This is a genomic window from Virgibacillus sp. L01, assembly GCF_052246775.1.
GTDB lineage: Bacteria > Bacillota > Bacilli > Bacillales > Amphibacillaceae > Lentibacillus.
The window spans coordinates 55,687-110,870 of the sequence record NZ_JBQQCP010000009.1; the positions used below are offsets into that span (position 1 = coordinate 55,687).

Below are 55,184 nucleotides of genomic sequence, written 5' to 3' on the forward strand. Positions count from 1 at the left end.
CATCACCCGCGCCACTTGAAACACTGCTGTTTTCCTGGGACGATTTCTCTTCCGTATTCCTATTAGCTCGATCACCACTCGATTCACTTTCCCCCGCCTCATTGCTGCAGGCGGTAATTAGGATACTAATACTAACAATCATGATAACGCGGAATATATATCTAATCTTGACCACCCCTTTTTCTCTTTTAAACACAGACGGTATTTAAATGAAAAAGGTTACATCTTTGTTTCAATGAAACGGCTAATACCAATTCCACCTTACTTTTATCAAGAGTTTCAAAAAATTCATCCTATAATAACTTTTTCCTTTGGATAATGGAATTTATCTTTTGTTACCTTTCCTCTAATAAGGAATAAAAATGAGAATATGCCAATCCTGCCTACAAACATTAGAAAAATAATTATACCCTTACCAGCATTACTTAAATCAGGAGTAATTCCCATTGACAGTCCGGTAGTTCCAAATGCTGAAGAGACCTCAAAAGCAATCTGGAGTAATGGAAAGGGTTCAACATAACTCAATACTATAATAGCAGTTATACATAACATTGCTGCAGTTGTGATAACAATAAAAGAACGTATAACATCTTCATTGTCAAGCTCCCGACCAAACACCTTAATACTAGTTCTTCCTTTAGCGTAATTATAAATTGCTAATAGCATTATAGCGAATGTCGTTGTTCTAATACCTCCCCCTACACTACTTGGAGATGCACCAATAAACATTAAGACACACATCATTATAAGCGTCGGCGAAGTGAATTCATTTACTTCCATCGTTGCCAAACCACCATTTCTGGTTGTAACCGATTGAAATAGACTATAAAACATTTTTTCATGCCAGCTTTTGTTAGCAAAGAACAATGAATTATGTTCCAAAATCAATATTAATAGCCACCCAGCTAAAATAAGTCCAAAAAACGTTACCGTGGTAAGTTTTGTGAATAATGAAAAACTATGTTTTGGGTTACGTCCATGGTAATCTCCCCTTATAAAATCCTGTAGTTCAAGTAATACCGGGAATCCAATTGCCCCTAAGGTTAATAAAATAATATTAATAAATTGAACAAAATAGTCATCAGCAAAAGGAATGAGCGATGCACCGGTTATATCAAATCCAGCATTCGTTGTGGCACTAACCGCACCGAAAAATCCTTGCAGTAATGCTTCTTGCCATGTATCAAAGTAAGATAAAAAATAAGTACTTAATATGATAGTACCTATTAATTCAATTAGTAATACAATCTTAAGGATTTTTAACAATAATTGAACAAGTCCTCCTAAGGTTGTTTGGTTTTGGTCAATTTTAATGAGTTGTCTGCCTCTTAGACCAACTTTTTTCCCGAGAAGAATCCAAATAAAAGTTCCTAAGGTCATTATCCCAATCCCACCAAATTGCAATACGATAGAAAGTGCAATACTTCCAGCAGCATTAAATGTATCCGCAGTTGAAACAACTGTTAGTCCTGTAACACTAACAGCACTAACAGAAGTAAACAAGATATCAATAAACGTTAAATTCACACCTTCATTATGAAAGAAAGGAATACTCAGTAATAACATTGATAATATTACGGCTATCAAATAAAACAAGACAATTAGTCTAATTGTAGATAGGTAACTTACTTTAAATAATTTTGCAAATTTATTCATTAGAAAGTCTCCTTGCGTGTTAAATAGACATCTTATATGATAATAAATTGTATTATACAGGAAAGTAAATAAGAAATTCGCAGTTTTTTCTATAAAAAATAACCGTTCAATAAAAGAACGATTATTTACTATAGATGAACATTTATTATATTTGTTAGCCTACATTTTTAAATACATTAATTAAAAACAGAATTGCACCGACTACGACCATAACAGATCCAATAATCGTTAAAACGACGATTGAATGATTGGACGTTAATAGCATAATAAAAAGTGTACCTTGCATGAGCGGCAAACCTATGTTGTGCAACCAGAAATGAATAGTTGCTAGTTTCGTCTCACCAGCCTTTGGAAAACAATAATAAATAATTCCGAATAAAGCGAGTGACACCCAACCTAACAAATTCAAATGTGCGTGAACAGAAGTGAAACTAAAATTTTCCGTAATACCCATTGTAAGCCCTAAACAAACTCCTAAGACAAAGTATACTGCTGCAATCTTAAGAAACCGCACGGCCATATGACTCCCTCCCTCCTTCCATCCTAATCTAGAATTATAGATAACTATATGTTTAAAAAATCGAATAATTCTTCGATAATTTAAGTGTGGGCTATATGTTACAGTAATTTTATATTAAATATTGGGGTGGGAAATATTGAATCTATCAATCGTAAAAGCAAACACAACGTATACAACGGCAATTGCTTATATATGTACAGCAGGCTGGAAACAGACAGTAGAAGGAAAGTTAAGCGAAGAATACCAAACGAAAAATGTTGATTTTTGGTATAACCATGAAAAAGTTTACAATGACATACAAGATGGGCTTTATTCACATGTAGCATTAGTCGACTCACAAGTTGCCGGAGTAATTGGAGGTGCAATGACTAGCCCTAATGTGGGAGAGATATTTGTCCTTTATGTAGATGCGACGTACCGATATAAAGGAATAGGAAGACGGCTTCTGGCGGCATTCACGGAACAGCAAATTGGCAGTGGCGCAACTGAGCAATGGGTATCGGTGCAGGAAGGAAATCAGCGGGGTATCCCTTTTTATGAGGCAAGAGACTTTGTGTATCAAAAGGAAAAAAATACAATTACCGACACCGGAGAGAAACAAGTTTCCTTACGATATTCCAGAAAACTAGACTAGTATATTACAGAAAGAAACACTAAGCGGGAACCAGCACACACATAGCTGACCAGACGGATCCCCGTTCCGTTATTTGTGATAAATCCCTTGTTTCAAGCTTGTCTTCGGAGCCTCATTCCGTTATTTGCCTTTTTTAACCCCATATTCCATTAATTTTGTACTTTTAGCGGAACCAGGATCCGCTTCACCCCTCTTAGATCTGCTTTTCTTCAATTTAGCGGAATGAGGATCCACTTCGCCTCTTGCTGAAGTGGTCTTGTCTATAAAAAGGAAAAAAATACAATTACCGACACCGGAGAGAAACAAGTTTCCTTACGATATTCCAGACAACTGGACTAGTATATTACAGAAAGGAACACTAAACGGGAACCAGGACACACATAGCTGACCAGACGGATCCTCGTTCCGTTATTTGTGATAAATCCCTTGTTTCAAGCTTGTCTTCGGATCCTCATTCCGTTATTTGCCTTTTTAAACCCCATATTCCATTGATTTTGTACTTTTAGCGGAACCAGGATCCGCTTCACCCCTCTTAGATCTGCTTTTCTTCCATTTAGCGGAATGAGGATCCACTTCGCCTCTTGCTAAGTGGTCTGGATTTCACTCAGAATTTTTATAGTATCTCGTTTCATCCTTGAGATAAAGCTTTCTAATTGTTACTTGCAATCTCACCAAAATAATTATACAATAATAAATAATTGATTGATCAATCATTTAAAGGAGGCATTGCCTTGGCTAAACCAAGATCTAGTGAAAAGCGTAATATGATTTTTCGGGCTGGACTTCGCCTATTTGCTCAAAATGGTTACTCTAAAACAACTATCAAAGACATTGCCACAGAAGCTAATGTAAGCTTCGGCACCGTATTTACCTACTTCAGGAACAAGGAAGAACTTTTCCATCTTTGTGTAACAGAACCAATTGATGAGTTTAGAAATTACTTAATTGAACCAGATAAGACCTTAGAAACTTTTAACTTAGGTACTTTAAAGGAAATGGTAGCTAAGCACCTTAAATTCTTTTTAGAGAAAGAAGATTACTTACGTGTGATTCAATATGTTATTGGGCAGCCGGAAAGATTCTCTGAGACGATGGAAGAATTGGACCAGTTTTCCGATGAATTCATGTTATTCATTCAGAATGTTGTTCAAACAGGCATGGAAAAAGGTGTTCTACCGGAAAGTAATCCTGAAGAAGTTGGATATGGTTACCTCGCTTTTCTTATGGGGGCTCGGCTGACATTCACCGACTATCCAGGTATACAATTATCCAATGCTTTAGAAAAACAGGCCTATCGATTGTTCGGAATTGGTATCTAGGAGGAAGCTAAATGAAACGATTCAACTCTTTGCATAAATCTATTAAAATTCGCTTGTATTTGCAATTTGCTACTGTCCTGGCAAGTGCCACCATCATGCCTTACATCGCAGTTTATTTCACAGGATTAGTTGGCCCAAAAATAACCGGTCTGCTTGTTGTACTTGTCATTTGCTCCGGTATCATAGGTGGACTACTCGGTGGTTATTGGTCGGATCAGATTGGACGAAAAAAGCTTCTTGTCTTTGCTGAAATGGGTCTTGGTATCTCCTTTTTAGCAATTGCTTTCGTTAATTCTCCATGGACGGTAATGCCTTATGTCAGTTTTGCGTTCTTTTTAATAAACATGTTCTGTAATGGGATATATATTCCTGTTTCAACTTCCATGATTTACGATTTGATACAAAAAGAAGATCGTACATTTGTTTTTACTGCTATATACTGGATTGCAAATTTGGGAACAGCACTAGGGACTATAACGGGAGCATTCCTGTTTGAGGAATATCATTTTTATTTATTTATTTTTGTCGCTTCAATAGCACTTCTATCTTCAATCATAACTTACTTTTATATCAGAGAGACATTCACCAAAAAAGTTGAAGCATCTGACAAGGCAGTAAAGTCACCATCCATATGGTCCAATTATCAACATGTCTTAAAAGACCGGATTTATATTGTTTTTCTGATTGGAACATTGTGTGTAGTATCACTTGAAAGTCATCTGACTAATTATATAGCAGTTCATTTACAAAATACAGTCGAGGAAACTTCCTTATTAGGATTCATTACAATTGATGGGATAAATATGATAGGAATTTTGCACGCAGAAAACACATTACTTATCGTATTAGCAGTTGGTCTGGTAAGCTGGTTAATTAAAAAAACATCTGATTACAAGCGGCTTATTTATGGAATGGCACTCTACGTGTGCAGCTACGCCATTTTAAGTTACACTTCTGCTCCATTACTTTTGATTGGATTGATGGTATTCATTTCAATTGGTGAACTAATGTACGCTCCAGTTCGCCAAAGTTTGCTTGCTGATTTAGCAAATGAATCCCATCGAAGCTCCTACCTTGCACTGAATAGTTTCATGGATCAAGGGACACTGATTATAGCAGGTGCTGTCATCACAATTGGAGGAATCTTACCTGGATATATTATAAGCATCGGTTTTCTGCTAGCAGGTATGACAGGTGTGTTTTTGATGGCTCATGTCGTGAATCAGCTAAAAAGAAATGAGCGTGATCAGCAAAAGCAAACTGGATAACTCACTTCTTTTATGGATTCTTATAGTGATCTTGAACGTGAAAGGTGTGAAGCCTGGTTAAAATCTTTTACATTCCACCTTTCTTCTTGGAAATAAATATTGCTTATACAGGCGTTTACTAGTTTGGTCTTTCCTGAACCTATCTCACCATCTGAAACAGTACCGAGAATAGAATTAATAACTGCGCCATGTGCTACAAGCAGAACCATACTACCATAGTAAGTTTGGTTTATTTCATGAATGCCTGTCATAATTCGTTCTTTAAATGACTGCTCGTCCTCCTGATTTGGAAATATTTTATCCGGAAATTTTTCTAGTCTCTCTTGTGGTGTCATCCCCTCAGCATCACCAAAAGATTTTTCCTTAAAAGCAGCCATTTCAACAAAAGGGATATTCAATTTTTCATTTATAATTTCAGCCGTTTGCTTCGCTCTTGTCAATGGACTGGTAATTAGCACATCCCATTGCGAGGACTCTAAAAATGCAGCGCATTCCTCAGCCTGCATAATGCCTGTTCTATTTAAAGGTATATCCGTCGCTCCCTGCAGCTTTTGGGATGCGTTCCAATCTGTTTCTCCATGTCTAATTAAGCATATAGTAGTAATGATAATTTCCTCCTTTATTTCCTGGTATTATTAAATGCCTCATCGGTAAATCCTCTTTCCCATTATAACCTGAACATCATCCATTGATATAACTGCAGCATTTTCCTTAATAACTTCCCACCCTTTGCTTATGTACAAGTTTATTGCAGGGTTGTTTTCTACCGAAGTTGTTAAAACGGATGTATCATAATTAATCTTGCTTAGTAGTCTATCATGCAATTTCCGCCCGACCCCCATGCGCCTAACCTTGGTTTCTACAGCTAATTCAACAAACTCGAAACAATCGTTTAACCAATTGATTTGTTGTAGGTCTGTCAATTGCGCTGCCAGCTTCTCACGGTAAAATTGACCAGGCAAGCTTGTATAGCCATATGTAAATCCAAGTAACGTTCCATTTTCATCTTTCGCCTTTAATCCCTTGAAACCTCCATAACTAGTATGTTTATTGATATTATTAGCAGCACTTTCAAAGTCCTGGGATGTATAGGTATCTCCTATAAAGGTTTTACAGTAAAGGGCTACGATGCTATGTAAATCTTCATCTTTTTTTCCAAACGGAGTAATCATTTGATCCCTTCTCCCATATTGCCTTTGTATATGCAATGTTCATTCCTAAATGTTGCATGTTAGTTTGGCTTGTACTTCCAAATTCGGCCTGACCTACAACTAAACCCAAATTCATTGATTGTGCCTCATTGATTCGTTTTATAAGCAAGGCAGTATGAATTCCCTTGTTTCTATAATCAGGTAAGGTCGCTGAAGCAGCTAGTGTAGCAGTTCCATTTTTAACAAAAAACACACCTATTCCTACTGGTTCGTTCTTTACACTCGCTAAATAAAACTTCCAATTCTCATCATCATATAGAATCTTATTATTTTCTGCCACCCCATTCTTTACAAAGTCAGGCATTTTAAATCCTTTAACATAAATTTCAGCAAAAATATCAAACTCATTTTCCTCTATTTTTCTAATAGAAATATCAGAATTAAGTAAATCGTTATTATTTACAGATGGTGTTGAATATAGTGCTGTATGGAAACCCGTTTGGTAAAAGCCCCTGTGAGCTAACTTGAAAAATAAATCAGATGAAGCATGGGCAGGGGTTACTTCAAAACGACAAGGGATATCTTTTTTATCATAAAAAGCAATTATTTCATCTAGCAAGTTAACATCCGTATAATGTAATCCTTTAACCGTATTAAAAGATGGCCCAGGAATATTTTTCACAGAAAATGCAGTTGCCGCTCCAAAATCTTTAACTTCCACCTTCATTGGATTATCTTCTATGCTTTTTATTGCTGTTAAACGTGAACTCATCGTATCGACTTCTGACTGCTCAATTGTTTTGGCGAAATCTATATTTATAATTGGATTCAAATGTATCCCCCCTGGCTCTGCCCTCTAATACATGGGTTCTGCAATTGTTTCATATTTCAACCCCAACCCATCTTCAACAGTGACACGAAGTTCGATATTCGCTTCATTGTCTATCTTATCTTCAAGATTGTAGGAGTTATGGTAGTTGATATCCTCCGTAAAAGAATCGGAATGCATACCCTGATTTCTCTTTAATATATCCATTTCCTTAATCGGTTCTCCATTCACGTACAGATATGCTTTAGCACTTTTCACTTTTAAATCATCTTTATTTTCTGCGAGCATAAGTTCCTGCTTTAAGCGGTTATGAATGTTTATGTTCACTTCAAATTGTCCATTACCTCTTGGATGTAAAAAAGCATCGATCATGATTCGATTATCTAACTGTTCTTTAAATTTCAGGTTTAACAAGTCCTCACTTCTCTTTCCATCCGCTGATGTCGCAATTACTTGTGTTTCATAATTTCCGTTCAATGGAAAAGTATGCCCTAGAGAATAGTTTAGCCCACCTTTATTTTTAACTTCAAGCTCCGACCACTTCTGAGTACCTTCTTCTCGATATAAAAAAGCTATTTTCTCTTCATCAGACAGGTCACGTAAACTCCATTCCAAAATTACGTCAATTGTATTTTCCTCAAGATTGACATTAGTAATTTTATATTCTTTATCAGGTATCCATAATTGCTCTTGTAAAAATTTATCCATTTGTGAATTTACTTGCGAAGATATGTTTCGTACCGAATTGTTTACATTCTGAATCTGACCTTGCATATTATCTAACGTCTGCATCCGGTCCTCTACATTACTAATTTTAACGTAGTTTAATAGGCTAATGATCACGAGAATTCCAATTGCTACACTATAAATTATGTTTTGCTTTGACAAATCGCTACCTCCATATAAACTTCTTCACCGACTCCTAATTTTCGAATTATATCTACATCAACTTTTTCCGTTAAAGCACACGCTCAAATCCCTTGAAAATTTTAATCCCCACGAATATTCTCACCCATTGAATAATGGTTTCTTTCACCTGCATTAGAATTAGAAGTTTTGTATTGGCCGTAATTTGTGTTTGTTCGCTTTTTGCGTTTCAAGTCAACTACTATACCAAAAATCAAAACCGGAAATATAAACACACCTAAGAATATTACCCAGAACATATTGACTAATCCTCCTTCGAACAATAATCATAACATCATCGTAAAAATTTACCGTATTTATCAATTACATCCGGATCTAAGCCAGTAGTAGATTGAGCTTCCCTTTGCATTGATTCGTTACACTTTTTACAGACATAGTGTGCTTTTGGATTCTTTTTAATTTTTTGGTACTGAGCATCTGAATAATCAATTGTATAATTCTTTTTGCAGAAAAAACACTTTGTTTTTATCATTCTTACCCGCTCCCTATCCTGGATTTGTGAACTTCAATTAGTGTTTCGGTCATATTTATGGTTGGCTGATGGTTACAGGCTGTAAATTAATAAATACTTGGGTTTCAAGCGTCCTCATCCTCTGGGATATTTTATGTTAAGCTTTACTAGTGTACTATTTGTTTAACAAGCTGTTCTGCAATATTATATGAAACCTGCTTATTTATTTCATCATTAAATATCACATTTAAATTGTACGAACCTTCTTCAGTATTAATTGTAAATACTGCATGCTTATCTTCAGTTAAAGTTTGAATTTTCTCTCCTGAAATAGTTGTAACTTCAGAGTTAACTATTTTAGTTTCAGAGTTACTTACCTCAATATAAAAGTCATTATTGCTGTCAGGGTTCCCAAATAAAACATTCATGTTATGCCCTTTTCTTAAAAGTTCTTTTTCTTCCTTAGTTAGCTCAGGTAGATTGTTTTTTTCAGTGGTATACCCCAATCGAACTATCTTGTTCTTGCCAACAGGAGGATATTTAATACTAGCAAAGTTCATAACATAGCCTTGAAAATTTGGAATTTCAATATTATATTTGACCTCATCACTAATCTGCTCCTGAACGGATTGCGTCGAATCCTGTTTATCACAGCCTGCTATTGTAAAGACCAAAATCGTAGTAAATAAAATTATTCTCAGCATCATAACCCCCAAAATCAAAGAACTTCCTACTATTATATATTTCGCTAAATATGTCCAAATTCCTTTAATCAAGAAGGTCAACCGGATAGATGGGTATCATAAGAATACCTAAACAAATTTTTTATTTTTAAAATGAATGTTTTATTCTTTTAATTCGTCTTATATATAGAAAAAAATTATGAAATGGGAGGACGGTGCCTCGTTGGATAAATTTGTCGAACAATACCGGAACAACGAAATCGATAAAGAACAATTAATTCAAGAATTGATGACACATTACGGGTCACAGGTTACAAGATTGGCCTACTCCTATGTCAAAGATGTACAGACTGCTGAAAATATTGCACAGGATGTATTCATTAAATGTTATAAAAAGATACATCATCTTAAGAAGGGTGCAGCTATTAAACCGTGGATTAACAGCATCACTATCAACAAATGCAAGGATCATTTTCGAAGCGGATGGGTAAAACATCTGCGTTTAAATGTAGATTTTTCTCATTGGATTAAAAGCACGGCTCCATCTCCAGAAACCGAGATGACCAAGAAGGATCAGCATGACGAACTAACGAAAGAAGTTCTTTCCCTTCCTGTTAAATACCGTGAAGTAATCATCTGTTATCACTTTCAAGAACTTTCAATCAACGAAACCAGTGAATTGCTCAATGTCAAAGTGCCAACAGTCTCGTCAAGATTAAGAAGAGCTCGTCTAATGCTGAGAGAAAAACTGGAGGGGGACCATAAATGATGGAAAGACTAAACGAATTCTCAAAAAAATCCAGCTTAAACAACATTGAGTTTTCTGATGAGAGCCGTGAACAGGTGATGCAGCATATCTCTAAGAAAAATAAAGGAAGCGTTTTTTCAATGTGGAACAAAAGAATATTGAGCGTAGCAACACTTTTACTTTTATTAATGATTCCGGCCTATATCACCTTTAATTCATTACAGGATAATGCGACGGATTCAAATGAAAATCTTTCTGGGCCAAGTGAAAATCCAAAAGTACAGACAGTTGAACCGGAAAAACCACCGCTTGAGGACTTGGAAAATCAGTATGAAAGCATGATCATGCAAGAATACAATGAACAAGAAGAGGTAGTAAATTATGACACGAAACAAGAACTGATTGATGCCTTTACCAAAATAATGAGTCAGGACTTAGCAGTAGAAAGTGCAGATCAATTTTTCCGTGTCAGAGATGGAGAACTTTTTGTAAGTGAGTCAGAAGGTCCACCACTAATTAATTTCGATACAGAATATAACTTAACCAAAAACAATGATAAGGAATACGAATTAGCACAGAAACAAGAAAGCCAACTCAGAGGGAATATCCGTCTGACCGTTACCTATAAATATCAGGAAGACGGCTGGATTATCGCAGATAGAAATGTGGAATCCTTGGACAATCAATGATATTAAATTTAAAGCACCGCATTTGCGGTGCTTTTTTGCAACTTATCAACCTATGATGAAACTTCCACAATTTTACTATTTTCAATCGGCTTTCCCTTATAAACTAAAGCCCCATGATTATTAGAATGAAGTGATACTCTTATTTTATTTTTTCCTTCCTCCAGATCACCTAAATTAAAGTAATTTCCATATAGTCGGTTTATCTTTTCACCATTTATGTATAAATGAACATGACCTTCATTATAGCTTGGACGGTCAGACCCTACCTTTTCAGGTGCAAACGTAAAATGCTTTGTTTTGAGATGTAAGAGCCATGTATTCGATCGGTCTTGTGAAACTTGCACCTCTACAGAAGGTACTTTATATCCTTCTGGTATCTCAACCGGATTATGGGTTATATGGCCTTCACTATTAATTAAGTGCGAGTTCTGATTTATAAAATAAAGAAATAATACTAAAAATATTACTATCAAGCCAGTAAAACTCTTTATCTTTTTCATCCTTGTTCCTCTTTGATTAGATAAATCATACATACTTGTCACCCACTTTGATACCTACGCTTTATAAGAAAACCAATAATTACAAGTAAAACTCCAATGGCTAAAAAAACTAAGTCGTATAGCAGGGGATTTTCAGCTGATGGTCTAACGCGATGAACTTGTAATATATGGTGATCAATTATTCCTTCAACAATATTGAATGCTCCACCACCTATAAAGATGCCACTGCTGAAAATCATCCAACTATGGCCAAGTTTATTCTGTCTTGCATCCTGGAAAATTTTAATACCACCCCAAATAAGCAAAGCCGAAAATGCAGCAGTAAATAAGCCATCGGTGATAATTTCAAGCTTAATGTTAGGATTAAGTACCATATGATGCCATTGCAATAACTGATGAAAAACAATCCCGTCCACAGCTCCCAGTAATCCCAATCCAAGAATAACAGCTGCTATGAATAAATTTTTATCTTCTTTAGTCAAATAAATCATCCTTTAAATGGTTGTTTGCTACTTCGATTAATGCCCAAAATGAAAAGGAATATACCATTTTGCTGTAAATTCTAAAGGGTAGGATCAAACTTCATCGTGAATAACAATCCAAATAAAGAGCGCAATTCTCATTTTAAGAATTGCGCCGAAATTTATCCTATATCTATTGATCACCTGCAGCTTCATCAGCAGTTGATGGTGTTTCCTCATTTGAACCTTTAGCTGCTGAGGCTTCATGATAATACTTTTCTCTTTGTGAACCAAAGTGATCGGCATTTCCACGGGACACATAGCTTTCAAGCATTGCCTTCAAATCCATTCCCGTTGTTTCTTTTAATGATTCCTGAATACCGAGCATCGTTGACGTCACACTGTTTGTTATTTTTGATGTACCACCCTGTGAATTTTCTCCGCCCATATCAATCACTTTCATATCCTGAATCTGTGATAGTGGAGCGGCAACTTTTTCAGCGTAATCAGGCAGCACATTGATAAGCATTTCTACAATAGCTGCTTCCCCATATTGCTCCATCGCTTTTGCCATGCGTTCTTTCGATTCAGCTTCGGCAATACCACGCTGACGAATAACTTCTGCTTCTGACTCACCTTTAATGCGGCCCTTTTCTGCTTCTGCTTCAGCTGATTTCGTCGTTTTATATGCTTCAGCATCTGCTATTGAGCGGCGACGTTTGTTTTCTTCTTCCTCAAGCTCAACGGCACGCTGTTTTTCAATATATTGTACTTTAAGTTCTTCATCTTTTACCTGCTGGGCTAATTTTTGACGTTCCAGCTCACCAGCTTGCTCTGCATTTGCTCTTGCACGATTGGTTTCTTTTTCAAATTCAGCTTCCTTAATATCTTTGTCGTTCTTGGATTGGGCTATCGCTGTTAAACGGCGATTTTCTTCATCCTGTGCTTCCTGATCATTTTGTGCCTGATAAATGCGTGTTTCTTTCTCCGCATCAGATTCTGCCTGATCTGCAAGCTTCTGTACTTCCGCTATATGCGGGCGCCCTAAGGCATCAATATAACCATTCTCAACATCAACATCCTCAACATCATTCAAGGCAAAAGATGTGATTTCAAAACCCATACCTTTAAGGTCTGCTTCCGCAATTTTCTTCACCTGTGTATTTACTTCTTTAAAATCGTTGTAAATCTTCTCAATCGAAAGTGAAGCGATAATCGCACGCAAATGCCCGTTTAATACATCTCTTAATTCAGATTCACGTTCATTTTGCTTTTTACCAAGGAATTTTTCAGCAAAGTTAGCCATAATCGCTAACTCACTTCCAATACTGATAACAGCTGTGCTGACTACTCGAACTGGAATACCTTCCTTTGTGTATGCTTTCTCAGAGTCAACTTTCAGCTGGAATGACGTTAAATCAATTGGTGTAGCGGTTTGGAACATACGCAAACGATAGCCACCGCCACGTATAATTTTAACCGAACGTCCATTTTCATCCTGGAATACATTTGTATCCTGCTCAGGATCTCCAAGCTTTGGCCCTGTTACAATCAGTGCCTCATTAGAACTTGCTGTTTTATAGCGCAGTCTAAAAATGAAAAACGCTATTGCTCCTGCAATAATTGCTACGACACCAATAATCGCTAAAATCATTAAAAATAATGCATCTTGAAACATGTAAAAAATCCGCTCCCTTATTAAAATTTATGATTCAATCCACTATTAAAAGTGGATATATTACAGTACGATTACATTTTTATAAAGTTTCAATATTTGAATAATTTGTTCTTAAAATATAAATTATTCAGAGGGTACTAGTTGGAAGATTTATTTGCCATGATACTCCAAACTTATCTGTAATCCAGCCAAACTTTTTACTAAAGGAATAGTCATCTAACGGCATTAGTGCCTCACCACCATCAATTAATTTATCATAGATCCTGTTAATTTCATCTTCTGTATCACAGGTAACAAACAAAGACATTGAAGGTGTAAACGTAAATTCATGCTTTACATTGCTGTCAATACACATAATTTCTTGTCCTTTTAGTAAGAAAGCAGCTTGCATAACACTTCCTTGTTCACCTGATTCATTGGAACCATAACGCGTAATTCTTGTTATTGCTGAATCTTCCCACAGCGTTGTATATAGAGTCATTGCTTCTTCGGCATCTCCTTGAAACATTAGAAATGGTGTAACCTTCGACATTGCAATCAATTCCTTTCTCGTAATAATTATTTAACAAAATTTCTGAGCAAAATTTATGACAATATAAGAATAAAATTATATAATGTTTTTATAATGTAATTCTTTTGGGAATAATTTTAACAGCAAAGTTGTCATTATAGAGTTCGAGATTTCCGAGTTATGAGTACACAATCTCTATTCAAAATTCGTGAAATGGTCACGCTTTGCTGCCAACGTTTCGTTGTTAGCAAGACCTTACCATATATGATGGTTAGGTCTATTTTTAGCAGTTAAGAAGTTTTCTTAAAAACCAAAATGTTAGGAGATGTTTGGTTATGAATAGTTTCATGATGAATAATATGCCTGCCTTTATTGAAAAGGAAATACAGACAATTACCGATATAGTTAAGCCACAGTTGAAAAAGGGTTCAAGATACCTTTTAATTGCGATACCGTTACTGGCCATTTCATTTACGAATCTGATTTTGTTATTAATCGTAGGCGGATGGAATATGGACAATATGCTTTATCTGGCGTTATACGCTTTAATGGGAGCAGTTGGTATCGCATTATATAAAGAATCAAAACATGTTAAAAAAGAAATGCAGCAGATAAGCATGGAGCATATCATTGAAAGAATTAATAAAAGTGAGCATATGAATGATTATGCTAAAAATGAATACGTTCAGAACATTAAGGCTAAACCCAAATTTGGGTTCCACACCTTTTTAACCTTCTTAACTGAAGAAGATCAGCGTAAACAACGAATAATGGAAAATTAATTTTTCGAGAACCTTTAATTGTTAAAGGTTCTCTTTTTCGGCAGTTAGGAAACCACCATGGCTGCTATCATGATAATTAATTTCATATAGAAAGTTTGAGGTTAGCGGACACCAGGGACCTTATTTGGCAAAAATCCACGAAAATGGTGCTGTTTACGGACACCAAGGACCTTATTTCACACAAATACAGTCAAACAACAATGATATTTGTATAATAAGGGCTTCTGTGTCCGATAACTTCGAGAAAGTCACTTTTTTATTGAAATAGCGTCTCCTGTGTCCGCCAAATTAAGTTATAGAGGCATTTTCAAACAAAAGTATAAATACATTCTTACTGCATAAGTGCAACTAACGCTTATCTATATTATAGAGTGGCGATAAGCCAAGTTTTCTAATTAAATTATTGCATGTTATACCATGCTAAAGCACTTTTTTCTGTTTTCATGACAAACGCTTCTTTTCCCTTTATGTAAGACTCCATATCGTAGGGATACTGTTCCATAAGATTACGCTTTAAGGTTCCGTAATCTTTTGCAACATATTGGTGAGCACGTAGATAATCCCTAAATGCCAGATGTCGGTCAATGTGTCGACTCCCTGATTCAAATACATGAATATGGTGTGTTCGATTATCTCCACCCTTCTGAAAATAACGGCGACCTGCTATTCCATACTCACCCATTGCCTCATATCCGATGCTTTCCATTGATCTGTTGCAGGAATCAACCACACTGATATTTTTAACAACTGGCATGATATCAATCACTGGTTTCGCTTCGAGTCCTTGTATTGACGTGCTGCCAATATGATGGATTTCTAAAACCTCTTGGCCAAAAATTGTGCTTAATTTTTCCGCTTCTTCTTTAAACATTAATGGCCACTGATCATTATATGGTGTGACTTCTACCTTTCTCATTAAGATACACGAGTGCCATTCTCGACAGGTTCGTCCGGCCTCAGAAGGACCACATCATCTTTACCCGGCACACCGCCTATCACCAGGACCTCAGACTTAAAACCAGCCACCCGCATTGGAGGAAAGTTCACTACTCCTGCTACTTGACGTCCAACTAGCTGTTCAGGTTCATAACGATGTGTGATTTGAGCAGAAGATTGCTTTATGCCTATTTCGCCAAAATCAACCTCCAACTTAATTGCCGGTTTTCGTGCTTCAGGGAAGGGGGATGCTTTCACTACAGTCCCAATCCGAATATCCAGTTCCATAAAATCTTCAATTGTTGCCAAAGTTATTACCTCCAGTGATTTTTTATTTGCTTTTAAGACTTATTTTATCCATAATTCAGCCAATAGAAGCAGATTAATTATCTTTGTCCTCGGAACTCCGATTATCATCTGATTTCCCCAGAAAGAATAGAAAACCTGCTGATGAAAGAATAGCTAAAACTGCTATTATAAAGCCTATTATCAGTTCCTTCTATAAAAATAAATCTTCAAGCTGTTTTTTATTTGTAACAACGATTGTCTTATTACAATACATTCCATACTTTTCAAAGAAGTTGGGCTTTCCTTCTTCTTCAAACCGCCTGTTCCATTTAAACATTTTGAAAAATATTTTAAGTGTGGGCGTATAATTTGATTTTTCTAAGACAAGTTTTTGTAGGATAAAACGTTTCAAAATTCTATAGTTCCTGATCGCATATTTTGTATCTAAAAAAATTATCACTTCCGCATTATGAAAGCTTTTCGATACCCATTCTTCGTTATGAACTCCTTCAATTACCCAAGCATCAGAATCGATTAAAGTATTTAAATATTCTTCTCTTTCTTTTTCAGATCGTCTTATGTCCCCGGCTCTGTGTCTTTTCCATACAACATTATCCAATTCATAATAAGGAACTTCTAACTTAGATGCTAATTTTTTTGCTAATGTCGTCTTTCCACTTCCAACTGAGCCTAAAATATGTATCTTTTTAGGAAGGTTTTTGGTTTCCATATTTTCTACACCTGCTTTTATTGTTTAAGATACAATACCCTATACTCTTCATCATAATAAATATCATGAATAATGAGTGCACGTTTTTCCGTGCCGAATACCTTGAAGCCTAGTTTACTATAAAGTTTCTTTGCGCTTTCGTTCGTTGTTACGACCGTTAAAATAAGATTTTCTATTGTTTTCATTGATTTTGCGTGGTTGATTGCCTCTAATAGAATTTCATTACCCACACCTAATCCACGCATTTTAGGACTTACATACATTGCAAATATGTTTGCTTTATGTCTTAGTTTCAACGGCGCTTCCTGCATTAAAGTAACAACACCAATCAGATCATTATTATGGAATGCTCCAAATGTGAAGCTCCTCTCTTTTGATAGGTTCTTTGCTACACCTTCGACTGGATTTTCTCTGCTTATTGCCTCTTCATAGCTTGTAGCAAACGCCTCTGGATTTTGTTCTAATGCTTCTAGTCTTAATTTCCAGTATTTTTTTGCATCTGATGCATCTAATAGTCTAATATCCATAAGTTCTCCTTTGTCAATTTTCAGTTACATAGCCCCTCCACCACCGAACGGGCGTCTCCCTCTTTCTTTTTCAACTGCAATTTCCGTTTCTTTTTCCTGTTCCGTCTTTTCACGATGTGGATTGTTACTACGTCTTTTCTTTTTACGTTTGTCGAGAAAAATCATGAAAAAAATAAATATAACCAAGAATATTCCCCATAAGACACTTGAAAGCACTCTATCACTCCATAACTTTAACTGAAATTATCCCTCCACCATGGCTTGGTATACTAAATCCTCATCATTTATTTCTACTATTACTAATGAAGGGGGATTCTCACCATAATCCTTACCATTTGACATAAAAATTTCGGTACCTTTTGGAAGTTTAGTTGCAAAAAAGTTCCTGTACCACCATGTGGCTGTTGTCTGCTTTTAATTTCACCAATTTTTTCACCCTTGGTATAACGATTATCATCTAGCCATTCCCTATTCGAGACATTTGAATAGATTAACCCATCTAACTTAAGGATATCCGCATCAGGGTTGCCTTTTAAAATATCCCGTGCGGTAGGGTTGCCTATACCACCAGAATTGAATGGAAATGTATTCGTTAAGGCTAAGGTTGCCATAATGCCTAACAAGAGGCACAAGGCTATATAGATAATTACTTTCAAATCTCCCCCTCCTGTCCTAAAGACTATCAACCTCTGAATTATTAATCATTTTGTATGCAGCGTAACACTTACAATTTCCGGACGGTTAAAGATTCTCTGAGGAATAATACTATTACCAAGTCCTCTGCTAACAATCATTGCAGAGCCGTTTTTAACATATTTTCCTGCTGTATAATTTGGAAATAGGCCTTGGTCAGGAGCAATTACTCCACCAATAAACGGCAACCTAAACTGACCACCATGTGCATGACCGGAAAAAGTAAGATCTATGTTATGATTCTGGTATACGGAAAACATTTCTGGCCGATGTGATAAAAGAATTGAGAATTCAGCACTCATCTTAAGGCTGTTTATAGATTCACTTACGATACCTTTCTCAGAATAGGAATTTTCGGCTCTTGCAGGGTCATCAATACCCAAAATTGCAATACTACTACCATTCACCTGAATTAGTTCGCTTGAATTCCGAAGCACATTGACTCCCGCAGTTTCTAAGTCATTCTCCAGGGAACTATATTCCTCTGACCACCATTCATGATTTCCAGTTACGAAATATACAGGTGCAATTGCAGTCATATTTTCCATTAATGTAATGCCCGGCTTTTTATTAAAGTCTTTTTGATCGACTATATCTCCGGTAAATACTATTAAATCAGGATTTTCATTTTTAACACGTTCTACTAATCTCTTTTGATTTTCTCCAAAAGATTTACTGTGTAAGTCAGACAGATGAACAATCCTATAACCATCAAAGCTTTCTGGGATTTCACCAGAGTGAACATCTAATTCCGTTGTCGTTAAAACGTTATTTTGATGATAGGAGAGCGCAATTGTGAAAACAATTATTGCCAGTATGATTAGTAACTTCTTTTTCGTGAAAAATTTCAATTTAAATGCCCTGCCTATCGAGTTAGACTACAATCTAACTGAATCTTATCACAATTTATTTGCCCTTGGAATGACTTAATTGAAAAATCCGGGGTGCCAATCATAGTGCGTCTTTTACTTTTTCACAGCCATATATATTCTGTATCCATCAGAAGGAAAACCCTTGTATGGCCCCCACCATTTAGGATATTTTATTGGTATAATCGTAAGAAGAAAATTTAACATGTTAAACAGTGAAATACCGGCAGCAAACTTCCCAATCTCTGGCTGCGTTATACAAATGGAAAAAATATAAAACAGGATTGATAAAAAGAGTGACATTGTTGGACCGCCTGCCGCAATAATTCCTCTTTGAAAGTTTGTTTGCTTTACATCTCCTTTTGAAAAATTACAATAACCGAAAAAAGCTAAAGTAATATGGAAATGCATTCTACCTATCTTAAAGATTTCTTTATTACTCGTGTTAGCAGGTCCGAGGAAAACTCTTGCATTTTCGCGTGTAAAAGCAATAATTCCAACTGCATGGCCAACTTCATGAAGTAAGATAGATAATGGGATGGCCACTATATAAAAGATAATAAGTAGCATCATTTCCATATCGTCACCTCATGCCATGTTCGATATTCTGATCCGTGTCGTGCAGGAACATTTCTAATATTTTTGTATATAATTCTGGCTGTTCGGAATGAACTAGGTGCGATGCAAACGGAATTATAGATACATGAACATCTTCTTTCATTATTTGGTATAATATAGCACTGTTTGTTTCACCCTTATTTCCTTCACCAACCATATACAGAACGGGTGATTCAATACCATTGAAATCTTTTGTCTGCTGAAATGGATACCAATCTTCATCCTTAGCCATATACAAAAACTGCTTCCAATCAGAACTATGCAGATTGTCAAAGTAATTTACCATAGCATCATCTAATAATAATTGAGCCTGATGTTCTGCATCTTGTTTGTGCATTTCGAGCCAGTTATCTGGTTTTTCCGCCAGAACACCTGAAATGGTCAAACTCCTTACCTTATTTGGATATTTTTTCGCAAAGCATAAACTAACCAAAGCACCTAATGAGCAACCCACAATATGTGCAGATTCCACACCCAGATCGTTGAGTGTCTCAGCAACATCTGAAGCTGAGTCATCGAAAAAATTGGTGAAGTTGTTTTCAATTGATTTGCCGTGGCCTCTTAAATCGGGAAGAATGATTTTAAATTTATCCTTAAAATATTCTTTCTGGTATTCAAAATCTATTAAACCTGTCTGCAAACCCGTATGAAGAAATACAATAGGTTCTCCATCACCAAAAACGTCAGTATGTAATATCATATCCATTCCCACATTTCTATTTAATTTATTTTCGAAATTATTGGTTCATACTAGGAAATTATATCTACCTTATGTTCAATACAAGCCAATGAAAAATGCCTTAAACTTTTGTCTGGCAACGCCGATTTCCTGCTTATAAAATCAAAATAATATCATAGATTCGAAATGCCTTACCTTTATATACTTCATCATCGTAAATTACGGAATATGTAACATAATTTGGAAAGTCGATCTGTAAGGTTGTCACTTCGCTGTCAGAATCTGGGTGTATAAGTAAGTAGTTAAATCCTCACTTTTATTTACAGTTATCCTCAACCTTACTTCTTTTGTTCTTGGTTCCAGGATACCTTCAAATGAAATATCATACCCTTTGTCCTTTACCAGATCTTCAAATTTCATTAGGTCACCCCTTTCACTGTGTTAACGCTATTCCTCCATTTTTCACGAGACTAAGAGTTAGTGGATCTCTCTAATAATTTTATATCTCTATAAATTTTGCTTATATATTTTGTCAGCTCTATTCACACTAATGAACATTAAACTTAACGCAACAACAATAAATAACACCCAGTAATTACTACTGTTTGCTGCTAGTACTATTGCAATTACCCCTAATAAAATTGATATGGAGAAACCGAGCATAGATTTTAAATCTCTCAGTACCGGCCAGTTCATTTTTTCTGCCCCCCATTTATTACCATATTTCAATAATTATTATTTGCGTTTTCATATTCTGTCAGGATCACCTTGAAGTACAGAAAATCTAATCAACTAGTGATAATTTACTAGGATTTCTTAAATAATCAAAAAGCATTTTTATCTGGGTTTCTGTATTTCTCCCAGTTGAGAGTTTAGGGAGATTGTTTTCAGAAAAAAACCGTACATCTTTCGTTTCTATCCCAATTTCTGCTTGCCCTCCGATTAATTCGCATTGAATAAATATCTTGTAATAATGATAAGGTTGAGGTGGATGAGAATGTTTATTCATATCTAACAGTGCAACTAATTTTTTGGCGATGACATCATAACCTGACTCCTCTTTAACCTCTTTAATAATATTTTCAGAAGGTGATAACCCAATATCACAAAAGCCTCCCGGTAATGACCATTTATCATCAATTTTTTCCCGTACCATTAAAATTTTACCATCATTAAAAACAGCTCCACGTACATCTGCTTTAGGGGTTTGATAACCTGTTTCATTTGTGAACAACCCCTCTATTTTTTCCATTTCCAAATCAGTATATTGCTCCATTATCTCAGTACTAATCTTTCGCAGTTCTTCATACCTTTCAATATCGTACATATCATTTGAAAACGATAGCCCTGATTGAGAGATTGATTGAATTTTTTTTGCCCATTCTAACCATTTATAACTCATTTTGAACACCTTCCCCTGAAAATTTTTAATCATTAGCTTAAAGACTTAATTTCTTTATGATTTGGTTAACATGGAACTGGGATAAGCAATAAAATTTATGGTTTATTTCAACACTCTACTGGCTAAATCAGATAAACTATTGTTATTTAATTCACGTATAATTAAAGGTATTTCCTTCAAATCATCAACTTTAAGATCTGCTTCAATATCAGACCCTTTACCATCTCTTTTCCAAACACCTTTCATGCCTGCATTTTGAGCAGCTTTTACATCTTTTTCTGGATGGTCGCCAATAAACATAGCTTCAGTGGATGAAACGTTAAGTTTATCCAGGGCTTTATTGAAAATTTGAGGGTCAGGCTTTTTCATGCCTTCCCATTCGGATATAAGAATTGTTTCAAAGTAGTCTTCAATACCCAATGACCTTATATTATCCATTTGAAATTGCCCTTTGCCATTTGTAACCATTCCAAGAACAAGATTGCTGTTTCTCAATTTTTCTAACATATTAATAAGATTAGGGAAAGGAACACAGCTGTTTTTAAATTGGCTGATATAATCCTGGAGCAAATCTTCCCACGTTATTCCTGTAATATTAAAATCATCAACTAACTGTTGATATACGGCATCTTTCCAAACGTATCCTTGATTATCAAGCCCTATGAATCTTGCTATGTATTTGTCTTTTGGTACATGGCTTAACCATTGATATAATCGTTCGTATTGCTTATCAACAAACATTTTTACTGATTCATCACGATTCAGCAGAGTTCCATCTAAATCAAATAAGACAGCCTTAATCATTCTTCCCACTCTCCCATACATTCTCAAACTGCCTGTTAATAGTATTTTTTAGCCTTCTAATATTTCGTTTTGAGGATAACCTAAAAATTCTTTTATCTCAACTAAGCATTTTTCATCTGCCCAATGTACGTAGTGATGGCTGTCTATTTTGAATAGTTTCAGATTACTAGTTGGATTAAGTTTGTTAACTGCATTATCTGTTATACGTGCTCTTTCTTCATCAATATCTTTGAAGGATGCGTATATTAAAAGACAAGGGCGGCTAATTTTCTGGAGTATTTTAGGCAAATTCAGACGATAATAACCGAACATAAAACGTAGACCTTCACCAGTAAAAGGCACTTCTTCCATTAAGGCTTTATTTATATAGTCAGATTCTTCTAGTTTAAACTTTTCACAAAAATCCCTTAGTTGTTTTTCATTTGTATTTGATGAATTATTATCATCATCCGAAATAAAAAACATCTTAATCCGTTTAATTAGTTTGTCTCCAAGTAGTCTTTCCATCAAGCTGATAACTGGTATTACATAGCCAAAAAGGCCAAATTCACTTATAGGAAATCTGGGTAATTTTAGGTGTCCTTGATCTAACAATACTATTCTGTTTACATACTCTGGGTATACAGATGCAAAACACATTGCAATGCCACCTCCTATTGAATGTCCGACAAGAGTAACATCCTCTAACTTGTTTGGTCAGCGTACTGTTTTACCCAGGAAGCTATATCAAGCATTGATACGCTGCCTTTTAATCCATCACTCTTACCCAATCCTGGTAGATCCAACAAATGGCATTCATAACTTCCAGCCAATGATTCTGCTATATTCAAACCCTCATTTCCCGAGAATCCTAATGCAGGAAGAAAAATCAAAGGTTTCCCTTGGCCAATTATCACAGAATGATATTTTCCCATTAATAAAAACCACCTTCTTATTACTATCACAAATTCTAGATATAGTTTAACACAAATATTCAGAATACCTTGTAAATTTAATATCTATTATTAGGGAACGGATCTGTTTGTTTGGTTTTAATTATGGCTGTATTTTAAACGATTGTGCTTTTTCCAAGCCCAGTTGATATAAAATTAGACATGGGCTCACTCATCAAGGTTATGAGAACCCGAATTCTGCCCAAATAGCGCGAAACGTGTCTTCATCGGGGTTATGAGAGCACTAACGCTGTTTATATTGCGTGAAACGGTCACTCATCGGTGTTATGAGACCCGGTTGATTATTTTTCCATATTACTAAGTAGTTTAAGATTAAAAGCTGCAAAACTTACGAAAAGACCCTAAATTATACATAAACAAAAGTCCTGTCACCACCAACATAATAAATGCCCCAGCAATCACAACAACCTGAATCGAGATCAATTGCGCTGCAACACCCATCACTGAAGTCATCACGATAATTAATATTGCTTCTGCCAGCCCGTAAACACTGCCAATTCTGCCCATGACTTCGACTGGAATATTGTCTTGATAAAATGTGTAGAAGCCTGTATTGGCGAATGCCAGTGAAAAGGAAAGGATAAAGAATCCTACAGCCGCTACGAGATAACCACCGGAGAACGCATAGATAATATAGCCAATAGAAACAAACAATGATCCTGCTCCAATTAACAACGCTACAGAAATTTTCTTTACAGAAACAGCATTTATTATTGCTCCCACAACAATTCCTGCTCCGGCAATACTCACAAGAAACCCGTATTTTCCATCCGTTAAGCCCAGAACCTCTTTTGCAAATGCTGCCTCGAGTGAATCTATCGCCGTAGCCATCACCATCATACTACTAAACAGAAAGTAAATTATCATTACAGAGACATTCCGATGACTGAAGTGCAACACAGCAAACCAGTCTTTTTTTAGTGCTTCTAAAGAAAACTTTTCCTGATGGATGATTCTATTTTTTTCAAGGTTAGGCATGAGCAATGTGATAAGACCTGACAAGAATAACGCGATTGCATTGATAAAAATGGCGAAGTGGGGAGTTCCAATGATAAACAACAGACCGGCTATCGCTGGACCAATGAGGAAACCTCCTGAATCAATCAGGCTGCGCAGCGAATTGAACCGTTTCCGCTGTTCAATTGGAATCAATTTTGTTATATATGTCATCGATGTTGGCTCAAATATGGAACTAGCCATATTGATACAGAACACACAAAAGTAAATAAGCCAAACCGTTGAAAATGCAGGTAATATGGCAATAACCACAGCCCGAAAGATATCCAAAAATATCATTAGGTTTCTTTTGTTAAGACGGTCTATTAAACTGCCAGACCAACTATTTGTACAGATTGTTGCCACTGGTTTCAGAATATATAGTGCAACCACAGCTAATGGGGATCCTGTCATATCCAGTACTATTAAATTTAATGCGATTAAGAAAATCCATTCTCCTATATTAGATACACCTATACCGAATAATAGGATTGCGGTATATTTCCATTTTTCTAATTTCATCATTCCTCACTCCTTTGCTTAGAAAACTTGGCTTATCGCCAATCCTTAATGTAGATAAGCCTTAATTGCACTTATGCAGTAAGAAAGGATTTATACTTTCTTAACTGCCAAATAAAAAACTCGCCCTCAAGAAATTAATCTTGAGGACGAGTTAACGCGCATCGCGGTGCCACCCCAGTTTATCAATATGTCACCATATCAAACTTATCAGGTACGGTATGAACATACGTATACCCTAGCCCTATAACAGGAGCACCTGTCACACTATCCCCTTTTGGTTCCAATGTGATGCTCAGAGCCTTGCTTCAACATGGTCATTCCTGCTCCTTTTCAGCGTCTGGAGCTCTCTTTAAAGAATGAAACATATTTACTCTTCTCATCAACGCATCTTTCCGATTTAGTTAAAAGATAGATTATCAAAATTAGATGACTTTGTAAAGAAGGCTTTTTATTTAGCCTCCCTCACCATCGTTATAAAGCTTGTCGTGTCAGTGTCAAATTCTGTTCGTTTTACAAATCCCAACTTTTCATAAAGATGAATGGCTCGTTCGTTAAATGTTGCTACTGTTAGTCGATGATGTGAATCATTATAGTTTTCTTGAATGTATGAAAAAATGAATGAGCAAAATTCAAAGCCAAACCCTTGTCCAGTACGACTGGGCTTCATCCCAAACCCTACATCCAGCATATCTTCATCATATGCGCCCACTTTCCTGCCAGGCGGTACTTGGGCTGGTCCACCTATACAAAAATAACCAAATAATTCGTTATCCTGATCAACTATTGCGTGATATGATCCTCCCAAAAATTCCTGCAAAGTGTCATTAGTCAACGCATTATTATAAAGATCATACGGTTCAGCATATCTCCAATTAAGTGCTTCGACTGCCCGTTCTTCGTCCATATTTTTTATAAATAATTGCATGTTGTGACCTCTTTCCTTCTGCTTTAATCAAAAAATTCCATGTGCGACTTTTCCTGTCTATAATAATCGATTCTGTCCTGCAAAGTTCCTGTATGAAATTCGAACTTGTGCCCATCTGGGTCTGTAAAATAAATAGACTTCTTGTCCCGCTCGTCTCTTGGACGGCCCGATATAATATTTACGTTAAGCCGCTCCAGCTTTGCATACATTTCATCAAATTTGTCTTCCTCAATGGAAAATGCCATATGTGTATAGGATTCATGTATTTCGTTTCGCGGGATGTTTGCTTCAACATTCAATGCCAGCCATAATCCATCCAGGTCAAAGTAGGCTGTATTTTTCCCTTTCACTAAAAGTTTCGCGTTAAAAACCTCTTCGTAAAATTTTATTGACTGATTCAAATTTGAAACTGAAAACAGTAGATGATTTATTTGCATTAGGGTCCAACTCCAATAACAAGACATAACATATATTCCATGTTATGTTATATGCAGAATAATTGAAAGGAGAGTTATATGAAAAAATTAATTATTTCGCTAATCATGGTAACAATCTTAATACTTAGCGGATGTTCTTTTCTACAGGAAGCAAATGATTCGTTGAACTATGCAACGGAAACAACCGAGTATATAAATGAGCTAAGCACTTTTGCAGAAGAAGCACCTAATCTTGAAGGGCAAGAACTTAAGTCCAGATTGGAATCACTAAAGGGTACGATCAAGGACTTTATGGAAATAGAACCTCCATCAATGGCCAAAGATATTCATAAAGAATTAGAAAACAAGAGCCAAGTGCTGCTTGATGCTACGAATAAGATTTTACAGGACGGCGAAGTAACAATCGAACAGTTGAAGCAATCCGAAATTTATAAGACCATCGATAATATCACAAAGCTTAAAAATCAAATTGAGGATTTGGGATTATAACGGGCTTCAGCATTCTCGTTTTTATTAGAAGACTGATGTTTTCGTGGTTCACAATTTCCTACAATAAGTGTGTATCTTTATAGTACTATCGAATGCTAGCCACAAAAAGTGTCATTAATTTTTTAAAAAAATTAATGACACTTTTTTGCTTTTGGTAACGATTATTATAGTAGAATATTGCTTGTTTTTTTAGCAATATACAATAAGACGTGTTCTTCTGCTATTGGTAAAGTACTAGTAGAGGTGAAAAACATGTATAAAGAACTGCTGCAAAACAAGAACATTCGGTACTATTTAATTGGTGGTGGGATATCTCGTTTGGGTGATATGTTATCCGGGATGGCGTTTCTATTTCTCGCGTATGAGATTACAGAATCAACTATATATACTACGGCAATGGCAATCGCAGAGACGGCGCCATATCTTTTATTTGGCTTAATTGGAGGGGTGGTTGCTGATTGGCTGCCGAGGAAAAAACTATTAATTACGCTTGACCTATTGCGTATACCACTTATCTTTTCAATTTTTCTATTACATCGTTTCAATCTGTTGGATTATTATTACTTACTCATTGTTAGCTTTGCTATTCAAACGATCGGCTGCTTTTTCAATCCAACACACCGGGCTATTTTACCAATTATTACTGAGCCCGAGGAACGCTCGCTAACGAACAGTTTGAACGATACCCTGGGGCGTGGTGTTACGGTTCTAAGCCCGGTCATTTCAGTTTGGCTGTTAACATATGGTACTATTTATTTTTTCATTATAGATGCGCTAACCTATTTAATCAGTGTCATTTGTCTGCTTCAAGTACATTTCACGGAAATTAAACAAGAAGTGAACAAGTCTGTCAAAGGTGTTTTCTTTGCTATAGCGGAATTCTTCACTTGGGCTAAACGAAACATCACCATTAGGCAACTATTTACTATTACGTTTTTAATCGTATTCTTTAACACGTGGGTATGGGAAGTTGGGCTGTTACTTGCACTTTCACAATTGAGTGGTAAAAGTGAGGAATTATACGCTATTCTTCAAGGAGTATTTGGCGGGGCTGTTATTTTAACAAACATTGCAATTCCATATTTCATTAAAAAAATGACGATGAAAATCTATCTGACAGGGGCTTTCATCTGGGGAGCTGGCATTACATACTATGGTATATTTTATCAGATTGAACATTTCTTTATCGGTGCAATCCTCGTGGGCATTGGGTTGCCAATTTCCAGTCTTGCCAGAGTATACCTGATTCAGTCACTTGTTCCTGAAAATAAACTTGGGCGTGCATTCAGTTCTAATGCATTCCTGCTTTACCTGGCAAATACTATCTCACTCCTGTTTTATGGGATGCTTGTATACTTTGTTCCGATTCAATGGCTAATGATTGGAAGTGGCATAATAATCGTAATAGTAAGCATTGCAGTACTACTTACTATTACGATAAAACATGCGAAACTCAGTTGGCGTTCTCCCATAAACTTTCTTAAATAGATTATTATAGGAAGAGATATTTTTGAATCCTACTTTGAATGCAATTGACAGAATCGACTCTCCCGTTTGAATAAGAAGTTGCTGACTCTTTATCAGACGGTAAAGTTGGAGCCACGAATATGGAGATAAGCCTGTTTGTTTTTTAAACATATGTGCAAACTGATATTTATTTATCCCAGACTGCTTAGCCATTTCAGCAAGTGTCCAGTTCTCATCATAGCTCTCCTTTAAAGCATTGGTTACATTCTCTAGTTCACCAGACACCGGTAAATCATTAGAGTGTGAACCAGGACTGTTTTGTAACATAAGTATGGCAAGCTGGGTAAGACTGTTTTCGATAAATAATTCATTGGATGAAACAGTTATGTATTCACGAATAAAGGATATCCAGTTCACGATTTGCGGGTTTATAGAAGGTAATAATGCGAATTCCGGATCAGTTAGTTTAAAACCTAGCTGTTCCGCGACTTCACGCAACAAGAGTTGCTCCACCTCTACTAAAAACTTCTCTTCGGTGACATGAAGCTGTTTATGCTCCTGGCCTGGATTTAAAATTAAAGAACTACCAGCATCAATTGATATATCACGCTGATTTGTTTGATACAGTCCTTTTCCATGTGGTGAAAAAATCAGCTTATAGCAATCGTCACTTCTCCAATTACGCTCCCCCAAGCTATCATGACGCATGAGAAGCAAGCCTTTATCGTGTTCTACTATCATTTCGTAAACCCCTTAACATTTATACTTGCTCAATTTCTGAACACATTCTATCATCATTTATTTTGTATTACTATAACATAAAAACCTTAGTAATTTATGTTCCACTAAGGTTTTGCTTGATTATTTTTTTATAAACATTTGCGTCCAATAAGTTGATTTACTCCCTCCTTCAGCGTAACCTATACCTATGTGTGTGACATTAGGATCCAAAATATTTTTACGATGCCCCGAACTATTCATCCACGAACTAACTACAGACCTAGGGGAGCTTTGACCAGCTGCAATGTTTTCGGATGCTCGTGTATAGGATATATTAAAGTCCTTCATCATATTAAACGGAGAGCCATATGTTGGTGAATTATGTGAAAAATAATCTTGATCACGCATATCTCTGGATTTATAGCGGGCAACCCTTGATAATTGCCAATCTATTTTCACAGTAGATAACCCATTGTTTCTCCTATATTGATTTGTTATTGTAACGACTTGACGCTCAACTGTTTTAACATCTCTTTTTAATGGGATTGTTACTTTATCACCGGGATAAATCAAATCAGGATTATTAAATTGCGGATTAGCATTAATAATCTCGGATAAACCAATTCGGTAGCTCTGTGAAATCTCCCACAGTGTGTCACCCCATTTCACTGTATAAGTATCTTTCCCTTGGGCAGTAGCACTAGATGTGAATACGATAAGAAAAAGAAAAAGAGACATAAGAAAAAACATGATTGTCCGCATTAAAAAACACTCCTTTCATAGTAATTTTAATTTAACCAAAAGAAGTATTTTTATGACGTAAACAGCAGCAATACTTATAGAACTTGGCTTATCGTTAAAGGGATTAGCATATTTTGCTTTCTTAGAAGCGTAAGCCTTAGTTGCACTTATGCAATAAGAAAGTAATGATCTTTCTTAACTGACAAAAAAAGCCACCCGTCTGGGCAGCCCATATTAATTAATTTAACGACTATAACTTTTATTTTTACGCTTGTTCATAAATTTTCTAACCATTGGATAAATAATTGGCCCATATTTTATCAATCTTCTTATAAGTTTTCCCATTTTTTCAATTCCTCCATTAAGTAATCATTCACAGGTAGTATTCCTTTTAATAGAGGAAATCAAACAAGTTTGTTGGTTAACTTAATATACTAAACGGAAAAAATAGCCACGCATCATCAACATAGACTACCATTATCCCGCCGATTAAGAATCCAAGGACTAAAAATGCAACATAGTGAAGTCCACTTTTTACCAAGTTAAATGAATGCGCCAAAGCCAAAACGATGAATACGAACGTCAATCCGACTGTTAGCTGACCGATTGAAAAGCCGCCCAAAAAGCTGAAAATATAAGTGCATAAGGCACAAACCCAATACATTTTAGGCTCGCCTTTAACAGCCAAAACGACTGCTATCAATGTGATCAGTACAAACCCGTAGAAGATTAACGTAAACATTGTACTCGCTCCTTTAATGAAAACATCTCCAGCCTATGTTACAGATTGCTCCAATGGCTCCGATATGACATCAATTATTTTCGTATCTTTATATACAAATCGATAACTAAATGTATTCTGCTCATCAAGCATTTTCGGTAAAAAATATTTTATGTTTTCGATCACACCAAAATTTTCATCATGCAGTACCCATGAAAGTTTTTTCCAATCCAATATTCCTTCGTCAGTACTCTTCGGTGTAGTATAATTATATGATTCTGGAAGCTCTGCAATGAACACATACATACCACCAAGATCCTTGCCATCCGCTTCCCAACATACAGTACCTTTGTACATAATATTTTTTGGTTCATTTATACCTGTTTCTTCGTTTATTTCGCGCAGGATGCAATCATGGGCAGTTTCATTATTCTCTACCTTTCCACCTACCCCATTCCACATCCCCATCCACGCAGGAGACTCTCTGTTCAGCAAAAGAATTTTGTCTCCTTTTTTTATGAAGCAAATTGTATAGTTAAGCATTCCTTTGTCTCCTTCTCATTCCTATTCTTCTTCATACTCCATTAACGCCACAACAATTCCAATGCAAACTGTTATTTGTATGATTGTCATCATTAATCCGGATACCTGTTACATACCTTACTCTATTTCATCCTACTAGTTACCCACTTTTAAAATGTCCATATAAGGGGTAATAAAATTTCGGTAAACATCAAGTAAATCGTTTGGGAGATGGTTTAGTTGAAAAAACTGAACATCTACAGATTCTGTTCTATCTATTTTAATATCACCTTGAAATTCATCCGTTGTATAGACAGCGGTTACGGAGTAAAATTCATCGCCATTAGCAACCTTTAAATAGTATTCTTCACCAGAAAAAATACCTAGTAACTTTAGACTGCCAATAGTCAAATTGGTCTCTTCTTTGACCTCTCTTTGTGCAGTTTCTTCCAAGCTTTCTCCCAATTCCATAAGACCACCTGGCAATCCCCAACCGCCATCTGATCTGTGCTGCAATAATAATTCATTTTTGTCATTTAAAATTAATACGACTGCCCCTGGCAATATTAGTGGTCTGTGCCCAACTAATTCTCTTAACTCTTTAACATAATCCATTATTTACGTTTTCACCCTTTTAATTTTCACAAACTCAATAAACCAGTACAGTGCAATCCACGGTAATATATATCTGGTAACCCATTCAAAAATCGGAAGTATACCTGTTAGATTGAAGCTCTCAGTAAAAATAAAAATAAAGAACAAAATTCCTAAGACAATCGCGCTTTGCACATAAAACGGCATCGTAAAACCCTCCTATTTCTTCAAGCTAATCTCTAATCGGATCATATCCGTGCATCTAATCCCATTCTCGAGAATTTCTTCCTCATAATTTTTTGTAAAAAAATCCTTTTCAATTCCAGTAATTCTGAAACCGCATTTCTGATAAAGGGCCAACTGATTTATACTCGAGTTACCAGTTCCGACCTCAATATGGGTAAACCCTTGTAATCGTGCGTTCGCAATAGCATGTGTTACTAGTTGTTTGCCGACACCTTTCCCTTGTTCACCCTCTTCAACCGCTATATTTTTAATCTCAATTATGTTCGAATTGATTGGCAGAAGTATATATACTCCTATCAATCTATTATCAATTTTTGCTACATAACACTGCCCCTGCTCTAGATACTCCTGGATAAGATCTTCAGATGGATCCGCTAAAAGAAGTAAAATCATTGGTACCGGTTCACTTGATTTTAATTTTTGAATTTCCATGTTGATCCCCTTTTCCCTATCCTATATAATGTTTCGATTTCCGGCATTGATTTCCCTCTAATTATGCTAAAATTAAACCTAGAGGGGAAGACTGATAATGGAACAAGAACTGATTTATTTTATTAGAAAAGCACTACCAAAATTGAAAATCTATCGTTATAGGCGCAATACACATGGATGGGATAACGATATAATTATTGTAAACGAAGATACTGTTTTCCGTTTTCCCAAAAATGACAAAGTTGCTAGTAGAGTCATGTCCGAAGTCTTGCTTTTGAAGAAAATAAATAGACATAAACCCTTCGTGACAATCCCAGATTACACAATGTTATATGAGGAAAATAATAAACTAAGATGTGTTTATTATGAATACATCAAGGGACAGCCATTAGAGCAAAAGCTAATTAATGATAGAAACGCAATGCTTCTTGGTGATTTTTTAACCAAGCTGCACAAAATGAATCACCCGAAGTTAAGCACTCTCCATACATACGATTACTGGAACGGCTTATTTATATCTGTAAGAGAGAAAGTTTATCCAAAAATAAATGGATTTCAGCAGCGAACAATTACAAACGTATTCACCAGGTTTCTAGATACATTTTCTACCCTTTCTTATCCAATGACTGTTATTCATGGAGATCTTTCAGCTTCTAACATCATCTGTAATGAGGGTGAAGTTACAGGAATTATCGATTTTACCGATGCACAAATCGGCGATCCTGCTTTTGACTTTGCGGGTTTCTATTGGGAATTTGGACCTGAATTCACGAAAAAGGTATTGTCCTACTACGAAGGTATTGAATCAAAAGAATCTATCTTTGAAAGAGTAGAAAGTTTCTATGGATTGCAACCTGTTTTTCATAAACTTTTAAATTCGGTTCATGATGACAAAATGGTTAAATGGGACAGTGCATTATCGAGATTTTTAAAACTATGTAATTCATGAGAGGACCTGATAGAAGGCCTCCTTTTCTATAACCCATAATTTAAATACCGTTCGTATTCATTAAAACAATTCGCCAACCGTCCGGGTCTTCAATGGTTACTCCTTTTTCCTTCCAATAACCATTTTCTGGCGGGACACTAGGATAACCCATACTATGTAATCGGTTCGCTACATAATCCATCTTACTTGTCTCCAGAATATAAAAGACTAGCAGATTATCTTCTGTTGGTGCTGGACAAGGGCTTCCATCAGCATGTTTAGTGAATTCAAGGTGGTAACCTGCATTTGGCAGTCCTAATATAACGCCTGTATATCCGTCTGGATTCGCAAAGTCGGTTAATCGTTCTAACCCAAGACCTTTCTCATAAAAATCAATAACTTCATCAAATTTATCTGTTGGCCTTGCAATTCTTATTTGTACTGCTGAAAAATCACTGAACTCCATTCTATCGCTCCTTTATTTGTCCCAATTCTATCCTGTTTCCATCTGGGTCCAGGAATACTGCAATAACTCCCCAGTCAAATTCAAGACGTTTATTTAAGAAGGAAACTCCATGCTTTTCCAATGCCGAAACTGCCTCGTCAACGTCGTTCACGTCAAACCTTAGTACAACCGGATTTTGCTGCCTGCCTTTTTCATTATGCGAACTAATTCCGCCTCTTTCGACCATAAGGTAACCATTAGAAACATTAAATGATACTAAATCCGCTTTTTCAAAATTAACTTTAAGTTGAAGTACATTTTTATAGAAATTAATGCACGCCTCGTATTGCTCGACAAATAATATCGTACCAAATTCCTTAAAATTCATTTTATCCCTCTTTCACAAATTGACTGAGATTGGACCACCCGTATGCTGTTTCTTTGAGTTTTTCTCCATCAATTTCTAATTCTGCATGTCCCAGTTTTTGTCCACCTAAGGATGCATAAAAGTTTTTTGCGTCATTGTCCTCCAAAACCCACACTAACATGGTGTTGATACCCGTTTGCAGCAGTGCTTCTGCAACTGGCTGGACAAGCAATTTGCCAATACCTTTGCCCTGGTATTCCTCAAAGATATAGATAGCATAAAGTTCCCCGTCATAGCCTTCGTATTTCCCTTCTCTCTCTTTACCACCTGTTGAAAACCCAACAATTTCGCTATCGTTATTTTCCGCTACAAACACACTGTTACTAGTCATGTTTCGTTCCCATAACTTGGTGCGATGATCATAATCCAATTTTTCCAAATAAGTATCAGGGACGATATTTCTGTATGTAGAACGCCAGCTATCAACATGTACCTTTGCTATATGTGGTGCGTCCTGTTGGGTTGCCTTTCTTATTTTCATAGAATTATAGCCTCCTTTTAAAAAAATGGTTTATAGTTAGTGCATTTTCTCCAAGATCTTATAATCCTTTGTTTTGATAACTTTAACATCATTGTCCTTAGCATAACGAATTAGATCCTGATAAATAGTCTCAGGGTGAAAGTTGATTACTCTGATATTCAAACCTTTTATCACTTTTATAACTGCACATTTCTTTGCCCAACTAACTCGCTTTAGTTTGAGCTCAGTAATCCGTACAGGAGCTACCTCTTTTTTATAAATAGGTACAGCGAAGATATATGTTTTATATGTTATTTTTTCGTCATCAATAGTTAACTGAGAACTCATAAAATTCAATAAAAATATCAAAAGTAAGAAGAACAAATAATAAATATTGAATGCGATAAAAGTAAGAGCCATCAAAAACAGAATAGTTCCTGATACATATTGTGTTTTAGCTTTATAAGTCATGCTACTCCTTATCCAGGTCATTCTTCGGATAAAATTTTTCTTCCTGTATCCCGTGCTTTTCTTTCAGAGCTTTACCAACTTCTGAACTATCGATACCGTGCCTGACCGCTACAGTAATGACAAGATACGCTATGTAAAGTGTTAGTGCATAAAGTATTATTGACATAATTATTCCCATCATCATTCCTCCTTGTAAATTTTATCATAACACAAAATTTTCACAATTCACGTGATGCAAAATTAAACAGTAAATGCGTTTTTTTGTTTACTAATTTTCACTTATACAGTAAGAAAGTTATTTGCTTAACTAACAGCTAAAAAACCATCAACTAATCATATAAGTTGATGGTCCTTATTACATTTTAGACAGGAAACAGAGTCTGCTACAATTATGCCTCTCTCTTTTCAGATCTTATAAAAATCCCAACAAACCCAAATAAAACAACGAAGATACCAATCCACACATTACTCATGAATGCTGCAATGGAAAATGTTAAATACATTAAGCAAACATGGCATGCATATACCTTAATGCTGATTTTTTGTTTGTATTAATCGCATTAAACGATTCAATTAGTATCATTAAGATATTCAACAATCCAATCCAGTGCACAAATTTACCTCCTAATAAAGACTGCCGGATTTCTTATTTTTAAACAGTGATTTGGTATTTGTTTCCTGGACCATTTCAATTTCAATTCCCTTATCAAATTTCCGAGCACTTGCAATTGTAAACATATAAGCAACACCTAATGAAATAACAAGCATCAGTGTAACACCAGCTATCCCTGCTATTAATGGACTTGAGGCCTTCCAGGATAATAATGTCAAAACAACACTAGCAATCGCACCAATAAATCCGTCTGTATCCTGAATTACATCTTGTAAAAATCCAACTGCATCTACTGGTACAATTAATAAAACATATGGAATTAACGCCATGAACAGATAGACATACGAAGCAATAAACAAAATAAATGCTGTACCAAATTTAAGTCTGTTCTGTGGATTGGCTGGATTGTATTTTGCTCCAATTGTTCCAAGCCATAATCCAATTGCACTAATTCCGACAGTTATAACAGCTTTCATGGCAATTCCAATGGCGAATTGTAAAATGGTCCACCCTAGAAAAGCTCCAACTGCAACTTCAAGTACTGTTAGCAGTGCGAAAGGTATCAGCCAGCTGATCCAAAGTTTTCCAAATGCAATATTTTTCCCTGACAATGGAAGCACACGCAAAATCCAAAGTGATGAAGCCTCCCGTGCAATAGATGAGGCAGCAAGTTGGCCATTAAAAATTGCAAAAATAAAGAGGAACGCAGCCTGTGCAATCGGCCATGAAATTTTGTTTGGCCCTCGCAAATCGCTTAAGCTTGCACCACCTGTCACAAATCCGGCAATTCCAAATATGAAAAAGAATATAAGCGGTAAAAAGACTAGCCATTCACGCATATCACGTTTAATTGCAAACCATTCTTTTTTCCCAACGGCGATTACTGGATGATGTAATTTGCGTCCTGATTTTTTTGCCACAGATTTCTTCTTCTTTTTAGCGCCACCTTCACTTAAACGAATCCAGCCCGTTCGGAAACCTTTTTCAACTAATGATGAAGTTACGACAACGCTAAAAACGGCAAGTAACATGATCAGCGCAAATGGTAATAAAAAATCCATTGAGCCACTTGTTGCATTTATGACTGCAGCACTGCCCCAGCTGACGGGAACCCAATCTGGAAATAATGGCAATCCGGATAATAGTACCTCTGTTAATGGCCGATCATTTGCCAAATTGGGAATCATGAACATTAGGTACACAAAAATCCCTGACAACACACTCATTATTGTCATGAATTCATTAGCCTTGCTTGCTGGAACAACTTGGATCAAAATTAGATTAAATAAGTAGGCAAGTGAGAGCCCAATAACGTTTAACGAAGTTACCACCAGAATCATAACTGGATAATACAGCAGACTTGCCCCGGTTAGAATACCGTAAATAAACAGAGGCACTACAAAAAAGGTGAAAACCAGTAACGGAATCCCAATGAAGCTTTGCATATATTTCACCCAAAAAATATGTCGCGTTGGGATGGGTAAAGTAAATAGTAATCCTAAGTCTGTCGCTGAATACAGATGTTTAAATACTTGTGGCAAGCCTAACAAGATGATAATTCCAATAATCATTAAGAATCCATATGATAAAATTCCATGTAATACTGGCTCAGAAATGGATTCTCCTATCGCCCAAACCCCTTTCGACAGAAAATATAATAGCACTGTAAGAACAGCAAGTGTGAAAAAGTGACTTATATAGTTTTTTCTCGGCTGTGTGCGAAATGTGTTGATGAGAATTTTCTTTTGATTATCTAAAAGGACTTTGATCATTTGGGATCACCATGATCGGTAATTTCACTAATCAGTGCTTGTTGATCCTCGCCGCCAGTCAATTCAAGGAAAATATCCTCGAGGCTTTGATCTGAATTACCGCCGCTGTTCCTCAGTTCATCCATCGTCCCGAGCGCAATAATTTTTCCATCTAAAATAATTCCTACACGATCACACATTTGCTCGGCAATTTCAAGGATATGAGTTGATACAAAGGCCGTCATACCATTATCACATAGTTCACGAAGCAGGTTTTTCAGGCTGCGTGCACTTTTGGGGTCAAGGCCCACTGTTGGCTCATCAAGAAAAAGTACTTCTGGTTCATGAACAAGCGCCCCGCATATTGCAATCTTTTGCTTCATTCCATGCGAATAGCTTTCGATTAAATCATTCGCTTGCTCCGTTAAACTGAAAATTTGCAGCAGTTCTTTTGCTTTTGATTGAAATTTTTTCTCTGGAACCTGGAAGACAGAGGCAATAAACTCAAGGTAGTCCCAGCCTGTCAGTTTCGGATACAAGTTCGGCTGGTCCGGTACATAGGCAATTTTCTTCTTTGCCTCAATTGGGGTTTTCCAAATATCAACATCATTTATATAGGCGGAACCACTTGTTGGCTCCAAAAGTCCTGTAAGCATCTTAATTGTTGTCGTTTTCCCGGCACCGTTTGGACCTAGAAATCCAAACAACTCTCCTTTTTTAACTTCCACATTTAAATTATGTACAGCTTCCTGTCTTCTGTATGATTTAGCCAGATTCTTTAGTTTAATTGATGCCTTTTCCATTATTATCCTCCCAATTTAAATCCTTTATAAAACAAATGAAATCGCAAGTATAAAAATAACAACAGCAATGGCCAATCCAAACACAAATCCAATTAGGTTAAATTTCCATGTGTAGCCCTTAAAATCAGATGTGTTTTTCGCATTGTCAACTTTGAATGTGTGTATGAGCGTTGTTATATTAATAGTAAGCAATAAAAAAATGATAAGAGTAATAAAGAACCAAATGCTTATGGGGTGCTGTCTGCTAAAGTCGTGCGTGAAATAAGCCTGAATCATGATCATGGCGCCCACGAAAATATTAATTACATACGTGGTTTTATTCTGCTTTTTCCACTCCTTGCCCATAATCTCTTTCTCATACTTATTAACCTGCTCGATAATTGGCACCCAAGACTTCGTTAAATCCTTTTTTAAGATATTAGAAAAAGACTGCACGATCAAGAAAGCGCCAAGCGTAAATAAAATGTAGGACGTACTCAATCCAGTATAATTCATAATAGCTACATAAATTGTCATACCGATTAGTAATATTGCGTTTATAAAGATAAATTGCTTCTTTCTCATATCCTTTATAGCCTCAGTCGTCATGAAAACCCTCCCCTTATGGTAGATTTTAACATAAGTTGATAGCATATGGACTCTTATTTTAGCTGCCAGGTCTGATATGGTGGACTTTATGATTTTACCTTAAAATATTAATATATACCTTCTGCCGCTAGTATTTCCAATCTGTTTAAATTGTTCTTTTACCAGAAGTCTACGTGCAGTTTGAATACCATCAACCTGCAAAAATTCACGTGCCTGGCGATTACTTATTGTGTTACCCACAAGCAGACTATAGTGCCATAACGCCTCCAGGTGTGCATTCCTGGATGTTGCCCCACAATGATGGCAAACCCATTTAGCATTTTTTCGGATCATTGGCAGAAATCCGCAGCCAGAGCAAAAAACGCCTCGTAAAATATCTGTGCTCTCAACCTGATATTTTTTTAAGATATCTACCTTATTTGTTGTGTGTGCGTTAATCAGGAATGCGGATAAAAACTGGAGTTCCTGCTCGCTCATGCATCCAAATTTATCTATGGAAGAGTAATCGTCTATCTTGGTCAGCAGGCTTTCTTTATGGATAACTGTGTCTGAAACTGTTGTATTGTTCATGAGGTTTTTAATAATTGTATTGGGGTTACTGTATGCGATGAGCTTCTCAATTGGTATAGTAGAAAAATCATGTTCCCTCATCCAACGTAAAAGCCTGAAATGTTGAAGGTTTACTTGTTCAATGTGATTACCGAGGTTATCTTCTTCACCTTTTTTCGTGACACGAATAGCTTGCCCAAACTCATCGTATATCACTGTTCCGGCAATATTTTTAACCTCTACAATTAGCAGGAATTGTGGTGAAAGGATCAACGTATCAATTTGGAAAAATCCATTCGCATCATAGATACGGAGATTGTGAAGGATTATATAGGAGGATTCTGGGAGAAAACTTAAGGTGAATGCAAGTGATTTTTCGCCATTATAGCCTGCCCGGAGATTTTTTGCATGTTTGCTTACTTCTTTACTCTTAAAATGATGTTCTGCCAGGCGCCAACTTAGTGCTTCGGTTTGCAGCATTAATACGGGGACATCAAGCGATTTACCAATCAATGGGGCACTTCCTTTATTATTTAGTTTTCCTATATATTCGCTGTTTTCCCGGGGATTTCTGCTTGATTTGGTTCAATAGATGTGGCAAATTTGTGAACTTTATCGTTTTGGTGTCGATGTTTATCTATTTTATCGATTACATGTCGATGTTTATCGATTCCGCAAAAATGCCATAAAAAAATAAGCCCGCCACTACTCATGCAGGCTGTCCCATCACTAATACTGAAATTGCGCCTCCACTGTCGCGCTAATAACTATCTGCCCCGGCTCAATTGGTGTAACAGCTTCCATTGTGGCATATGCTTTATATGCAATTGGCGCTTCACTTGTTTTTTCTGTGATTTTAATCGGATAAGGTGCGATGCCTATTTGCATTGTTTCAGCCAATGTTTGTGCTTTGGCGTATGCATCCTTTAGTGCGGAACTAAGCGCTTGCTTGTAATATATATTCTTATCTTTAACCGTGAATTGTATATTCAACACTCTGTTTATGCCATTTTGCACAGCAGTATCAATGACAATACCAGCCTGGTCGATCATCTCAACCTTTACTGTTATCGCATTCGTAACTTCATATCCTCTGAAAACTTGGGTGCCGTCGACATAGTCATATTTTGGGTTAATAGTGTAAGTAGTAGTTTGGATATTTTGCCTTGCTATCCCTAGCTGCAATAATGCCTGAATAACTTGGTTCATGGTGTTGGCGTTCTCCTGTTGTACCTGACTCAGCTCCATTCCTTCCGTAACCACTTCCAACTGGACCTCAGCGACATCTGGCTCAACAGATAAATTTGATATCCCGGTAACAGTCATCACTCGATAATACATTTGTATTCCACCCTCCTGGAATAGTCTCTTTAGATCATATGCTGATTATTCGATTTCCATGTTAGATAGGATTTCTTAACTGAGAATAAAAAAATAACACCCTAAACCGTCTTGATTAGGGTGTTATTTTAGTTACATATTCTACATGTCATGATGAGGATTGTGCTTTTGCCGTGAATGATTTTTTTGTTTTACTTTATGTGAACCTTCCAGCGGTTCTCCGTATGGCTGTTTTGGACTCTTGGGCAAATTTGGCTGTTCCTGCTGTTTCGGCCCTTTTGGTTTTCCACCCATTTCAATTCCTCCTTTACATGTACATGCGTAGTTTTTGAAGAGGATTGCAATCTATACAAAAAGAATATTAAAATCAATTACACGTTAGAATTGTTCCAACTGTAAAATTGAATGATGGATGAAAAAAAAAGAACACGATGCTGCTTTTAAAGGTTTGGTGGGTAAATGAAGCAAACTAACGACCAAACCATCTACCTAACAGCAAATTTTTTCAGAAATGGCTTTCCTGATTAAAGATTATTCGTCCAAAATTAAGAAGCTATATCTCTGGTATCATTCCTAAAAACCTTCACATATGGCAGAAAGAAACTTATGAGCACACCTGAGATAAGTGCATTAATCAATGTTCCAATTCCAATTGCCCCATTAAATATAAATGCTACGATAACTAGACCCACGCTTATTAATGCCCGTGAATACGTAACTTTCCAGCCGGTCAGATTCGAAACAATCAACATGGAACGATCCATTGGATTTGGAGCGATGTCAGATTGCAAATAGAACGCAACTCCCAGTCCAATTAAAATAATGCCAATCCCTAAAGTAATTGACTGGCCAAGCCATGTAACTGGAACAATCCAATCTCCCACCAAAAATAACCAGGTGTCAATCCCAATACCTGTGGCAAGTGATGTTACTATAGCAAAATACTCCGGTCTTTTTTTCTCTGCTATTGCATTACAAAGTACCATTGATAAGCCGACTACGATTTCCCAGCTTCCAATTGTTAATCCAAATGTCCTGTGTAAACCAACAAGAAGTGCATCAAACGGCGATGCTCCTAATGCTGATTGAATCGTAAGTGCAATTCCAAGTGTTAAAATAATAATGCCAATTAGGTAAAAATGAGCTCCAGCACGGATTAACCGCATGATAATCACTCCTTTTTTAAAAATGATCCGACAAGATACGGGAAGTGACAGTCCCGATCCCAGACTCAAAGTGTAACATACTCTATCGGCTTTTTTCAGCTGAATTATCTTGCTTGCCAGGCTTGATAGCAACTTATTTCAGGACGAAATTCTGAACAAACTTAGAAAAAGGAAGCCAGCTTCAAACTAGGCTTCCTTACTTGGTTCGTTTCTTATTTTTTATCCTAGTTTTCTTGCACCCATTTTCTTGTACCTTCAATTGGCTTTTCTGCTTCATTTACATATACGTTAAATAAAATAACTTAATGTTAACGTTTTAAAATATATATCAAATTATAACGAATAAAGCATTTGCGACATAGTCTGTGCCGATAGTTATAATTTCTTCTTTTTGACAAAAAAATATGGGCGTGTTACATTTATTTTGTTCGAAGTGTTAAATTTTTTCTAAACAAACTTAACGAAATATTAAAGGAGGGGCTACTTTGACCATTAAACAACAATTTATTGATGGAACATGGGTACATTCCAACTCAAATAAAGTTAGAAATATTATTAATCCATTTAATCAAGAGGTTATTGCACAAGTAACAGAAAGTGATGAAACGGATGCAAAAGCTGCTATCACTGCTGCAAGAAAAGCTTTTGATCAAGGTGTTTGGTCATCGACACCAGCAACTGAACGCGGACAAATCGTTTACAAGATTGCCGATTTCATTGCACGTGACAGAGAGGAATTAGCAGAACTTGAGTCACTTGACACTGGTAAAACAATGGAAGAAAGCCGCGGTGATATGGATGATATTGCTGGCGTATTCCGTTATTATGCCGAAGCCGCTGATAAAGATGGAGGAGAAATTATTGACTCCCCTATTCCAAATTCAGTGAGTAAAGTTGTCCGGGAACCTGTTGGTGTATGCGGACAAATTACACCGTGGAATTATCCACTATTACAGGCATCATGGAAACTCGCACCAGCATTGGCAGCAGGCAATACACTGATCATGAAGCCTAGTGAGATTACACCACTTACTTCCATTAAAGTGTTTGAATTAATAGAAGAAGCTGGCGTCCCTAGCGGCGTAGCAAACCTGGTACTTGGAGCTGGAAACACTGTAGGCGCTGAGCTATCGGTCAACACAGACGTTGATTTGATTTCGTTTACAGGTGGAATTGAAACCGGGAAAAAAATCATGCAAGCGGCAAGTGTTAATGTGAAGAAAATCGCACTTGAGCTTGGCGGTAAAAACCCTAATGTCGTTTTTGCCGATGCTGATTTTGAAACAGCTGTCGACCAGGCAATGAATGCCGTATTTTTCCATGCAGGTCAAATTTGCTCAGCAGGCACACGACTGATTATCGAAGAAAGCATTCACGATGAATTTGTTAATGCTCTGGTTGATCGCGTGAAAAACATTACACTAGGCAATGGCTTTGACGAAACAACACAAATGGGACCACTCATTTCAGAAGAACATTTAAATAAAGTAATTAATTATGTAGAAAAAGGCAAAAAAGAAGGCGCAACTATTGCAGTTGGCGGCGAACGCCCTGAAGATCCTAAGCTGCAGGATGGTTTCTTCTATCTGCCAACGGTTATAACTGACTGTACAACAGATATGAGTGTCGTACAGGATGAAGGATTCGGTCCTATCATCACAGTGGAAAAATTCACTACAGAAGAAGAGGCTATTAACTTAGCAAACGATTCCATTTACGGGCTTGCCGGTGGTGTTTGGACGAAAGACATTGCTAAAGCTGAGCGCGCTGTTGCTAAAATGCGCATGGGAACGGTTTGGATTAACGAATTTAATTTATATTTTCCACATGCACCATGGGGCGGATTTAAACAATCCGGAATTGGCCGTGAGCTAGGTAAACCAGGCCTTGATGAATATCAGGAAACAAAACACATTTTCCACAACTTAAAACCGGAGTCTATGAACTGGTTCTAAGATTTTATAAGGAACGTAATTATGAATTACGCTGGAGCCGATCATGATTATTCTATCTCATTGATCTTGGTGAGAAGGCAACTTGGCATGACGCTAAGTTGCTTTTTTTTGATTGCGTTATGGGCTGTTGAGCAGTTTAGCGAAGCGATTTCGGAAGTTTAATTGTGAACTTGAGCGGGGAAATTGTGAACTTGAGCCGAATTTGTGTCCACTTGAGCCGATTTGCTGTCAACTTCAGCCAAAGCTGTGTCCATTTGAGCCAATCATAATTATTCTATCAATCTTTCAACGTTGATCTTGTATCTCATACCACTCCCTTTGCCAACTTTTTCAAAGTCCTCCTTTTGCAATAGTTTTCTAGTAATACTGCCTGAACCTATTTGCAAAAACTCTCTAGCTTCTCGATTATTAATATACTCTTTTATTAATAAAGCATAATCTGCCAATTCCTGACGATGTGCAGTCCTTGATACAGCACCACAACTTATACACCGCCATTTCCCGGCCTTAGATTTCATTGGTACTGTCCCGCAATCCGAACAAAAAACACCTTTCAGCAAGTCCTCAGCCGAAATATTATTTCTTTTCATCCCCTCGAACTTCTCAGATTCGTGCTCCTCTAGTAAACGATATGACAACTCGATTAGTTGATCTTCGTCGAAGCAGTATGTCGTATGTGTATCAGTCAGTTTCTCAATTTTAGGGAGTACTTTTTCCTTATGCATGACAATTTCAGAAATAATCGGGTCGTTGATAATATTTTTGAGAAAGGTATCATCCTGGCTGTATACTACAATTTTTTCAATGGGAATTGGTGGAAAGTCATGTTTACGAAGCCACTCAAGAAGTCTTCTATGCTGTAGATTAACCTGATCAAGGGGATTTGTAAAAACTTCTATTTCATTATTTTTATAGCGGATTGCCTGACCCATGCCATCAAAATGCATATTGTCATATATATTTTTAACTTCAATAATGAGAAAGAACTTAAGAGAAAGAAGCAGGATATCAATTTGGAAATGGCCTTGCTTGTCGGGGATTCTGATATAATGGAAAATCAAAAATTCTTGTTCAGGGAGAAAGCTCAGCAGAAAGTCTAATGACTGTTCTCCTCTATATCCGCTTCGGAGGTTCTTTGCATTCATTCTGATTTTTTCTTTATTGGGGTGAATTAGCGGTGTTCTTTTAGCAAGAGCTTCTGCTTGTAGAATATGTTTGGGGACTTTAAAGGGCTTAACAAACAATTAGTCACTACCTTCCTTTTTTTACTTTTGATACATTACTTAATATTCGACCTTAACATTAAAAATCCTGCTTTAAAATTTTAATAATTTGAGCGGAGAAATTGTGAACTTGAGCCGAATGTGTGACAATTTGAGCCAAATTATTGTGAACTTGAGCCGAAGCTGTGTCCATTTGAGCCAATCAGAGATTTCACTCCCAGTAATCCGAGTCAATCATCCGCAATTCTTCCACGATATCCTCGAGGTCGGTTGGGGTAATCACAAAAATCGGATAATCTTCCCCGCTCTGACTTGCTTCTTCATGAAAAAAACGATTACTGCCCGGATTATCATCATCTAACAGGATGAGGCATGCATCACTTTTGTCCACCAGCCATTTATTCTTCGCTTTAAATTGATATGCGCCTTTATAGTCTCCTTTATAGAGTGGCTGATAGAAGTCAGCAGTCATTGTTAACTCTTGATAGACTTGCTGAATTGCCTCAGGCCAGCGACTTTCCTGATTTTCAAAGGGGGGGATGATTGCGAGTTTAATATCATACCGTTCTTTCAAATCGAGTACAACTTCACCAGCCCATAATTCCACTCCCATCTGACCAGAAAGAATAACCCAATCCAGTCCTTCTTCAATAAAGCCAATTAACCGCTTTTCGATTGCTGCTTTAACAAAAGAAACACGCTTATCATCCGGCTTAAAAATATTTAGCTCCATCGGTTTATATCCTGTAACTGCTAGTACCTTCATGGGGTCCCTGTCACTCCTTCGTTTTCACTATTTTTCACCGGACCTCTGAATTTCCGAACTATCAAATTTAAATATAGGCCCATTATTCACTGTCGTGTGGTATTCTCCTGATTCTCCCATTGGGCACACATCATCATACTTAATTATATCTTCTATAAAGGATTCGTCCACTTTTCGCCCAATCCACGTTCCGGGAAGTCGTGCCTCGTCAACCTTAATAACCTCAGCCTCAAATCCAACCTCCACAAATTGATGTAACAACCGTAATACACTTTCTTGCACTGTCCATAATGGATAAATCGCTTCCAAGCTGGCTGCTTCGGCAACTTTTTCACCCCATTCGCGATGGCCCGCTAGATAAATATCACCAAACGCAATTCCGTGTATATTATCGCCCTCACGCAACTCATTCAGTTTTAAAACAAAGTCCTCTGTGTATGTCTCAAAATCTGTCTCAATAAAATGTACCGGGACCCCTAACCTTTCCGCCTGCAACAAAATGTGCTCACGATTCTCGTCATGTGCTACAGTTTCGTTATTCTTTTTCCAAACTGTAGTAATTAAATAGGCAACATCAAACCCTTGTTGCTGTAATCGGTATAACGCGAGACAACTGTCCTTTCCACCACTAAATGATAGTGCCACCTTTTTACTCATGTAATCTCCCCCAGTTAAATTTTTTGAAATGTGTGTCGTTAAAGTCAGATGTATATTTAAGCCTATATCCAAACATCCTATTCATGGCGATATTCCTATCCAAATTAATTCAATTGCCTTAATTTATTTTTAATACTAACATTCCTGCAAGCATGACTCCAATTGTCCATCTAACACTTCTATTAGATAATCGTTAGAACTCCTTATACTTCGAAGTTTATGCCTTAGTTCCACTTATGCATTAAGAAATTCTTAACTGCCAAAAAAATGAAGAGAGATTCCCTTCATTTTTTACAGCTTATAAAAACGACACGTATTTTCATAGATCTGGCTATAAACATACGCAGCCGAGACCTTCTTCATCTCTGAAATCTTTTCGATACTCTTATGGATCATTCCAGGATGTGTCATGTTCCCTTTAAAAATTCCTTCAAATGGCCATGGACCATCTGTTTCCACCATCACACGGGATAGCGGATAGACGCTGACTAAATCCTGAATTTCCTTTTCGTATACTACATCAGGTGTCACCGATATAGAGTATCCATTTTTCGCCATACGCTCTATCGTCTGTGAATCTCCCTTAAACCAATGAAAATGTGCATCAGGTACAGAATATTTTTCAAGTAAATCGCACACAATTGAAGCATCTTCATATATAGCGTGAAGAATTATCGGTTTATCCAGTGCTGCAGCCTTTTGGATAAACGTTTCCAGTAATTCAACATAGGCGTTCCATGGTCCTCCTTTATTATCCTGCCGCAAGTAATAGGGCAATCCAACCTCGCCGATAGCTATCATTTCTTGCTGATTTTGCTCAATAAACGTTAGAATCTCAGCAGCCTCGTAATCAGTAGGCAGCGCCTGTTCGGGATGAAAGCCAAATGCCGGTTTAATACGGCTATCGTCATAAGCCAGTCGCAGGGTTTCCTTGGACGACTTCAAATGGTTCGACACGCAAATTAGTGCCTCCACCTGATCCAACTCAAGTTCACTCAAAATTTCCTGCCGCTCCTTCTGGCGATACATATCCAAGTGAATATGCGAATCGATTATTCTATCAGACATCTTCACTCAACTCCCGATAGATTGCCTTTTTCCAGTCTAGAAATTCCTCTGTCAACAGAATATCTTCATGGCGTGGCCTCTCAAATGGAATCGTAAACTCTCTTTTGACGGTTGCTGGTTTTTGGGATAGGACAATAACCCGGTCGGAAAGAAAAATTGCTTCATCAATATTATGTGTGACAAACAGGATTGACCGCTTATTTTCCTGCCAGATGGACATGAGCCATTTCTGCATTTCCAATCGGGTAAACTCATCCAGTGCGGAAAAGGGCTCATCCAGACAGATAAGGGGCTGCGGACTTAGCAAACTTCGTACAAACGCAACACGTTGTTTCATTCCGCCTGATAATTCATGTGGATACGCATTTTCATACCCTTGCAATCCAGCGCGTACAATTAATTCCAGCGCCCTTTTTTCATCATGTTTGCCAACGATTTCGCCACCAAGCAAGACATTTTTTAATACCGTGCGCCAAGGCATGAGTGACGGAGATTGCGGGGTATAGCTGATTGATCCCTTCTGACCATTTATCTGTTTATCCTCCAGAAAAATTTCTCCTGAATCAGGCAGACGAATCCCGCCAATCAAATGAAATAATGTACTTTTCCCACTTCCGGATGGGCCTAAAATGGAAACGAACTCTCCGTCATTAACGATGAAATTAACATCCTGCAAAACATTATGATCTCCGTATGATTTTGTTATATCGTTTACGGTTAAATTGCCCATATCAATTTCCTTCTCCTTTTGGCTTCCATTTAATCAGGCTTTTTTCGATCAAAATAATGATTGCAAAAAATAATAAACTAAGAACCATTACAAGAAAAATAGATACGAAAACACGATCAGTCCTGAATGAAGACGATGCTAATGTCATATACACGCCGATCCCTTTACTCGCACCAAGCCATTCAGATATGACGGCTCCCATGACACTATACGTTGCTGAAATTTTCAGCCCAGCAAATACGTATGGTAATGCATTCGGCCATTCCAGTTTCCAAAATATCTGCTTCTTGTTTGCACCAGCCATTTGCATATAATGCTTCAGGTCGCGGTCCGTTTGCCTGAATCCATCCAAGGCTGACACTGCAATAGGAAAAAAACAGACCAGCGTAATCACAATAATCTTGGGCAGCATATCAAAACCAAACCATATAACGAGCAGTGGCGCCAGAACAATAATTGGTATATTTTGCGAAATAATAATTAATGGATACAACGCTTCCCGAAGCTGTGGTACAAGATGCAGACTAATCGCAATCAGAATTCCCACACTGCTGCCAATTAAAAATCCAATAATCGTTAATTGAACGGTTGAGAAGATATGATGCTGGTAAGATGCCCAACCTTCAACACCTGTTTGGAAAATTTGCGAGGGCGCTGGCAGCAGCCAGCCAGGTATCTCGAATAACTTACTGGAAGCCTCCCAAATAATGAATAAAAGGAGGATAACCGTAACAGGTTTCCATCCTTTTTTCATAAATTTTTTCATCAACGATATTTCTCCGTCAATTTATCCATCGATGCACCACTTGGATTATAGAGTATTTTCACTTGTGATATAATGCTGACGCTCCCGAGTTCAACCATTCTTTCGTTCATTTTTTCAATAACTGCAAATAGCTCGGTTAGCTTCCCTTCCATTGTTGTCTCCAAAGGATGGACCTCATATTTCACTCCAGCTTGTTCAATCACCTCTATCGCAGCGTCTACATATGGAATGACATCTTCCCCATTTTTTGTCTTGGGGATAATTTGAATACTTACTAATGAATTGTTCATATTCCCACTCCTATTCTGGCAAAAATTCGTTGGTAAACGCTTCTTTCGCTTTTAATTTACTTTCAAGAAGTCCATTATCATACATCCAGCTAGAATAATTCTCCCAAACCTCCTGCTTTTGAACTCCCCACTTTTCTGCGTCATCCTGATATTTTGGTGATAGCCATTTCTGACTTTTCTTAACAAGCTCCGGATCAAGGTCTGGAACAGCGTCGATGAGAATTTCTGCTGCTTCACCTGGATTATCTATGGCAAACTTATACCCTTTTGAAACCGCCGCTAAAAATTTCTCAGCCTTTTCTGGATTGTCAGAGATCATTTTTTCGTTCGTTGTAAGGACAGGTGTATAGTAATCAAGCTTTCTGGAGTAATCGGTTAAATAAATCATATTTAATTCCTCCCCGCGCATTTCTGCTTCGACTCCAGTCCAGCCATAGTAAATCCAAGCAAAATCAATATCCCGCTTCACCGCTGTGAAGAAATCTGTATTGCCCATATTGACAATATCTACTTTCTCAACATCGGCATTTTCCTGCTTCATAAGTGATGAAAGAACCGCTTTTTCAACCGGTGCACCCCACCCGCCATATGTTTTTCCTTCAAAATCTTTTGGTGATGTAATTTGTTTGTCTTTTGGTGAAGCAAATCCGGATGTATTATGCTGGATAACCGCTGCAATCGATACGATGGGAATATCCTGAATACGTGCTTCTGTAACAGCTTCCTGTGCACTGACACCGAAGTCAGCTTTTCCTGATGCTACAAGCTGGTCAGACCCTGCCTCACCTGGCATCATAATTTCTACATCTAACCCTTCATCGGCAAAATATCCTTTTTCCTGGGCAACATATAGCCCTGTGTGATTCGTATTGGGGGTCCAATCGAGCACTACTTTAGCTTGTTCTGTCTCCTGACTTTTATCGTCAGTTCCTCCTGCGTCGTTACATGCTGTTAGTAAAACGGCTATAAAAACTACGAGTAACCATTTTCTCATTTCCCATCTCCCTTTCTCTTTTTTTGTTCACTTCTGGAAGTATGATTGGTATTGGAAACGATAGGAATTATCCATAAAAGTCCAAAAAAATAACGCCAGGTTAGTCCCTGAGCGCATTCCGAACAATATTACTATTGTTTTACTTTGTTCCCTACGCTGGTCTCAACCAAATCAGGTTCCAAGGGTCAGCATCTATCGGATGCAATCTCAACCAGCATAAACTGGTCCCCCTACAACTTATTATTCAATTAATCTATCAAATTCACTATGCCACAGCTTACTGTATTTTTCAAGTTTTATCTTTTCTTCGACTGTGATGAAATATTAATTGTGATCTTCTTTTTCTGTTCTGGCGTTAGCTTATCCTCTTTTTTCAAAAGGTCACGTATCTCTTTGAGCAATTCAGCTTTTTCATCAGGTTTTGTTTCTTTTTCCTGCTCCTTCTCACCTCTAAACTTTGCTATGATGCGAATGAAAATGAAGATGGACACCGCAATAACGATAAAATCAAAAACCGACTGGATGAACTCGCCATACAATACATCTGCTTTTCTGACGGTATACTTTAAATTTGTGAAATCAACACCACTTACTAAGATCCCTGCTAGTGGCATCATAATATTTTCAACAAGTGACGTTACTATTTTTCCAAAGGCTGTCCCGATAATCACAGCAACAGCCAAGTCTAATACGTTTCCTTTTAATGCGAATGCTTTAAAATCTGACCACAAAATTAATCACCCTTTTTATTAGGCTTGTACTAATTTTATGTATGAAAACGGATGTTTAGCACTTTTATCAGTTATAACTTAAGTTCCTACGCAATCAGTTAATTTTTTAATAATTCCCAAGATTACATATTGAGAAAATTCTATAATTATGGTATGTTAACTATAATAATAAAGGAATTACTTCTTATTTATTAAAATTAAAAGCAAATCCTTCATTTTAATAGATGACAAACTTACGGAGAATTAACATGGAGAATCTGTACAAGAAAATCAAGGAACATCAATCGACTTTTTCAAAAAGCTTTAAAAAAATAGCATCCTATATTTACAGTGATCCATCTATTTTCGCAATGAACTCAGCTCAGGAAGCAGGCAAAAAAATAGGTGTCAGCGAAACAACGATCATTCGTTTTGCGCGTACACTTGGATATGATGGCTATAAATCTTTACAGCAGGTATACCAACAACGCATTTTTGAAAAAAGCAGTTTGTCTGATTTCAGAAACAGAAAGGTATCCAATCATTCGGAAGATAATACTGTTAAAAACCTAATGTTCAATGATATACGTACAATTCAGACAGTAATCGAGCAAATTTCGGAAACGGACTTAGACCAAACCGTTACAAAGCTGTTATCTGCTGAGAACATCTATATTTCAGGTATCCGATCATCCTACGCGTTAGCAAGCTGGTTTACCTATGCCCTAAATATTGTGGTCGGCAATGTACGGCAGCATACACCTGATGATGATATTTTGGTTCAGCTAAGTGAATTGCATGAAAATAGTGTATTTGTTGCTTTTTCATTCCATAGGTATGGGGTTAACACGATAAGACTTGCTGAATTGGCCAAAAAACAAGGTGCAACAATTATTGCTTTTACAGATAACCCTTATTCGCCCATTACCGAGTATTCAGATATAACATTGGCGGTTCAATTGGAGGAACTATCGACACTTGATTTGGTACCTGCCGTATTTTCCCTGATGAATAGTATTATTGCAGCGATAACATTACGTGCACCGGAGCTGTTTCAGCGGCGGGCAGCACTATTTGATGGAATAGAAGCAAGCAGTTTTTTTGCAAATTAGTTTAAAGGAGCATATCCATGAAGCAAACTATAGAAAAGATAACCCCACAGCTTCAAAAAATTTTCTCCCATTTACATGAACATCCGGAAATCAGCTGGAAAGAGCATGAAACTACATCTTACATCAAACAGCTTTTTAAAAATTATGACTGCAGGATTACCACAGTGGATGATTCAACCGGTCTTGTTATCGAAATTGGCCAAGGTTCACCCGTTGTTGCAATGCGAGCTGATATTGATGCTTTATGGCAAGAGGTAGACGGTAAATTTCAGGCAAATCATTCGTGTGGACACGATGCACATATGACAATTGCAATCGGCTCATTATTAACACTTCTTGAAGATGGCTACCCTGGAAAAGGAACATTCCGATTTATTTTTCAGCCTGCAGAAGAAAAAGGGACAGGCGCATTATCCTTAGTGGATAAAGGGATTGCTGATGATATTGACTATTTATATGGAATGCATTTACGACCAATAGAAGAATTAGAACATGATCAGTTTGCTCCAGCTATCCGCCATGGTGCAGCTTGTTTTATTGATGGAGTCATTCAAGGTGATGATGCCCACGGGGCCAGGCCTCATTTAAACACCAATGCTATTCATGTTGGTTCTGAGCTTGTCCAGCACCTGCAATATATCGATATAAACCCAATGATTCCCCATTCTGCTAAGCTGACAGCTTTTCAGGCTGGTGGAGAGAGTAAAAATATTATCCCTGGTAACGCAACATTCTCAGTCGATTTACGTGCTCAAACTAACGCGGTTATGGACGAATTGATGATAAATGTTAAGCGAATTACAGCCATGCTTGCCGACTATCATGACATTTCCATCGACTTGAAGATTGGCGCCAACATTGCTGCATCTGTTATTAATCAGGAAGCTACTTCGATTATGGAAGATGCTATCAAAGATTGCGTTGGTGCCGATAAATTGCAACCGATTATTACAACGACTGGAGGGGATGATTTTCATTTTTATACTATTAAAAAGCCTTACTTAAAAGCAACAATGCTTGCAATAGGATGTGATTTACAGCCAGGTCTCCACCATCCAAACATGACATTCAATCATGCGATAATTCCTGAAGCGGTTGATATTTTAACTAATGCTTTAATTAAAACTGCTGAAAGGAGCACCTAAGATGACCAATAATATTGAAATTCGCAAGCTGACAAGTATGACTGACTTGCGAAAAATGCAGGAAGTGGAGGAAGCAGTTTGGCAAATGACTCCGAATCCAGTGCATCAGACATATACCGCCTTAAATCATGGTGGCGTTATTCTCGGTGCATTTGATGGACAAGCGATGGTTGGCTTTTTATACAGCTTTGCAGGATTTGATGGCAGTCAATCCTATTTATGTTCCCATATGCTTGGAATATTGCCAGGTTATCGCAAGGGGGGGCTTGGTGAAAGAATGAAGCTGAAGCAGGCTGAAATTGCTCGAGAAATAGGCTATTCCATCATTACATGGACGTTTGATCCACTTGAAAGTTTAAATGCATATTTAAATTTGCATAAACTTGGAGCAACTGGAGCTTTTTACAAAAAAGATCACTATGGATCCATGGATGATGAGTTAAATGAAGGCTTACCTACAGATCGGATTCAAATCGAATGGGACCTTAATACGGCTAAACCAGCCCAAAAGATAACATTCGTTGAAAATAAACTAATGATTGATGTAACAACGAATGGGATACCGAAAGCTTATCTGGATAGATTTAACCCTATTGATGACGGCTGGTTTGTTGCCGTACCTAATAATTTCCAATCTCTTAAGAAAAAGGATATTAATCTAGCAAAGGAATGGCGGCATAAAACGAGAGAAGCATTTCAGCTATTATTTGATAATGGCTTTACAGCGGAGAATTTCATCCGTAATCATTGGAAAAGGCACAGTTACTATTACTTTACCAAAACTAACCCGTGCACTGGAGGAAACCAACATGACAATCCCTATTAAGCAATTTAAACTTCGGCGACTTAAAATGATGTTAAATACTCCCTTTACGACAAGCTTTGGAACGATACAGGAAAAAGAATTCTTTGTCACGGAAGCAATTGATGAAGAAGGAAATCGTGGTTTTGGTGAATCTGTTGCATTTTCAAGTCCATGGTATAACGAAGAAACAGTTCAAACAACCCAGCATATCATCAAAGACTTTTTAATAAAGCTAATAAAAGAAAACAAAATCAACCATCCTGATGATCTGTTGGAAATTTTTAAACCAATCAGAGGGAATAACATGGCAAAATCTGCGCTAGAAGGGGCAATTTGGGACCTTTATGCCAAACGTGAGAACATTTCACTTGCAGAGGCACTTGGCGGTACAAAGAAAGAAATTGATGTTGGCATCAGTATCGGAATTAAGCCCAGTGCAGATGAACTTTTGCAAACAGTTGGTCACTATGTGAAAGAAGGATATAAACGCATCAAAATTAAAATAAAACCTGGCTGGGATTATGAAATTCTACGTAGAGTTAAGTCAGAATTCCCAAATATACCCATTATGGCGGATGCTAATTCTGCCTATACACTAAAAGATATACATCATCTGAAAAAGTTAGACGAACTGGATTTGCTGATGATTGAACAGCCGTTGGGACACGATGATATTGTTGATCATTCCAAGTTGCAGGCCGCTATGAAGACCCCCATTTGCTTGGATGAAAGCATTCATTCACTTGCAGACACAGAAAAAGCAATTCAACTGCAAAGCTGCAAAATCATTAACATTAAAATCGGCAGAGTCGGTGGACTTTCGGAAGCGAAACGTATTCATGATGTATGTAAACAAAATGGAATTAACGTTTGGTGTGGCGGGATGCTCGAAGCTGGAATTGGCCGAGCACATAATATTGCGCTAACAACCCTGCCACAATTTGTTTTGCCAGGTGATACGGCCGCTTCAGCACTATATTGGAAAAAAGACATCATAAAGCCTGAGGTTACAGTAGAAAATGGTGTCATTTCAGTCCCAGATCGACCAGGTATCGGCTATGAAATCGATGAGCAAGCATTAGAGAGATTCACTGTTGAAGAAGAAGTATTCCATTTGTGATTTCCTGTTTGATAAATATATATTTGGAGGGGTTTTAGATGAAGAATTTGTTTGAAGGGAAATTTGGAAGGTACCTGCTGCCAGCAATCATTATTCAATCCGTATTAATTGGTGGTGGCTTCGCTACAGGGAGGGAGATTGTTCAATACGGCGCTAAATTCGGAGCGCTTGGATGGCTTGGTG

Annotated in this window: 75 protein-coding genes, 1 riboswitch and 1 other annotated feature (2 of these 77 only partly in view); of the genes, 15 read left to right on the plus strand and 60 right to left on the minus strand. The window is 37.0% G+C overall.

Features of this window, described 5'->3' with window-relative positions; all coding sequences use genetic code 11:
- The 3 genes from ACTWQM_RS15880 to ACTWQM_RS15890 all read right to left on the minus strand — a co-directional run.
- A protein-coding gene (locus ACTWQM_RS15880; RefSeq protein ID WP_443259152.1) for a DUF4349 domain-containing protein crosses the window boundary here: on the minus strand, positions 1-142 show its beginning. It extends 764 nt beyond the left edge of the window; 142 of the gene's 906 nt are visible here — the first part of the coding sequence; its start codon is at positions 140-142; its stop codon lies beyond the left edge, outside the window.
- A 146-nt stretch (positions 143-288) separates the two neighbouring features.
- On the minus strand, positions 289-1,656 hold the full coding sequence (locus ACTWQM_RS15885) for a TrkH family potassium uptake protein (RefSeq protein WP_443259154.1): 1,368 nt from the start codon (positions 1,654-1,656) through the stop codon (positions 289-291).
- 154 nt (positions 1,657-1,810) lie between these two features.
- Positions 1,811-2,176 carry a cytochrome-c oxidase gene (locus ACTWQM_RS15890; protein ID WP_443259155.1) on the minus strand — a complete coding sequence of 122 codons (366 nt, stop codon included), beginning with the start codon at positions 2,174-2,176 and terminating at the stop codon, positions 1,811-1,813.
- Between the two features lie 136 nt (positions 2,177-2,312).
- On the opposite strand from ACTWQM_RS15890, the gene ACTWQM_RS15895 reads away from it, so the two are divergent.
- The 3 genes from ACTWQM_RS15895 to ACTWQM_RS15905 all read left to right on the plus strand — a co-directional run bounded on the left by ACTWQM_RS15895 (position 2,313) and on the right by ACTWQM_RS15905 (position 5,397).
- On the plus strand, positions 2,313-2,810 hold the full coding sequence (locus tag ACTWQM_RS15895; protein WP_443259156.1) for a GNAT family N-acetyltransferase: 498 nt from the start codon (positions 2,313-2,315) through the stop codon (positions 2,808-2,810).
- A 731-nt stretch (positions 2,811-3,541) separates the two neighbouring features.
- Positions 3,542-4,129 (plus strand): TetR/AcrR family transcriptional regulator, encoded by a 588-nt coding sequence (locus ACTWQM_RS15900; protein ID WP_443259157.1) that lies wholly within the window; start codon positions 3,542-3,544, stop codon positions 4,127-4,129.
- A gap of 11 nt (positions 4,130-4,140) precedes the next feature.
- Entirely contained in the window at positions 4,141-5,397 is a 1,257-nt protein-coding gene (locus ACTWQM_RS15905; protein WP_443259158.1) for an MFS transporter, read from the plus strand.
- A gap of 20 nt (positions 5,398-5,417) precedes the next feature.
- Here ACTWQM_RS15905 and ACTWQM_RS15910 read toward each other — a convergent pair whose 3' ends face one another.
- From ACTWQM_RS15910 to ACTWQM_RS15940, 7 genes are all read right to left on the minus strand, one after another.
- The gene (locus tag ACTWQM_RS15910) at positions 5,418-6,020 is read right to left on the minus strand and encodes a histidine phosphatase family protein (protein ID WP_443259255.1); all 603 of its coding nucleotides are present in this window, start codon (positions 6,018-6,020) and stop codon (positions 5,418-5,420) included.
- Positions 6,021-6,041: 21 nt separating this feature from the next.
- Positions 6,042-6,569: a GNAT family N-acetyltransferase gene (locus ACTWQM_RS15915; RefSeq protein WP_443259159.1), complete on the minus strand. Its 528-nt coding sequence runs from the start codon at positions 6,567-6,569 to the stop codon at positions 6,042-6,044.
- Positions 6,541-7,380: a GNAT family N-acetyltransferase gene (locus ACTWQM_RS15920; protein WP_443259160.1), complete on the minus strand. Its 840-nt coding sequence runs from the start codon at positions 7,378-7,380 to the stop codon at positions 6,541-6,543. Before ACTWQM_RS15920 ends, ACTWQM_RS15915 begins: the two co-directional genes overlap by 29 nt.
- A 24-nt stretch (positions 7,381-7,404) precedes the next feature.
- On the minus strand, positions 7,405-8,265 hold the full coding sequence (locus ACTWQM_RS15925) for a hypothetical protein (RefSeq protein WP_443259161.1): 861 nt from the start codon (positions 8,263-8,265) through the stop codon (positions 7,405-7,407).
- 101 nt (positions 8,266-8,366) lie between these two features.
- A complete protein-coding gene (locus ACTWQM_RS15930; RefSeq protein ID WP_443259162.1) occupies positions 8,367-8,543 on the minus strand; it encodes a hypothetical protein in 177 nt (58 codons plus the stop codon).
- 35 nt (positions 8,544-8,578) lie between these two features.
- Positions 8,579-8,776 carry a DUF2197 domain-containing protein gene (locus ACTWQM_RS15935; protein ID WP_443259163.1) on the minus strand — a complete coding sequence of 66 codons (198 nt, stop codon included), beginning with the start codon at positions 8,774-8,776 and terminating at the stop codon, positions 8,579-8,581.
- A gap of 146 nt (positions 8,777-8,922) precedes the next feature.
- Positions 8,923-9,531 (minus strand): hypothetical protein, encoded by a 609-nt coding sequence (locus ACTWQM_RS15940; RefSeq protein WP_443259164.1) that lies wholly within the window; start codon positions 9,529-9,531, stop codon positions 8,923-8,925.
- A 130-nt stretch (positions 9,532-9,661) separates the two neighbouring features.
- On the opposite strand from ACTWQM_RS15940, the gene ACTWQM_RS15945 reads away from it, so the two are divergent.
- Both ACTWQM_RS15945 and ACTWQM_RS15950 read left to right on the plus strand, forming a co-directional pair.
- Positions 9,662-10,207 carry a sigma-70 family RNA polymerase sigma factor gene (locus tag ACTWQM_RS15945; RefSeq protein ID WP_443259165.1) on the plus strand — a complete coding sequence of 182 codons (546 nt, stop codon included), beginning with the start codon at positions 9,662-9,664 and terminating at the stop codon, positions 10,205-10,207.
- Positions 10,204-10,875 (plus strand): hypothetical protein, encoded by a 672-nt coding sequence (locus ACTWQM_RS15950; protein WP_443259166.1) that lies wholly within the window; start codon positions 10,204-10,206, stop codon positions 10,873-10,875. The genes ACTWQM_RS15945 and ACTWQM_RS15950 overlap by 4 nt, the downstream gene beginning before the upstream one ends.
- 50 nt (positions 10,876-10,925) lie before the next feature.
- On the opposite strand, the gene ACTWQM_RS15955 is transcribed toward ACTWQM_RS15950, so the two are convergent.
- From ACTWQM_RS15955 to ACTWQM_RS15970, 4 genes are all read right to left on the minus strand, one after another.
- Positions 10,926-11,375, minus strand: a complete 450-nt coding sequence (locus ACTWQM_RS15955) for a hypothetical protein (protein ID WP_443259167.1) — start codon at positions 11,373-11,375, stop codon at positions 10,926-10,928.
- A 38-nt stretch (positions 11,376-11,413) separates the two neighbouring features.
- On the minus strand, positions 11,414-11,857 hold the full coding sequence (locus tag ACTWQM_RS15960) for a DUF2243 domain-containing protein (RefSeq protein ID WP_443259168.1): 444 nt from the start codon (positions 11,855-11,857) through the stop codon (positions 11,414-11,416).
- Positions 11,858-12,029: 172 nt separating this feature from the next.
- Positions 12,030-13,514 (minus strand): flotillin family protein, encoded by a 1,485-nt coding sequence (locus ACTWQM_RS15965; protein ID WP_443259169.1) that lies wholly within the window; start codon positions 13,512-13,514, stop codon positions 12,030-12,032.
- Positions 13,515-13,641: 127 nt separating this feature from the next.
- The gene (locus tag ACTWQM_RS15970; protein ID WP_443259170.1) at positions 13,642-14,046 is read right to left on the minus strand and encodes a VOC family protein; all 405 of its coding nucleotides are present in this window, start codon (positions 14,044-14,046) and stop codon (positions 13,642-13,644) included.
- A gap of 314 nt (positions 14,047-14,360) precedes the next feature.
- Between ACTWQM_RS15970 and ACTWQM_RS15975 the strand changes: the two genes are divergently transcribed.
- Complete coding sequence (locus tag ACTWQM_RS15975) at positions 14,361-14,807, plus strand: DUF5392 family protein (protein WP_443259171.1); 447 nt, start codon at positions 14,361-14,363, stop codon at positions 14,805-14,807.
- Positions 14,808-15,207: 400 nt separating this feature from the next.
- On the opposite strand, the gene ACTWQM_RS15980 is transcribed toward ACTWQM_RS15975, so the two are convergent.
- From ACTWQM_RS15980 to fosM, 18 genes are all read right to left on the minus strand, one after another.
- Positions 15,208-15,723: a GrpB family protein gene (locus tag ACTWQM_RS15980; protein WP_443259172.1), complete on the minus strand. Its 516-nt coding sequence runs from the start codon at positions 15,721-15,723 to the stop codon at positions 15,208-15,210.
- Complete coding sequence (gene csaA, locus ACTWQM_RS15985) at positions 15,723-16,052, minus strand: chaperone CsaA (RefSeq protein ID WP_209481236.1); 330 nt, start codon at positions 16,050-16,052, stop codon at positions 15,723-15,725. The genes ACTWQM_RS15980 and csaA overlap by 1 nt, the downstream gene beginning before the upstream one ends.
- 190 nt (positions 16,053-16,242) lie before the next feature.
- Positions 16,243-16,761, minus strand: a complete 519-nt coding sequence (locus ACTWQM_RS15990; RefSeq protein ID WP_443259173.1) for a shikimate kinase — start codon at positions 16,759-16,761, stop codon at positions 16,243-16,245.
- 17 nt (positions 16,762-16,778) lie between these two features.
- Positions 16,779-17,288, minus strand: a complete 510-nt coding sequence (locus ACTWQM_RS15995) for a GNAT family N-acetyltransferase (RefSeq protein ID WP_443259174.1) — start codon at positions 17,286-17,288, stop codon at positions 16,779-16,781.
- A gap of 24 nt (positions 17,289-17,312) precedes the next feature.
- Positions 17,313-17,474: a hypothetical protein gene (locus ACTWQM_RS16000; protein WP_443259175.1), complete on the minus strand. Its 162-nt coding sequence runs from the start codon at positions 17,472-17,474 to the stop codon at positions 17,313-17,315.
- A 113-nt stretch (positions 17,475-17,587) separates the two neighbouring features.
- Entirely contained in the window at positions 17,588-17,944 is a 357-nt protein-coding gene (locus ACTWQM_RS16005) for a hypothetical protein (protein WP_443259176.1), read from the minus strand.
- Positions 17,945-17,989: 45 nt separating this feature from the next.
- The gene (locus ACTWQM_RS16010) at positions 17,990-18,832 is read right to left on the minus strand and encodes a metallophosphoesterase (protein WP_443259177.1); all 843 of its coding nucleotides are present in this window, start codon (positions 18,830-18,832) and stop codon (positions 17,990-17,992) included.
- Positions 18,833-18,946: 114 nt separating this feature from the next.
- Positions 18,947-19,429 carry a site-2 protease family protein gene (locus ACTWQM_RS16015; RefSeq protein ID WP_443259178.1) on the minus strand — a complete coding sequence of 161 codons (483 nt, stop codon included), beginning with the start codon at positions 19,427-19,429 and terminating at the stop codon, positions 18,947-18,949.
- Positions 19,430-19,433: 4 nt separating this feature from the next.
- Positions 19,434-20,174, minus strand: a complete 741-nt coding sequence (locus tag ACTWQM_RS16020) for an alpha/beta fold hydrolase (protein WP_443259179.1) — start codon at positions 20,172-20,174, stop codon at positions 19,434-19,436.
- Positions 20,175-20,411: 237 nt separating this feature from the next.
- A complete protein-coding gene (locus ACTWQM_RS16025) occupies positions 20,412-20,567 on the minus strand; it encodes a hypothetical protein (RefSeq protein ID WP_443259180.1) in 156 nt (51 codons plus the stop codon).
- 87 nt (positions 20,568-20,654) lie between these two features.
- On the minus strand, positions 20,655-20,843 hold the full coding sequence (locus ACTWQM_RS16030; protein ID WP_443259181.1) for a hypothetical protein: 189 nt from the start codon (positions 20,841-20,843) through the stop codon (positions 20,655-20,657).
- Between the two features lie 88 nt (positions 20,844-20,931).
- A complete protein-coding gene (locus tag ACTWQM_RS16035) occupies positions 20,932-21,549 on the minus strand; it encodes an NUDIX hydrolase (protein WP_443259182.1) in 618 nt (205 codons plus the stop codon).
- 102 nt (positions 21,550-21,651) lie between these two features.
- A complete protein-coding gene (locus ACTWQM_RS16040) occupies positions 21,652-22,353 on the minus strand; it encodes an HAD family hydrolase (RefSeq protein WP_443259183.1) in 702 nt (233 codons plus the stop codon).
- Between the two features lie 48 nt (positions 22,354-22,401).
- Complete coding sequence (locus tag ACTWQM_RS16045; protein WP_443259184.1) at positions 22,402-22,992, minus strand: hypothetical protein; 591 nt, start codon at positions 22,990-22,992, stop codon at positions 22,402-22,404.
- A gap of 44 nt (positions 22,993-23,036) precedes the next feature.
- Complete coding sequence (locus ACTWQM_RS16050; RefSeq protein WP_443259185.1) at positions 23,037-23,267, minus strand: alpha/beta fold hydrolase; 231 nt, start codon at positions 23,265-23,267, stop codon at positions 23,037-23,039.
- 351 nt (positions 23,268-23,618) lie between these two features.
- On the minus strand, positions 23,619-24,824 hold the full coding sequence (locus tag ACTWQM_RS16055) for an MFS transporter (protein WP_443259186.1): 1,206 nt from the start codon (positions 24,822-24,824) through the stop codon (positions 23,619-23,621).
- Positions 24,825-24,963: 139 nt separating this feature from the next.
- Positions 24,964-25,216, minus strand: a binding site (T-box leader).
- Positions 25,217-25,272: 56 nt separating this feature from the next.
- Complete coding sequence (locus ACTWQM_RS16060) at positions 25,273-25,749, minus strand: GNAT family N-acetyltransferase (protein ID WP_443259187.1); 477 nt, start codon at positions 25,747-25,749, stop codon at positions 25,273-25,275.
- 23 nt (positions 25,750-25,772) lie between these two features.
- Positions 25,773-26,213: a FosM family fosfomycin resistance protein gene (gene fosM / locus ACTWQM_RS16065; protein WP_443259188.1), complete on the minus strand. Its 441-nt coding sequence runs from the start codon at positions 26,211-26,213 to the stop codon at positions 25,773-25,775.
- Positions 26,214-26,264: 51 nt separating this feature from the next.
- On the opposite strand from fosM, the gene ACTWQM_RS16070 reads away from it, so the two are divergent.
- Both ACTWQM_RS16070 and ACTWQM_RS16075 read left to right on the plus strand, forming a co-directional pair.
- Entirely contained in the window at positions 26,265-26,675 is a 411-nt protein-coding gene (locus ACTWQM_RS16070; protein ID WP_443259189.1) for a DUF6376 family protein, read from the plus strand.
- A 252-nt stretch (positions 26,676-26,927) separates the two neighbouring features.
- A complete protein-coding gene (locus ACTWQM_RS16075; protein WP_443259190.1) occupies positions 26,928-28,163 on the plus strand; it encodes an MFS transporter in 1,236 nt (411 codons plus the stop codon).
- Here the strand turns inward: ACTWQM_RS16075 and ACTWQM_RS16080 are convergent.
- The 7 genes from ACTWQM_RS16080 to ACTWQM_RS16110 all read right to left on the minus strand — a co-directional run bounded on the left by ACTWQM_RS16080 (position 28,098) and on the right by ACTWQM_RS16110 (position 32,118).
- Positions 28,098-28,883 (minus strand): helix-turn-helix domain-containing protein, encoded by a 786-nt coding sequence (locus ACTWQM_RS16080; protein WP_443259192.1) that lies wholly within the window; start codon positions 28,881-28,883, stop codon positions 28,098-28,100. The genes ACTWQM_RS16075 and ACTWQM_RS16080 overlap by 66 nt on opposite strands.
- A gap of 120 nt (positions 28,884-29,003) precedes the next feature.
- Complete coding sequence (locus ACTWQM_RS16085; protein WP_443259193.1) at positions 29,004-29,624, minus strand: CAP domain-containing protein; 621 nt, start codon at positions 29,622-29,624, stop codon at positions 29,004-29,006.
- 400 nt (positions 29,625-30,024) lie between these two features.
- Positions 30,025-30,345, minus strand: coding sequence for a hypothetical protein (locus tag ACTWQM_RS16090; RefSeq protein WP_443259194.1), 321 nt, complete (start codon positions 30,343-30,345; stop codon positions 30,025-30,027).
- A gap of 33 nt (positions 30,346-30,378) precedes the next feature.
- Entirely contained in the window at positions 30,379-30,867 is a 489-nt protein-coding gene (locus tag ACTWQM_RS16095) for an NUDIX hydrolase (protein WP_443259195.1), read from the minus strand.
- A 135-nt stretch (positions 30,868-31,002) separates the two neighbouring features.
- On the minus strand, positions 31,003-31,461 hold the full coding sequence (locus ACTWQM_RS16100; RefSeq protein ID WP_443259196.1) for an NUDIX hydrolase: 459 nt from the start codon (positions 31,459-31,461) through the stop codon (positions 31,003-31,005).
- A 3-nt stretch (positions 31,462-31,464) separates the two neighbouring features.
- A complete protein-coding gene (locus ACTWQM_RS16105; protein WP_443259197.1) occupies positions 31,465-31,647 on the minus strand; it encodes a hypothetical protein in 183 nt (60 codons plus the stop codon).
- A gap of 12 nt (positions 31,648-31,659) precedes the next feature.
- A complete protein-coding gene (locus ACTWQM_RS16110; protein WP_443259198.1) occupies positions 31,660-32,118 on the minus strand; it encodes a GNAT family N-acetyltransferase in 459 nt (152 codons plus the stop codon).
- 97 nt (positions 32,119-32,215) lie between these two features.
- Here ACTWQM_RS16110 and ACTWQM_RS16115 point away from each other — a divergent pair, with 97 nt between their 5' ends.
- Positions 32,216-33,067: a phosphotransferase family protein gene (locus tag ACTWQM_RS16115; RefSeq protein ID WP_443259199.1), complete on the plus strand. Its 852-nt coding sequence runs from the start codon at positions 32,216-32,218 to the stop codon at positions 33,065-33,067.
- 40 nt (positions 33,068-33,107) lie between these two features.
- On the opposite strand, the gene ACTWQM_RS16120 is transcribed toward ACTWQM_RS16115, so the two are convergent.
- From ACTWQM_RS16120 to ACTWQM_RS16175, 12 genes are all read right to left on the minus strand, one after another.
- The gene (locus tag ACTWQM_RS16120; RefSeq protein WP_443259200.1) at positions 33,108-33,512 is read right to left on the minus strand and encodes a VOC family protein; all 405 of its coding nucleotides are present in this window, start codon (positions 33,510-33,512) and stop codon (positions 33,108-33,110) included.
- Between the two features lies 1 nt (position 33,513).
- The gene (locus ACTWQM_RS16125; RefSeq protein WP_443259201.1) at positions 33,514-33,879 is read right to left on the minus strand and encodes a VOC family protein; all 366 of its coding nucleotides are present in this window, start codon (positions 33,877-33,879) and stop codon (positions 33,514-33,516) included.
- Position 33,880: 1 nt separating this feature from the next.
- Positions 33,881-34,399 (minus strand): GNAT family N-acetyltransferase, encoded by a 519-nt coding sequence (locus ACTWQM_RS16130; RefSeq protein WP_443259202.1) that lies wholly within the window; start codon positions 34,397-34,399, stop codon positions 33,881-33,883.
- Between the two features lie 36 nt (positions 34,400-34,435).
- Complete coding sequence (locus ACTWQM_RS16135; RefSeq protein ID WP_443259203.1) at positions 34,436-34,849, minus strand: diguanylate cyclase; 414 nt, start codon at positions 34,847-34,849, stop codon at positions 34,436-34,438.
- 1 nt (position 34,850) lies between these two features.
- Positions 34,851-35,027, minus strand: a complete 177-nt coding sequence (locus tag ACTWQM_RS16140) for a hypothetical protein (RefSeq protein WP_443259204.1) — start codon at positions 35,025-35,027, stop codon at positions 34,851-34,853.
- Between the two features lie 446 nt (positions 35,028-35,473).
- Complete coding sequence (locus ACTWQM_RS16145; protein ID WP_443259205.1) at positions 35,474-37,234, minus strand: putative ABC transporter permease subunit; 1,761 nt, start codon at positions 37,232-37,234, stop codon at positions 35,474-35,476.
- Positions 37,231-38,016 (minus strand): ABC transporter ATP-binding protein, encoded by a 786-nt coding sequence (locus tag ACTWQM_RS16150; RefSeq protein ID WP_443259206.1) that lies wholly within the window; start codon positions 38,014-38,016, stop codon positions 37,231-37,233. Before ACTWQM_RS16150 ends, ACTWQM_RS16145 begins: the two co-directional genes overlap by 4 nt.
- 24 nt (positions 38,017-38,040) lie before the next feature.
- Positions 38,041-38,604, minus strand: coding sequence for a hypothetical protein (locus ACTWQM_RS16155; RefSeq protein ID WP_443259207.1), 564 nt, complete (start codon positions 38,602-38,604; stop codon positions 38,041-38,043).
- A gap of 99 nt (positions 38,605-38,703) precedes the next feature.
- Positions 38,704-39,666 (minus strand): nuclease-related domain-containing protein, encoded by a 963-nt coding sequence (locus tag ACTWQM_RS16160; RefSeq protein WP_443259208.1) that lies wholly within the window; start codon positions 39,664-39,666, stop codon positions 38,704-38,706.
- A gap of 216 nt (positions 39,667-39,882) precedes the next feature.
- Positions 39,883-40,494 (minus strand): SIMPL domain-containing protein, encoded by a 612-nt coding sequence (locus tag ACTWQM_RS16165; protein WP_443259209.1) that lies wholly within the window; start codon positions 40,492-40,494, stop codon positions 39,883-39,885.
- Between the two features lie 141 nt (positions 40,495-40,635).
- On the minus strand, positions 40,636-40,788 hold the full coding sequence (locus ACTWQM_RS16170) for a small acid-soluble spore protein P (RefSeq protein WP_092493287.1): 153 nt from the start codon (positions 40,786-40,788) through the stop codon (positions 40,636-40,638).
- Positions 40,789-41,039: 251 nt separating this feature from the next.
- Positions 41,040-41,660, minus strand: a complete 621-nt coding sequence (locus ACTWQM_RS16175; RefSeq protein WP_443259210.1) for a YczE/YyaS/YitT family protein — start codon at positions 41,658-41,660, stop codon at positions 41,040-41,042.
- Positions 41,661-42,145: 485 nt separating this feature from the next.
- Between ACTWQM_RS16175 and betB the strand changes: the two genes are divergently transcribed.
- Positions 42,146-43,615: a betaine-aldehyde dehydrogenase gene (betB, locus tag ACTWQM_RS16180; RefSeq protein ID WP_443259211.1), complete on the plus strand. Its 1,470-nt coding sequence runs from the start codon at positions 42,146-42,148 to the stop codon at positions 43,613-43,615.
- Positions 43,616-43,884: 269 nt separating this feature from the next.
- Here betB and ACTWQM_RS16185 read toward each other — a convergent pair whose 3' ends face one another.
- The 9 genes from ACTWQM_RS16185 to mscL all read right to left on the minus strand — a co-directional run bounded on the left by ACTWQM_RS16185 (position 43,885) and on the right by mscL (position 50,840).
- Entirely contained in the window at positions 43,885-44,760 is an 876-nt protein-coding gene (locus tag ACTWQM_RS16185) for an NERD domain-containing protein (protein ID WP_443259212.1), read from the minus strand.
- A 289-nt stretch (positions 44,761-45,049) separates the two neighbouring features.
- Positions 45,050-45,604 carry an SLOG family protein gene (locus ACTWQM_RS16190; protein WP_443259213.1) on the minus strand — a complete coding sequence of 185 codons (555 nt, stop codon included), beginning with the start codon at positions 45,602-45,604 and terminating at the stop codon, positions 45,050-45,052.
- A gap of 27 nt (positions 45,605-45,631) precedes the next feature.
- Complete coding sequence (locus tag ACTWQM_RS16195; RefSeq protein WP_443259214.1) at positions 45,632-46,261, minus strand: diphthine--ammonia ligase; 630 nt, start codon at positions 46,259-46,261, stop codon at positions 45,632-45,634.
- Between the two features lie 291 nt (positions 46,262-46,552).
- Positions 46,553-47,329, minus strand: a complete 777-nt coding sequence (locus ACTWQM_RS16200) for a TatD family hydrolase (protein WP_443259215.1) — start codon at positions 47,327-47,329, stop codon at positions 46,553-46,555.
- A complete protein-coding gene (locus ACTWQM_RS16205; protein ID WP_443259216.1) occupies positions 47,322-48,059 on the minus strand; it encodes an ABC transporter ATP-binding protein in 738 nt (245 codons plus the stop codon). Before ACTWQM_RS16205 ends, ACTWQM_RS16200 begins: the two co-directional genes overlap by 8 nt.
- 1 nt (position 48,060) lies before the next feature.
- Positions 48,061-48,825 carry an ABC transporter permease gene (locus ACTWQM_RS16210; RefSeq protein WP_443259256.1) on the minus strand — a complete coding sequence of 255 codons (765 nt, stop codon included), beginning with the start codon at positions 48,823-48,825 and terminating at the stop codon, positions 48,061-48,063.
- Complete coding sequence (locus tag ACTWQM_RS16215) at positions 48,825-49,115, minus strand: thiamine-binding protein (RefSeq protein WP_443259217.1); 291 nt, start codon at positions 49,113-49,115, stop codon at positions 48,825-48,827. The genes ACTWQM_RS16210 and ACTWQM_RS16215 overlap by 1 nt, the downstream gene beginning before the upstream one ends.
- 10 nt (positions 49,116-49,125) lie before the next feature.
- Positions 49,126-50,109: an ABC transporter substrate-binding protein gene (locus tag ACTWQM_RS16220; protein WP_443259218.1), complete on the minus strand. Its 984-nt coding sequence runs from the start codon at positions 50,107-50,109 to the stop codon at positions 49,126-49,128.
- Positions 50,110-50,240: 131 nt separating this feature from the next.
- Positions 50,241-50,351: riboswitch (TPP riboswitch) on the minus strand.
- Positions 50,352-50,405: 54 nt separating this feature from the next.
- On the minus strand, positions 50,406-50,840 hold the full coding sequence (gene mscL, locus ACTWQM_RS16225; protein WP_443259219.1) for a large-conductance mechanosensitive channel protein MscL: 435 nt from the start codon (positions 50,838-50,840) through the stop codon (positions 50,406-50,408).
- 248 nt (positions 50,841-51,088) lie between these two features.
- Here mscL and ACTWQM_RS16230 point away from each other — a divergent pair, with 248 nt between their 5' ends.
- The 5 genes in view from ACTWQM_RS16230 to ACTWQM_RS16250 are tightly spaced (at most 38 nt apart) and all read left to right on the plus strand, a layout consistent with a single transcriptional unit that may run on beyond the window.
- Positions 51,089-51,931, plus strand: a complete 843-nt coding sequence (locus ACTWQM_RS16230; RefSeq protein ID WP_443259220.1) for a MurR/RpiR family transcriptional regulator — start codon at positions 51,089-51,091, stop codon at positions 51,929-51,931.
- Between the two features lie 17 nt (positions 51,932-51,948).
- Positions 51,949-53,076 (plus strand): M20 peptidase aminoacylase family protein, encoded by a 1,128-nt coding sequence (locus tag ACTWQM_RS16235; RefSeq protein WP_443259221.1) that lies wholly within the window; start codon positions 51,949-51,951, stop codon positions 53,074-53,076.
- Between the two features lies 1 nt (position 53,077).
- Positions 53,078-53,902 (plus strand): GNAT family N-acetyltransferase, encoded by an 825-nt coding sequence (locus tag ACTWQM_RS16240; RefSeq protein ID WP_443259222.1) that lies wholly within the window; start codon positions 53,078-53,080, stop codon positions 53,900-53,902.
- Complete coding sequence (gene menC / locus ACTWQM_RS16245; RefSeq protein WP_443259223.1) at positions 53,886-55,001, plus strand: o-succinylbenzoate synthase; 1,116 nt, start codon at positions 53,886-53,888, stop codon at positions 54,999-55,001. Before ACTWQM_RS16240 ends, menC begins: the two co-directional genes overlap by 17 nt.
- Positions 55,002-55,039: 38 nt before the next feature.
- Positions 55,040-55,184: the 5' portion of a YkvI family membrane protein gene (locus ACTWQM_RS16250; protein WP_443259224.1), read on the plus strand. 1,016 nt of this gene lie beyond the right edge of the window; only the first 145 of its 1,161 coding nucleotides appear in the window; its start codon is at positions 55,040-55,042; its stop codon lies beyond the right edge, outside the window.

What these genes read in the sequence shown, in the direction of transcription:
- ACTWQM_RS16195 (WP_443259214.1), bottom strand. Translation starts at nt 46,261, where the DNA reads ATGAGTAAAAAGGTGGCACTATCATTTAGTGGTGGAAAGGACAGTTGT.
- ACTWQM_RS16205 (WP_443259216.1), bottom strand. Translation starts at nt 48,059, where the DNA reads ATGGGCAATTTAACCGTAAACGATATAACAAAATCATACGGAGATCAT.
- ACTWQM_RS16220 (WP_443259218.1), bottom strand. Translation starts at nt 50,109, where the DNA reads ATGAGAAAATGGTTACTCGTAGTTTTTATAGCCGTTTTACTAACAGCA.
- ACTWQM_RS16210 (WP_443259256.1), bottom strand. Translation starts at nt 48,825, where the DNA reads ATGAAAAAATTTATGAAAAAAGGATGGAAACCTGTTACGGTTATCCTC.
- ACTWQM_RS16140 (WP_443259204.1), bottom strand. Translation starts at nt 35,027, where the DNA reads ATGGGAATAATTATGTCAATAATACTTTATGCACTAACACTTTACATA.
- ACTWQM_RS16030 (WP_443259181.1), bottom strand. Translation starts at nt 20,843, where the DNA reads ATGAACTGGCCGGTACTGAGAGATTTAAAATCTATGCTCGGTTTCTCC.
- ACTWQM_RS15995 (WP_443259174.1), bottom strand. Translation starts at nt 17,288, where the DNA reads ATGGATATTAGACTATTAGATGCATCAGATGCAAAAAAATACTGGAAA.
- ACTWQM_RS16240 (WP_443259222.1), top strand. Translation starts at nt 53,078, where the DNA reads ATGACCAATAATATTGAAATTCGCAAGCTGACAAGTATGACTGACTTG.
- ACTWQM_RS16155 (WP_443259207.1), bottom strand. Translation starts at nt 38,604, where the DNA reads ATGACGACTGAGGCTATAAAGGATATGAGAAAGAAGCAATTTATCTTT.
- ACTWQM_RS15930 (WP_443259162.1), bottom strand. Translation starts at nt 8,543, where the DNA reads ATGTTCTGGGTAATATTCTTAGGTGTGTTTATATTTCCGGTTTTGATT.
- ACTWQM_RS16120 (WP_443259200.1), bottom strand. Translation starts at nt 33,512, where the DNA reads ATGGAGTTCAGTGATTTTTCAGCAGTACAAATAAGAATTGCAAGGCCA.
- ACTWQM_RS16170 (WP_092493287.1), bottom strand. Translation starts at nt 40,788, where the DNA reads ATGGGTGGAAAACCAAAAGGGCCGAAACAGCAGGAACAGCCAAATTTG.
- ACTWQM_RS16090 (WP_443259194.1), bottom strand. Translation starts at nt 30,345, where the DNA reads ATGTTTACGTTAATCTTCTACGGGTTTGTACTGATCACATTGATAGCA.
- ACTWQM_RS16040 (WP_443259183.1), bottom strand. Translation starts at nt 22,353, where the DNA reads ATGATTAAGGCTGTCTTATTTGATTTAGATGGAACTCTGCTGAATCGT.
- ACTWQM_RS15955 (WP_443259167.1), bottom strand. Translation starts at nt 11,375, where the DNA reads ATGAAAAAGATAAAGAGTTTTACTGGCTTGATAGTAATATTTTTAGTA.
- ACTWQM_RS16230 (WP_443259220.1), top strand. Translation starts at nt 51,089, where the DNA reads ATGGAGAATCTGTACAAGAAAATCAAGGAACATCAATCGACTTTTTCA.
- ACTWQM_RS16035 (WP_443259182.1), bottom strand. Translation starts at nt 21,549, where the DNA reads ATGAGTTATAAATGGTTAGAATGGGCAAAAAAAATTCAATCAATCTCT.
- ACTWQM_RS16165 (WP_443259209.1), bottom strand. Translation starts at nt 40,494, where the DNA reads ATGTATTATCGAGTGATGACTGTTACCGGGATATCAAATTTATCTGTT.
- ACTWQM_RS16100 (WP_443259196.1), bottom strand. Translation starts at nt 31,461, where the DNA reads ATGGATTATGTTAAAGAGTTAAGAGAATTAGTTGGGCACAGACCACTA.
- ACTWQM_RS16110 (WP_443259198.1), bottom strand. Translation starts at nt 32,118, where the DNA reads ATGGAAATTCAAAAATTAAAATCAAGTGAACCGGTACCAATGATTTTA.
- ACTWQM_RS16080 (WP_443259192.1), bottom strand. Translation starts at nt 28,883, where the DNA reads ATGATAGTAGAACACGATAAAGGCTTGCTTCTCATGCGTCATGATAGC.
- ACTWQM_RS16215 (WP_443259217.1), bottom strand. Translation starts at nt 49,115, where the DNA reads ATGAACAATTCATTAGTAAGTATTCAAATTATCCCCAAGACAAAAAAT.
- ACTWQM_RS16085 (WP_443259193.1), bottom strand. Translation starts at nt 29,624, where the DNA reads ATGCGGACAATCATGTTTTTTCTTATGTCTCTTTTTCTTTTTCTTATC.
- ACTWQM_RS16105 (WP_443259197.1), bottom strand. Translation starts at nt 31,647, where the DNA reads ATGCCGTTTTATGTGCAAAGCGCGATTGTCTTAGGAATTTTGTTCTTT.
- ACTWQM_RS15935 (WP_443259163.1), bottom strand. Translation starts at nt 8,776, where the DNA reads ATGATAAAAACAAAGTGTTTTTTCTGCAAAAAGAATTATACAATTGAT.
- ACTWQM_RS16060 (WP_443259187.1), bottom strand. Translation starts at nt 25,749, where the DNA reads ATGCAATTATTTATAAAAAATATGGACGAAGAACGGGCAGTCGAAGCA.
- ACTWQM_RS16130 (WP_443259202.1), bottom strand. Translation starts at nt 34,399, where the DNA reads ATGAAAATAAGAAAGGCAACCCAACAGGACGCACCACATATAGCAAAG.
- ACTWQM_RS16125 (WP_443259201.1), bottom strand. Translation starts at nt 33,879, where the DNA reads ATGAATTTTAAGGAATTTGGTACGATATTATTTGTCGAGCAATACGAG.
- ACTWQM_RS16185 (WP_443259212.1), bottom strand. Translation starts at nt 44,760, where the DNA reads ATGAATGCAAAGAACCTCCGAAGCGGATATAGAGGAGAACAGTCATTA.
- menC (WP_443259223.1), top strand. Translation starts at nt 53,886, where the DNA reads ATGACAATCCCTATTAAGCAATTTAAACTTCGGCGACTTAAAATGATG.
- ACTWQM_RS16145 (WP_443259205.1), bottom strand. Translation starts at nt 37,234, where the DNA reads ATGATCAAAGTCCTTTTAGATAATCAAAAGAAAATTCTCATCAACACA.
- ACTWQM_RS15885 (WP_443259154.1), bottom strand. Translation starts at nt 1,656, where the DNA reads ATGAATAAATTTGCAAAATTATTTAAAGTAAGTTACCTATCTACAATT.
- ACTWQM_RS15970 (WP_443259170.1), bottom strand. Translation starts at nt 14,046, where the DNA reads ATGTCGAAGGTTACACCATTTCTAATGTTTCAAGGAGATGCCGAAGAA.
- ACTWQM_RS15965 (WP_443259169.1), bottom strand. Translation starts at nt 13,514, where the DNA reads ATGTTTCAAGATGCATTATTTTTAATGATTTTAGCGATTATTGGTGTC.
- ACTWQM_RS16020 (WP_443259179.1), bottom strand. Translation starts at nt 20,174, where the DNA reads ATGGATATGATATTACATACTGACGTTTTTGGTGATGGAGAACCTATT.
- ACTWQM_RS15980 (WP_443259172.1), bottom strand. Translation starts at nt 15,723, where the DNA reads ATGAGAAAGGTAGAAGTCACACCATATAATGATCAGTGGCCATTAATG.
- ACTWQM_RS16050 (WP_443259185.1), bottom strand. Translation starts at nt 23,267, where the DNA reads ATGGGAAAATATCATTCTGTGATAATTGGCCAAGGGAAACCTTTGATT.
- ACTWQM_RS15950 (WP_443259166.1), top strand. Translation starts at nt 10,204, where the DNA reads ATGATGGAAAGACTAAACGAATTCTCAAAAAAATCCAGCTTAAACAAC.
- ACTWQM_RS16175 (WP_443259210.1), bottom strand. Translation starts at nt 41,660, where the DNA reads ATGCGGTTAATCCGTGCTGGAGCTCATTTTTACCTAATTGGCATTATT.
- ACTWQM_RS16055 (WP_443259186.1), bottom strand. Translation starts at nt 24,824, where the DNA reads ATGAAATTAGAAAAATGGAAATATACCGCAATCCTATTATTCGGTATA.
- ACTWQM_RS15915 (WP_443259159.1), bottom strand. Translation starts at nt 6,569, where the DNA reads ATGATTACTCCGTTTGGAAAAAAAGATGAAGATTTACATAGCATCGTA.
- ACTWQM_RS16200 (WP_443259215.1), bottom strand. Translation starts at nt 47,329, where the DNA reads ATGTCTGATAGAATAATCGATTCGCATATTCACTTGGATATGTATCGC.
- ACTWQM_RS15905 (WP_443259158.1), top strand. Translation starts at nt 4,141, where the DNA reads ATGAAACGATTCAACTCTTTGCATAAATCTATTAAAATTCGCTTGTAT.
- ACTWQM_RS16235 (WP_443259221.1), top strand. Translation starts at nt 51,949, where the DNA reads ATGAAGCAAACTATAGAAAAGATAACCCCACAGCTTCAAAAAATTTTC.
- fosM (WP_443259188.1), bottom strand. Translation starts at nt 26,213, where the DNA reads ATGTCTTGTTATTGGAGTTGGACCCTAATGCAAATAAATCATCTACTG.
- ACTWQM_RS16135 (WP_443259203.1), bottom strand. Translation starts at nt 34,849, where the DNA reads ATGACTTATAAAGCTAAAACACAATATGTATCAGGAACTATTCTGTTT.
- ACTWQM_RS16045 (WP_443259184.1), bottom strand. Translation starts at nt 22,992, where the DNA reads ATGTGTTTTGCATCTGTATACCCAGAGTATGTAAACAGAATAGTATTG.
- ACTWQM_RS16190 (WP_443259213.1), bottom strand. Translation starts at nt 45,604, where the DNA reads ATGAAGGTACTAGCAGTTACAGGATATAAACCGATGGAGCTAAATATT.
- ACTWQM_RS16015 (WP_443259178.1), bottom strand. Translation starts at nt 19,429, where the DNA reads ATGGAAATGATGCTACTTATTATCTTTTATATAGTGGCCATCCCATTA.
- ACTWQM_RS16025 (WP_443259180.1), bottom strand. Translation starts at nt 20,567, where the DNA reads ATGAAATTTGAAGATCTGGTAAAGGACAAAGGGTATGATATTTCATTT.
- ACTWQM_RS16070 (WP_443259189.1), top strand. Translation starts at nt 26,265, where the DNA reads ATGAAAAAATTAATTATTTCGCTAATCATGGTAACAATCTTAATACTT.
- ACTWQM_RS16150 (WP_443259206.1), bottom strand. Translation starts at nt 38,016, where the DNA reads ATGGAAAAGGCATCAATTAAACTAAAGAATCTGGCTAAATCATACAGA.
- ACTWQM_RS16115 (WP_443259199.1), top strand. Translation starts at nt 32,216, where the DNA reads ATGGAACAAGAACTGATTTATTTTATTAGAAAAGCACTACCAAAATTG.
- ACTWQM_RS16095 (WP_443259195.1), bottom strand. Translation starts at nt 30,867, where the DNA reads ATGCTTAACTATACAATTTGCTTCATAAAAAAAGGAGACAAAATTCTT.
- ACTWQM_RS15975 (WP_443259171.1), top strand. Translation starts at nt 14,361, where the DNA reads ATGAATAGTTTCATGATGAATAATATGCCTGCCTTTATTGAAAAGGAA.
- ACTWQM_RS15890 (WP_443259155.1), bottom strand. Translation starts at nt 2,176, where the DNA reads ATGGCCGTGCGGTTTCTTAAGATTGCAGCAGTATACTTTGTCTTAGGA.
- ACTWQM_RS15990 (WP_443259173.1), bottom strand. Translation starts at nt 16,761, where the DNA reads ATGGAAACCAAAAACCTTCCTAAAAAGATACATATTTTAGGCTCAGTT.
- ACTWQM_RS16075 (WP_443259190.1), top strand. Translation starts at nt 26,928, where the DNA reads ATGTATAAAGAACTGCTGCAAAACAAGAACATTCGGTACTATTTAATT.